Here is a 57,671-nt window from a genome sequence, read left to right on the forward strand (position 1 = left end):
GGAAATGTACACTTTTGAAGATCGTAATGGTGATAGTCTGACTCTTCGCCCTGAAGGAACGGCTGGCTGTGTGCGTGCATGTATCGAAAATAGTCTAATTGATCGTTCAGAACAACGTGTATGGTATATGGGGCCGATGTATCGTCATGAAAGACCACAAAAAGGACGTTATCGCCAATTCCACCAGTGTGGTGCAGAAGTTTTTGGTCTTGATGGTCCTGATGTTGATGCTGAACTTATTATGATGACGGCTCGTCTATGGCGAGAGCTAGGTATTTCTGAACATGTGCGCTTAGAACTTAATTCAATTGGGTCATCTGAAGACAGGATCAATTATCGTACGGCGCTGATCGCGTTTTTGGAACAACATATCGATGTTTTAGATGACGATTGTAAGCGTCGTATGCATACTAACCCATTACGTGTGTTGGATAGCAAAAACCCAGACGTTCAAGCTATTTTAGCAGATGCTCCACGCCTTTCTGATTATCTTGGAGAAGAGTCAAAGCAACATTTTGCAGGTTTATGTGAACTTCTTAATGCTGCGGGTATCGAATACACGGTAAACGAGCGTTTAGTGCGTGGTCTTGATTACTATAACCGGACTGTATTTGAGTGGATAACTGATAGTCTTGGTGCGCAAGGTACGATATGTGGCGGTGGTCGCTATGATGGTCTAGTTGAGCAGTTAGGCGGTAAAGCGACTTCTGCAGTCGGTTTTGCTATGGGCCTAGAGCGCTTAGTGCTCATGCTTGAAACACTCGAATTGACAGATGTTCGTCGAGCAGTTGATGTTTACATGGTGACCGCTGGTGAAGGTACTATGATGGCAGGTATGAAGCTTGCCGAACAACTGCGTGAGCATATCGATGGGCTGCGTGTTATGAGCCATTTTGGTGGTGGCAACTTTAAGAAGCAGTTTAAGCGTGCTGACAAAGTTGGTGCATCTGTCGCTTTGGTTCTTGGTGAGAATGAAGTCGCAGAAAGCACCGTGGTACTAAAAGATTTAATTGGCGGTACTCAAGAGACCTACAGCCAAAATGATGTAGCTGCTAAATTGGCAGAACTGGTTTAAACACAATTTCAAATTAAAAGTGGCGGCTCAGGTCGCCATTTTTTGGATTTATGAGGACAGGAAGTGGAACTCTACGATACTGAAGAACAACAGGTAGAAGCGATCAAAGATTGGTGGAAAGAGAATGGCAAGTCAGTCATTTTAGGTGCTGTCGTTGGTTTGGGAGGCCTATTTGGTTGGCGTTATTATCAAGATTCAGTAATAGCAGATCAAGAAAGTGCTTCGGAAAGCTATACCAAGGCTGTCCAGCAACTAGCAGAAAGTGGTGCTGATGGTGAAGCAGCTTTACAGGGGTTCATCGATACAAATAACGATAGTCAGTATGCTGTATTAGCGGCACTTCAACTGGCGAAAGTACAAGTTGAAGCCGGAGAGTTTGATGAAGCTTTAGCTCAACTAGAGTGGGCTAAAACGGCTACAGAAGATCAAGCACTAGTTTCTGTTATTTCAGTTCGACTTGCACGCCTAAAATCAGAGCAGGGTGATTTTGATGATGCGCTAACAGAATTATCTGCGATTAATGATGAAAGTTGGGCAGGTAGAGTGGCTGAATTGAAAGGTGATATTCTGCTTCGTAAAGGTGATTCTGAAGGTGCCTATACAGCTTATGTGGAAGCACAGCAAGCTAAGGATGCAAGCCAGGCTTTAAAAATGAAACTGGACGATCTAGCTAAGTAAAGGTGCAATGCATGAAAATAATGCTAAAGCGAATCATTATAGCTGCGGCAATTGTTGGTATTATCTCAGGATGTGCTAGCGAAGAAGATACTGTCATTATGGCACCTGTCCCCAAAGTGAAGAGTGAATTTACTCCAAAAAGTCTTTGGAGCAGTAGTGTTGGTGATGGTGTTGGTCAATATTTTTCCAAACTTGCTCCTGAATATGCTTATGACAAACTTTTTGTGGCGAGTCGCGAAGGTGTGGTAAAGGCGTTTAACCCAGAGAGTGGCGAGATACTGTGGAAACAAGATCTTGAACAAGATATCCCTGTTCGATTGTCCGGGGGTATTACTGCTGGTTACAGCCAGGTTTTTATTGGTAGTGAAAATGGTCAAGTTATTGCTCTTGATGAAGAAACTGGTGCAGTAAACTGGCGAGTTGATGTGGAAGGGGAAGTTCTTGCTGCCCCAGCTACGGATGATAACTTGGTGATGGTTCATACAACTACAGGTATGCTTATCGCACTGGATCAAGCGACGGGTGATGTAAAATGGACGATTAGTACAGAAGTTCCGAGCCTCACTTTACGCGGTAATAGTGCACCAGTGACCATTTCTGGTGGAGTTTTCTGGGGAACGGCAGGTGGCCGCTTGGCTGCAGCCATAGTAGATCGTGGTCAACTGATTTGGCAGCAACCGATAGGTACGCCTCAGGGAGCGACAGAAATTGATCGTTTAGTCGATGTTGACGCCTCACCGTTATTGCTAGGTAGTACGCTTTATATTGTTGGATATAATGGGCAATTAACCGCTGTTGATTTACGCTCAGGTAAGCCTATTTGGAAACGTAAATACTCCTCATCGACTAATTTAGCTAGTGATAATAGTCGGATATATTTAGTGACAGATAAAGATCACCTCGTCGGAGTAGATGCGAGGAGTGGTACTGAACTCTGGAGTAACGAACAACTTGAAAATCGTTTACTGACTGCACCAGCGATTATTGATGATTATCTAGTAGTTGGTGATGTCGAAGGATATTTGCACTGGCTGGATCGAGATTCTGGAGAGTTTGTTGCGCAGCAGAAAATCAATAGTAGTGGGTTTGCTGTGGCACCAATCTGGATTGATGATGGCTATGTTGTAGTGACGAGAAATGGGCAAGTAAAGAAACTGACCCTGACTAAGTGATCATGTGATACAATTCACACTCGGCTCCTTTCTGGCGACAGTTGGGAGCCGTTTGTTTGTTTTAGAGATTTGTAGAGTAATGTGGTTATAGGTAAAAAGCTCATTGTGTATTTGATTGAGCTTTTACCTATAACTACATAAAAGAAAAGAATATATTGTAGAGGTTGTTATGGTTCCTGTCGTTGCTCTTGTAGGGCGTCCAAACGTTGGTAAATCTACGTTGTTTAACCGATTAACTCGTACTCGCGATGCTTTGGTTGCGGATTTCCCTGGTTTAACTCGTGACCGTAAATATGGACAAGCTAAGCTTGGTGAACACGAATTTATCGTGATTGATACCGGTGGTATTGATGGCACTGAAGAAGGGGTTGAAACCAAGATGGCTGAGCAGTCGCTTGCCGCGATTGATGAAGCCGATGTTGTGCTGTTTATGGTGGATGGCCGTGCTGGTCTAACACCTGCCGATATTGCAATTTCGAATCATTTAAGAAAGATTGAAAAGCCTTCAATGCTGGTAGTTAATAAAGTTGATGGTATTGATGCTGATGCTGCTTCTGCTGATTTTTGGCAGTTAGGTGTTGAACAAATGTATCAAATTGCTGCGTCTCATGGCCGTGGTGTTAGTGCTTTGATCGATCGTGCTCTTAACCCATTTGCTGAAAAAATGGCAGAAGAAGCCGAAGGTGAAATTGCAGACTTAACTGAATTTGTTGATGAAGACGAAGAGAAGCTGGATTATACCGAAGAGGAAGCTGAAGAAGAGTTTAAGCGCCTGCAAGATCAGCCGATCAAATTGGCAATTATTGGTCGTCCTAATGTAGGTAAATCGACCCTAACCAATCGTATTTTGGGTGAAGAACGTGTCGTTGTATATGATATGCCAGGGACGACTCGTGACTCTATCTATATTCCAATGGAACGTGATGGTCGTGAATATGTTTTAATTGATACTGCAGGTGTTCGTCGTCGCAAGCGCATTAATGAAACGGTTGAGAAGTTTTCTGTCGTAAAAACGTTAAAAGCAGTAGAAGATGCCAACGTAGTTTTACTTGTTATTGATGCACGTGAAAATATTTCAGATCAGGATCTCAGTTTGCTTGGCTTTGCGTTGAACTCAGGTCGCTCTATTGTTATTGCAGTTAATAAGTGGGACGGTTTAGATATAGATGTTAAAGAGCATGTGAAAAAAGAGCTCGATCGTCGTCTAGGTTTTGTTGATTTTGCACGTATTCACTTTATTTCGGCACTTCACGGTACTGGAGTTGGGCACTTATTTGAATCAGTTCAAGAAGCCTACAAATCAGCGACTACACGAGTTGGAACATCTGTACTGACCCGCATCATGAAAATAGCGACAGAAGATCATCAACCACCTTTGGTTCGTGGCCGTCGAGTTAAGCTTAAGTATGCTCATGCAGGTGGATATAACCCGCCAATTGTCGTCATTCATGGTAATCAGGTTAATGAGTTACCGGATTCTTACAAGCGTTATCTAATGAATTATTACCGTAAGTCACTTGAGATCATGGGGACACCAATTCGGATTCAGTTCCAAAGTAGTGATAATCCATTTGAAGGTAAATCAAATAAGATGACCTTATCTCAAGAGCGTAAACGTAAACGACTCATGAGCATGATGAAGAATCGTAAAAAATAGTTATTTGAAAGCGCCTAATACAATAGGCGCTTTTTTTTAAGGAAAAATAGATGCCAGTGACGCCGACTATTATTCGTTTTTGTCATGATATTTGGTGCTTAAGTTCACCAGTGCAGATGGTGGAAAGTGATAGCAAGTATTTCTATGTGGTAACCCAGGTTACACCATTTCATCCTGTGAGTCATATCTGGCCAGATCATCCAGCAGATAAAGGCACATTAAATCAATATCCTGTTATTGACTGTCAAGTAGGGGCTGTTGAGTTGTCTAGTGGCCAGCTATTCGTTGGTTGTGATATCCCAGTTCGACGTGATGAGAAGGGGTGGGTATTTGTTGTTGTCCATTGTTTAGAAAAGAGTTGTACTAATTTGTGTGTTGGTCAGGAAGTTACTTTGGCGGTAGATAAACCTTATCAGCAAGCATTAGGCCGAGGACATAGTGCTGGTCATATGGCGTCACTTGCGCTTAATAAAGTGCTGGTTGAGCTGGGGTATTGGCGTAAAGATGCTGAACGCAAAGATCCGCATGGTTACTGTGATTTTAACAGTTACGCTCAGCTGAGTAGCTTGGTTAGAAAAGATCAATGTGTTGATACCTATCGTTTAGGGAAGACGTTACGCAAACGGGGCTTAAACAGTGCTGATCTGTTGAATACTCTTAAAAAAGTAGAACAGGAAGTGAATATTCAACTAAGCCAATGGCTAATGCTGAAATCCGAGATTAAGATTAAGTGCTGTGGTGATACTTTAGCAGATTCACGTTACTGGCAATGTGATCTTGGAGAGAGTGGTATGGCTGAAATACCATGTGGTGGTACTCATGCTCGGAGTTTAGAGGATTACAACGAAATTCGTGTAACTTTAACTCAGTTAGATGAACAGAACATTGAAATGTACACCCATGTATTGGCAATATGACAGTGAAGAGATCTTTTTATTAAAATCTAAAATGGGTTACTTTAAACTCTTTCCTTGGTTTTTTGTGCTGTATTAAATCCAAATGCAGAATATGTAACTTATGCTTTCGGTGTGTGGTGATATAAATATTCTTTTATGGCCAGATCGCTGATCAAAATGGATTTAGCCTATGATCGGATAATGATCTCCATGTAGAGTAATATTGATCAAGTACAAACTTAATGTTTAGGTATCGGTATATAAAACCTAATATCCATATGGAAAAGCTGAAAGTATGAGTATAGAGCTGTGCCCCGATTGTGAACTGGAGCTTATTTGGCAGAGGGGTTACCATTGCAAACGGTGTGAAAATGACTTTGACAAGATCGGCTATTGCCCGGATTGTGAAGTTCAGCTTGAAAAACTTCAAGCGTGCGGCGCGAGTAGTCACTTTTGTAATCCGTGCAATGAATTGAAGTCTAAAACCCGAGTGAAATTTTTATTGGTTAAACAGATATAAATTTATGCAAACGTCAGTAAGATGCTTTTGAGTCGATTGATATTTATAATGGCACTGTGCGAGGTAAGTAATGCTGAGTTAAGTACTTTTCTTTCTAAGACACAGTAGAGTGTATTTCACCATCATCCAAACGAGTGATGATGGTATCACCAGATTTAATATTTTTTGCGCTAGTTAGGATATGACCCGATGATGTTTGGGTGATCGAATATCCCCGTTTCAATGTGGCTAATGGACTAACGGTATCGAGCTTTTCACCAGCCAGAGAAAGTTGATGGCGAGATCTAAGTAGATTTTTTTCCATTGAATCGATGAGCTTTTGCTCGAGCCTTTTTAATGTTGACCTTTGCACACTCATATGACGAATTGGTGTATGTAATTGCAGCTTATATTTCTGACGTTCAATGTCTTGACGTTGATATATTAAGTAGACGTTCATTGCCCTTTGTAAGCGCGTAGATAACTCATCAAGTTGTTGGTTTTGCCTTTGTAATTGATAAGTAGGGTGCTGACGTTCCAACCTATGCTGCAATGCAGTGACCGTTTGCTTGTATCGGTTTACATAGCTACTAAAGGCACTTTGTAATCTGTTTTGAAAACTATTGAATGCTTGTGATTTGTGGCTGTTATCACGACTAACGAGCTCTGCTGCAGCCGATGGTGTTGCTGCGCGTAAATCGGCGACGAAATCACTAATAGTAACATCTATTTCATGTCCAACAGCACTGATTATCGGGATTTGACTGGCTGCAATAGTGCGGGCAACTATTTCATGGTTAAAGCACCATAAATCCTCAAGAGACCCTCCTCCACGACCAACAATTATTACATCACATTCGTTACGGCTGTTAGCACATCCTATCGCTTGAGCAATCTGAATAGCCGCATCTTCTCCTTGCACTACGGTCGGGTAAATAATGACACTAAGTGAAGGATCGCGACGTTTAAGTACATTGAGGATATCAAACAGTGCCGCTCCAGTTTTTGACGTAATAATACCCACACACCTGGGGTGTTCAGGGAGTGATTTCTTGCTGCTATGAGCAAATAATCCCTCGCTTGCCAACTTGATTTTGAGTTCTTCAAACTGTTGTTGTAGGCGTCCATCACCCTCTGGCTGCATAGTCTCTATGATTAATTGATAATCACCGCGAGGCTCATATAGTGATAGTCGTGCTTTAACAAGTACTTGTTGACCATTTTGAGGTTCAAAAGTGACACGGCGATTATTGCCACGAAACATAGCACACTTGACTTGCGCACGAGAGTCTTTAAGAGTGAGGTACCAGTGACCGGATACAGGGGCTGAGAAATTGGATATTTCACCTAAAAGCCAAACTATGCCCATTTCGTTTTCTAGTAAAAGCCGAACTTCAGCATTTAGACGGGAAACAGTAAAGATATTTTGGTTGCTAACAGATGACACCATGAGTCTCATAGGCGTGAGTATGGAAGTTAGCGGCAATATAATACATAGCAAGGGGGGTAATGCAAGAAAAAAATGAAAAAAAATATAGAAAAACGATTGCGTTAGCCGTATAATCCGTCCGCAATATCTAATCCAAATGCATTAAAGCTCTATTGCTAACTGCTCTCATCATGCGAAATGATGATGATAGGATTACTCTTTTTTACTCCTTTAATTGTGAGATATTGCAAATGCTAAGAATTGCCAAAGAAGCGCTGACATTCGATGATGTATTGCTAGTGCCAGCACACTCCACTGTTCTCCCAAATACAGCTGATCTTCGCACTCAGTTGACGAAAAATATCACTCTTAATATACCAATGATCTCGGCATCTATGGATACTGTGACAGAGGCTCGCTTAGCCATAGCACTTGCACAAGAAGGTGGTATCGGCTTCATCCATAAAAACATGTCGATTGAGCAGCAAGCTCATATGGTTCACCAAGTAAAGATTTTTGAAGCAGGTGTAGTCTCTCACCCTGTGACAGTAAATCCAGATGCCACGATTGCAGATGTTATAGCCTTGACTGAAAAGCATGGGTTTGCCGGTTTTCCAGTTGTGACTGATACCAAGGAATTGGTCGGTATTATTACAGGCCGAGATGTGAGATTCGTTACCGATTTAACGAAGAAAGTTCAAGTGGTAATGACGCCTAAAGAGCGTTTGGCCTCAGTAAAGGAAGGTGCTACTCGTGAAGAAGTTCAAGAGAAGATGCATGAAGCTCGCGTAGAAAAAGTATTGGTTGTTAACGGTGAATTCCAATTGACTGGGATGATCACAGCAAAAGATTTCCATAAAGCAGAGCGTAAACCTAACGCATGTAAAGATGAGCAAGGGCGTTTACGCGTTGGCGCGGCAGTAGGTGCTGGTGCGGGTAACGAAGAACGCGTAGCAGCATTGGTTGAAGCTGGCGTTGATGTTCTACTTATTGATTCTTCTCATGGTCATTCGGAAGGGGTTCTTAATCGTATTCGTGAAACTCGTGCTGCTTATCCAGATTTAGATATCATTGGTGGTAATGTTGCCACTAGTGCTGGTGCACTTGCGTTGATTGAAGCTGGAGTCAGTGCGGTAAAAGTGGGGATTGGCCCAGGTTCTATTTGTACAACCCGTATCGTTACTGGTGTCGGAGTGCCGCAGGTTACCGCTATTGCTGATGCAGCAGCGGTTGCAAATGAGTTTGGTATTCCTGTTATTGCTGATGGTGGCATTCGTTTCTCTGGTGATATCTGTAAAGCTATTGTTGCTGGCGCTTCGTGTGTCATGGTAGGTTCTATGTTTGCTGGTACAGAAGAAGCCCCTGGTGAGGTCATTTTATATAATGGTCGTTCATATAAAGCATATCGTGGTATGGGTTCTTTGGGGGCTATGTCTCAAGGTTCTTCAGACCGATATTTCCAATCAGATAATGCGGCGGATAAGCTAGTTCCTGAAGGTATTGAAGGCCGAATTGCATATAAAGGTCGTTTAAAAGAGATTGTTCATCAACAGATAGGCGGTTTGCGTTCAAGTATGGGGCTGACTGGTAGTCCTACGATTGAAGATATGCGCACTAAAGCTGAGTTTGTTCGAATCTCTGGTGCTGGAATGAAAGAATCTCACGTACACGATGTTCAAATTACGAAGGAAGCGCCTAACTACCGTTTGGGATAATGATTACTGACTGCCTCCATACATGTGGGTAAGGCAGCCTCGGGAATATTTAAATCAATCTCAAGCGAAAGTGTTTACTTTTCCTTGATGCATCAATTTAGAGGCGACCTTGCTCGCCTCAGTTTTAATAACAAAGCTTATAAGACTGTTCAAAATGACTAAAAATATCCATGACCAACGTATTCTGATCTTGGACTTCGGTTCTCAGTACACTCAACTTGTTGCTCGCCGCGTCCGTGAAATCGGCGTTTACTGTGAGCTGTGGAGCTGGGATGTCGATGAAGCTGATATTCGTGAATTTAACCCAAATGGAATCATCCTCTCGGGTGGGCCAGAAAGTGTTACAGAAGGTAATTCACCACGCGCGCCCCAATACGTTTTTGATTCAGGAGTCCCTGTGCTTGGCGTATGCTACGGCATGCAAACTATGGCTGAGCAGTTAGGTGGTAAAGTGTCTACGTCTGAAGAGCGTGAATTTGGCTATGCTGCTGTTCAAGTATCTGGTGAGTCTTCTATTTTCAAAGATCTTGAAGCAACTCAAGATGTTTGGATGAGCCATGGTGATAAAGTAGTCGAGCTTCCAGTGGGGTTTGTTAAAATTGGTGACACAGAAACTTGCCCTTACGCTGCAATAGCAAATGAAGATAAGAGGTATTTCGGAGTTCAATTTCATCCTGAAGTAACACATACAAAACATGGTTTGCAAATACTAGAGAACTTTATTCTAGGCGTATGTGGCTGTGAGCGTCTTTGGACGTCTGGATCTATTATTGAAGATGCCGTTGCCCGTATTAAAGAACAGGTGGGAGATGATGAGGTTATCCTAGGCCTATCTGGTGGTGTTGATTCTTCTGTTGTTGCTATGCTAGTTCACCGTGCAATTGGTGACAGATTAACTTGTGTATTTGTCGATAATGGCTTGCTTCGTTTAAACGAAGGTCAGCAAGTTATGGATATGTTTGGTGATAAATTTGGGCTTAACATTATTAAAGTTAATGCTGAAAATAGATTCTTAACAGCACTTGAAGGCAAGTCTGATCCAGAAGATAAGCGTAAGGCTATCGGCCACGTGTTTGTGGATGTATTTGACGAGGAATCCAAGAAACTTAAAAATGCTAAATGGCTAGCTCAAGGAACTATTTACCCTGACGTGATTGAATCTGCGGCATCTAAAACGGGTAAAGCACATGTCATCAAATCCCATCATAATGTCGGTGGTTTGCCTGATGATATGGAAATGGGACTTGTTGAACCTCTTCGTGAATTATTTAAAGATGAAGTACGTAAGATAGGTTTAGAACTTGGCCTTCCATATGACATGCTTTATCGTCATCCTTTCCCAGGTCCTGGCCTTGGCGTTCGAGTACTGGGTGAAGTGAAAAAAGAATACTGCGATTTGCTTCGACGAGCGGATGCTATTTTTATTGAAGAGCTTCATGCGGCGGATTTATATCATAAAGTATCTCAGGCATTTACTGTATTTTTGCCCGTTCGTTCTGTAGGGGTCATGGGAGATGGGCGTAAATACGACTGGGTTGTTTCACTGCGAGCCGTAGAAACCATTGACTTTATGACAGCGCATTGGGCCCACTTGCCTTATGAATTCCTAGGTAAGGTTTCTAACCGCATTATCAATGAAATTGATGGTATTTCACGTGTGGTTTACGACATTTCGGGTAAACCACCAGCCACGATTGAGTGGGAGTAGTTCAAGTAACATAACTTATTGATTTTATAATATTTATGGTTGGTAAGTTTTTATGAATTACGAAAGCCAATGGTTGATTCTGTTGGCTTTTTTCTTTAGTGTTAGAAATAAAGTTACAAACTACATCAACTATTACAAAGTGTAGATTTTTAGCACAAAATGGATTGTTCTACGCAGATTTTTCAGGACACTTTTCTGAAAGACTTCTCATAATTAATAGTTGACATATCGCCGTTAGTCGTATGTAGCCGATCTAAATTGTAATATCGCATAATAAGCTGCCACATCATTTTTCATGTTCTCTCGCGTTGGTTGCGGTACTTTTAGCAACCAGTCATGCTTTAGACTACCAAAGAACCTTTCAACTACCGCATTTTCCCAACACGCTCCAACATCACACATGCTGGCTCTTATTCCATAGTTAGCAAGTAAAGTGTGATATCGCTTACTGGTATACTGTGAACCTCTGTCTGAATGAAACACCAAGCCTTTACATGGTTGGCGTAGGTTATAGGCTTTCCTCATCGCTTTACTCACCCAATCCGTGGTCATGCGTTTATCAAGGTAACACCCCAAAATGCGCCGGAAATATAAGTCCATAACGATTGCTAGATACATCCAACCTTCGCCCGTCTTTAAATACGCCACATCTCCAGCCCAGACTTGGTTTGGTGCCACTGGATTAAAGTTTTGGTTAAGCAAATTATCGGCGACCACATCACTATGCTGGCGTTTTGTGGTCACTTTGTACGCCACTCGTTGTGTGACGACAAGGCCCAGTTGGTTCATCAGCTTTTGTGTGCCATAGTTACTGACTTTAAAGCCTTCATTGCATAACCGTTTTTGCAGCTATCGATAGCCCAAGCTACTTCGATTTTCTTTGAATATCACTTTTGCTCTACGATACAGATGCAACTGCTCTTGTGTTATTCGCTTAGGTGGCCTTTTCAGCCAAGCATAATAGGCTGAGCGACTCACATTCAGGCTTCAATCTAAACGAGCAACAGGATAATCAGAAGTCAGTTGTTTAATTATCTCAAAGGCTACTTGGTTTCCTTTAGCAACAGAGAACAGGCCTTTTTTAGGATGTCCTTTTTATTATAATAACCGCATTAACCATGCTGGTTCGTCAGTAGATAACTCTGAACCGAATTTCTCAAATTCGAATTTCGCTTTCCAGTTGTAGAGAAGTTTGTCTGTATGCCCAAAGATGCAGCTGCCCTTGAAACGCTGTAGCCTTGTTCAGTGATCAACGCTACCACATTTCGCCGAAATTCATTGGTATAATTTTTATTTTTATTTTTATTTTTGTCATAGTCATCTTAATCGTAGGATTATATTCCTATATTAGAGTGTCCTGTTGGATTAAAGCAGCTCAGAATGAAAGGCATACTGAGGTGCGAAAAAAGGTGGTAGGTAACACTGAGTAAGAGTGGGATATTGGCGTGCAAGCGAAGGTTAGTGTCTTTTGCTGTTAGTAGGACGAAAAAAGTGGCTATGGATGTCATTAATTCGGTAGTCAATGATGTCTTTCCTAGTTGACTTTCTATAAAGTTGGATTTGCGCTTTGTGTTTGAACAATTGATCCCAATTTTTGTAGCCAACGAGAGTTAAAAAATGAGTTTATTGCGTATTCTTAAGTTTATTGCGTTACATCCTCTGAATAGAGGTGGAAGATTAAGTGTTGTTTTTAAGTTTATTAGGTATCAATTCGCTACAAAATTGTTGGAGTCAAAATTTCTGGTTAATTGGGTAAACGATGCCAAGTTTCTGGTTTCTAAAGGTGAAACTGGACTAACTGGAAATTTATATTGCGGATTGATGGAGTATGAAGATATGAGTTTCCTTCTTCATTACTTAAGGCAAGATGATAAATTTTATGATATCGGAGCAAATGTAGGTGCTTACACTATACTCGCAAGCGGTGTGATTGGGGCTGATTCTGTGGCTTTTGAGCCGTTGCCATTAACCTACGATAGACTTATTGATCAAATTAAAATAAACAGAATAGAGCATTTAGTTGAATCAAATAATAGTGGGGTGGGTGATAAAGCAGATACGTTAGAATTCACCAATAACTTGAATTGTATGAATAAGGTTAATACCGATCCCAACAATAGAGATGTGACAATAGTCGATGTCATCACATTGGACGATTACTACAAACCGACTAAAACTTCATTTGTAAAAATAGATGTTGAAGGGTACGAGAAGTTTGTTTTAAAGGGAGGTGTTAACTTTTTTTTTAACGAGAATGTTTCGGCTCTCGTTATTGAACTTAATGGAAGTGGGACATCATTCGGTGTTGAAGATAATGATGTCCACAAAATCATAACGTCCTTTGGGTTTCGTCCTGTTTCATATGAACCGTTTAGTAGAAAGCTGTCTCCGCTTGAGTCATACGAGTTAGGTGGCAATACCATCTATGTAAAGGATATTGTCTCCGCTCAACAAAGAGTTACTAACTCTGAGTCTGTATGTATCCGTACTGCTAATAACTTGGAACTTTAATCCTGAGGTTCCTTACCGCCTTTTAGCTAAGGCACTGATATCAATAGTTCCGTTCTAACTCACTGACGAAGAGAATAGTTAGAAACTTGTTAGGAATTGGTGTTTAATGCCAAATAAATAAATGCCTTATACTATTGCTACTATTGAGTGGGAGCCGTGGTGTTATTGTAGTAATTGCTTTTTGATTAAGAGTTCAATCGCTAATTTTTAGTCTTTTCTCATGCATCTATACAAGATGTTGCTTTAGTTTATGACTACTGAAAGTCGTAGTAACTCATATACTGAGATTTGGCACTCAAGGAGCAGTACTTTGCTGAAGGCGAAATACCAATATTTAATAAGGCCTGTATCTACACGGGGGGTGAATATTGGCAGCTTAGTCTGTGGTTGCCAAAAGAAAATAAGCGCTCATGTAAAAGCTTACGGATACAGTGAAGCCACTGCAATTGAAAAGGTAAAGCTGCATATTACAACTGCAAAACACAACAAACTAGATGAAGAAGAAACGTAGAGTGCGAAAAATCGTGCAGCACACCTTCTAATTGCAGCTAGCAGTGTCACAAGCAGATAAACAGTGATGTTATGTGGTAAATATGAGGTTGTTTTTTGATAATTAGTACGGTAGATCCAAATTAAAAAACCTCGTAATCCGATCACTTGACAGCATGTGGAGTTAACAGTTCAGTCTGTTTTTAATCGTGAATTAGATAAGACTAGCTTCAAAACGTTTCTAGCTGGTCAGCTGACGAATCATATGATGCCTAAACGTATAAAAATGGTGTCTGCCTGTGTTGGACACAGATTTAAGAGGGCTTGAAGGTGGATATAGTAGTGATTGGAACAGGCGGACTTGCACGTGAATTCTCTTCATTCTTTTCAAAAGAAGTTAACATAGTTGGTTTTTCCTCCACTAACTCAAATGAGTTTGAAGATTTCTCCTTGTGTGGGGAGTTTTTCGGAAGCAACATTACTACAGATATTGTATGTACTATACATGCTGTTCTTGCAATTGGTAGTCCAAATGCTAAACGGTCTGTATCTGAAAAGTTGAAGAATTTAGGTTTTGAATTCCCAAACATTGTTTATTCATCTGCTGTAAGTGCTACAAATCTTGTCGATTGCAACACTGAGGGAGCTATCACTTCTCCGAATTGTGTAATCGGTTCAAACGTTGATTTTTCTAATCATGCTTATTTAAATTTTATGGTTGGTGTAGGTCATGACACTCAATTTGAGAGTTACTTACAAGTCAACCCCGGTGTTCAAATTGGAGGCGTTGTTTCAGTTGGTGAAGGAGTGATCATTGGTTCTGGTTCTGTTGTCTTATCTCCAGTTAGAGAAGGCATTACCGTGATAGGTAATCCAGCTAAGCGCCTTAAAATACCAAGCTTCGATGAGTGAATTATACGATAGCCAAAAGCGACCAAGCTGTAACTTCCGTAAGTTGCGGTAAGTACGATTAGAAAAACTAGCTTAAGAAAACAGACACATCACTAAGTTAGAAATCATAGCTGTGAAATTGAAGTGTTGGGATAATGTGAAAACCATCAACTGAAGATTTGGATTGGTGAAGACAAGTTTGCACAGATCGAATCAGCAGCTGAACTACGCGAATAACTAAAAGATAAATAGAGCGCTGCGAAGATAAACAGAAACAAGCAACGTTCTACTTCAACTGTGCAGAAGGCTATAGTAGTAAAGGCAAACATGCAGCAGCTAAGAAATTCTAAAATGAGAGTGAAAGCCTTTGTGAGGATGTGTTAGAGATACAGCAAGAAACTTTGCACCATGTCAGTAGTCTTCGCATTTGGTTTGATAGATATATTATTTTTGAGATTGGTGGAGTCTCAACCGCTGATATAGTTTCACTGCCTCGTCTTGTTACATCACGTAGTAACGAAAAGAGAGGCATGACAGCAGACTTACTAGCAAGTAGAGCGTAAAGCTAACAGTTGTTGAACGTGCAATACACAGCATTGATAGGGATGCAGCACTAGCATCTAAACCCACAGTTTTTAAGCTAGATTTGCTTCTGTATACAGATGACTGACCTTCGGCTTTCAATATGTAATAAGTGATTGCGCAATCTCTTGAATTTCAATAGTTGCACAAGCGTATATAAAATGTGCAAAGTGGTGGTTGAGTTGCATATGAGTTTCACACTTACTATTGATGGTTTGTAAGCATCTGATATTAATCAAGGAATTATTAACGTTACTACTGGATGGGAATAACCTCAGACTTGATTTTTGTAAGCCAGCTTTGATGCTGGCTTTTTTGTATATGCTGACTTTTTATACACTATTTAATGGATTGTATTTTTGAAGCCAGTTTGCATTTTTGGTCACTAGCAAAGTGTTATCCCTCTCCACAACCTCAAGATCACTCGCAACTTAAGCTTAGGTTAATGCTTATGTGGTGAATATTTGTATTGCCTTTTCTAATCTTTTCTTGCCTCTTATTAACAAGGAAAAGTGTGATGAGAAAAGCAAATTACTTGGTTGCTACCTTATGTGTGTATGCGGCCTCTCCAAGTTGGGCTGCAATGAATATTCAGCCCGATCCACTTAATCCAACTGGATACGTTATCAAACGATCTGATATTGAAGCGGTAGAGCAAGTACAGACTTCGAACCCCATGTACCAAGTGTGGTCTCAAGCGCTTGGGACGGTACCTAACGATATTGTTGAAGCGATAGAACCTGGTTTAGACAGTAACCCGAGTAACGTAAAACGTGCAGAAAGAGTATTTCCAAAGCAGGAGTGGGACTTTCTTACTCATATGGCAACGTTTGAATATAGCTATATTCGGTTCTTACGTGCAATAGGCAAGTTTCCAGCATTTTGTGGTTTGTACACGGATGGAAGAGATGCGGATGCGATTTGTAAGCGCTCGATTGTAACGGCATTTGCTCATTTTGCTCAGGAAACTGGCGGACATATTGCTAAAGATAACACTTCTGATAATCCACTTGGATTAGAAGAATGGCAGCAAGCTTTAGTTCATGTGCGAGAAATGGGGTGGTCTGAAGGTGATGTCGGATACACGACAGGTTGCGGTCAGAATAATTGGCAGAATAGAAAGTGGCCATGTGGTGCTGGGCAGGGGTATTTCGGGCGAGGGGCTAAACAGTTGTCTTATCATTTCAACTATGGGGCTTTTTCAGAGGTCATGTTTGCTGGGGATGCAACAGTCTTACTCAATAACCCCGGTTTAGTTGCAGATTCATGGCTTAATCTTGCTTCGGCAATCTGGTTTTTTCTGACCCCACAAGCTCCCAAACCTGCAATGCTACATGTGATTGATGGAACTTGGCAGCCATCTCAACGAGAAATTGATGCTGGTATTGGGTTTGGGTTTGGCACCACCATAAATATCATCAACGGAGGAATAGAGTGCGGCGATCAGAACAAAGACAAAGGCCAGCCAGTTAATCGAATCAAATACTGGCGGGGTTTATCGTCTCATTATCAGATCCCTCTCAGCCTTGATGAAAAAGACACGTGTTGGCAGCAAACTCCATATGGTAGCCTCAACCTTGATGGCGCTGAAGATGTGCTTTACACCAATTGGGATGGCAACTGGAAATATTACCCTAATCGTCCCGAGGGTTATTCATTTGAATGTGAGCTAGTTGGTTTTCAAACCGCGTATTCAGCCCTTGTCGCTGGTGATTATGAAAAATGTGTCACTAACTTTTATGAGTCTCATGCTCAGTGGCCAGAGGTTCGTATTGTTGACCAGCTTGATGTCCCTGACCCTAATAAAGGTAATGAGTGGAATATTAACAAGCAATATATGGCGGGTGAAGAAGTTACTTACAAGGAAAATACATATCAAGCTAAGTGGTGGACAAAAGGAAATCGACCTGATCTAGGTGGACCTTGGGAGAAGCTGTTAGATGGGCCCACAAAGCCAAACCCAAATGAATTTATTCCCTGGCAAGAGGGGGGCACTCAAGTGAGTGATGGAGATAAAGTGATTCATAATGGAAAATGCTTTCGTGCCAAAAATGGACCAGGAGTGTGGGATACACCCCTGCAGTCTAATTGGTTTTGGGATGAAATTCAGTGCCCGTCGTTTGAACTGTAACGACTTTTCGCATGGGTAATATAAAGGGGTTAGCACATTGCTAACCCCTTTTCTTACCACTGCTTTTATCTTAATTATTGCTCTAGGTTGAGGGCTGCTCTACCGGTTTGGACTCGACTTCCGCTGTAGGCTCTTTACCTGTCTTACGACGGTATTTATCTTCCCAGTAATCAGCACCTTTTATGCCAAGTTTAACAGGGTTGAATATGTATTCAGTGACGCCTTGTTTCTGCTGTTCTTCATAGTCATGCAAGGCTTTTAACGCAGGCTTTGCCATAAAGAAAATGGTCAGAATACCGACAATGTTTAACCATGCCATCAGGCCAACACCGACATCACCCATCGCCCATGCTAAGTTGGCTGTCTTAACTGTACCGTAGAACACAACCGCGACAAGCGCCACTTTTAGCATAAACATCAATCCATTAACTTTGATATGGCGACGGATATAGGCCACATTTGTTTCTGCTATGTAGTAATAGGCAAGAATTGTTGTAAAGGCGAAGAAGAACAAAGCAACAGCAATAAATGGTTTTCCTATACCAGGAAGAGCACTTTCGATCGCCATTTGAGTGAACATAGGACCATTTGCTGCGATGTCAGAAGCCACATTTTGCACTAGGAAGCCTTCTGCTCCATGTACATTGTATGCACCTGTAATAATGATCATAAAGGCCGTTGCTGAACACACTAGTAAGGTATCAATGTAGATAGAGAATGATTGCACTAAACCTTGCTGAGCTGGATGGTCAACACTTGCCGCAGCCGCAGCATGAGGCCCTGTACCTTGGCCTGCTTCATTAGAATATACACCGCGTTTAACTCCCCAGCCGATCGCTGCACCAGCGCCAGCCATTGGAGTAAAGGCATCGCCAATGATCATAGAGAAGACCATAGGTACTTGTTCAATGTTGAGCAAGATAATCACGAATGCAGTAATGATGTAAGCGAGTGCCATGAAAGGGACAACAATTTGAGTAAAATTGGCAATTCGTTTCACACCGCCGAAAATGATGAATGCAAGAATGACTGATATGATAGTACCAGTTAAAATTTTGGCAAAACTAAAGGTGCCTACTGCAGTTTCAACCATCCCGCCAGAACCAAATGCGCCTTCAACGGCATTTCCAATACTGTTTGACTGCACTCCTGGTAGTAAGAATCCACAAGCAAAAATGGTTGCGATTGCAAATAACCATGCATACCATTTTTGGCCCATGGCTTTTTCTATGTAATAGGCTGGACCACCACGAAATTCGCCGTTATCTTCTTCTTTATAGATTTGAGCTAGTGCTGACTCTGCATAAGCTGTAGCAGCTCCGAAGAATGCCACCACCCACATCCAAAATACCGCACCGGGTCCGCCAAAGCCAATTGCAGCAGCAACACCAGCAATATTTCCTGTTCCTACACGCCCGGATAACGACACTGCAAGTGCTTGAAAGGATGAAATTCCTTTGGACGAACTCTTTCCTGAGAGGAGAAGTCGCCACATTTCGCCAAAGTGGCGAATTTGAACAAATCGAGTCATGATTGAGTAGAACAACCCTGATCCCAAACATAGATAAATCAATGCTGGGCTCCAGATGATTCCATTCAGAAAATCAACTAATGACTGCATAAGTATTTTCCCTGTTTTATTTTGATTGGTGGTTTTCGCTCTGGATATTAACCTTTTTGTAACTTTAGTGTTAAATGTTTTGTGTTCTAAAGTTGTTTTGCGTGAAGTCAGACACAAAATGCCAAGCAAACGTTAAACCAACCAGTACCTATGAATAGGAATAAAAAGATTTTTGCTTTTTATAAGAGGGAGGTTGCTTTTTTAGCGGGGATGAGTAACCTGAAGTTGATGTGCATTAAAATCTGAATAAAAACAAAATAAATTAAAACTCAAAGACTTAGTATGCCATCTTTAATGGGCTTGGTCATGCTATGCTTGTTTCAAGAAACATTATATTAACATCCCCCATGCCGTTAAACGAAAGCATATTCATTTATATTATTTGTGTATCGATGCATGTTTAGCTGACTGTATTTGTTTGCTAATGGCTGAGTAATAATTTGCGTTAGTATATCGGCAGAACCACAGGCCATTGTCCAGCCTAAAGTTCCGTGCCCAGTATTAGTAAATAGGTTTTTAATAGTGGTGCTACCGATAATCGGTGTTCCATCAGGAGTCATTGGACGAAATCCGGTCCAATACTCTGCTTTTGATAGGTCGGTACCATTAGGGAATAAATTTGTTACCACATGATTTAATGTTGCTATTCGTTTGCTAGGTAAAGATGAATCAAACCCTGCAAGTTCTGCTGTGCCAGCGACTCGTATTCTTTGATCGAATCGTGTGACGGCAACCTTGTAAGTCTCATCCATAATGGTTGATTTGGGTGCATGACTATTGTTTAGGATGGGCAAAGTAAGCGAATAGCCCTTAACTGGATAGAGAGGGAGCTGTATGTCTACCTGCTTTAGAAGTTCTTTAGAGTAGCTTCCCAGCGCAACAACAAATGTATCTGCTGTGTACTCACCTTGAGAAGTGCTCACGCTATGAATTTTATTTTTATTAAAGTTTAAGTGCCAAACGTCAGTATCAAAATTAAACTTAACACCAGCTTTTTGAGCCATAACTTGCAATTGTTGGCAAAATAAATGGCAGTCACCAGTCTGGTCGTCAGGCAGGTATAAGCCACCTACAAGTGTTCCTCGCATATGAGCAAGCCCAGGTTCTTGATTTAGGCACTCCTCACTGTTGAGCAGTTGGTATCGTGTTCCACTTTCTTTTAGTAATGAGGTATCTTTTTCTAGGGCTTGGAGTTGTTTCTTGGTGCGAAATACTTGTAAGGTTCCTTGGCTTCTCCCTTGGTAGTTCATTTCATAGTTCTCATTTAATTCTGCTAAACACTGGCGACTATGTAATGAGATTTGCAGCATACGAGCTTTGTTGACACGATACCGCTTTAGATTGCACTCCTGTAGCATTTGGGTTGACCAGCTTAGCAATTCTCGATTTAGGCCGGGTTTTACTTTCAAAGGGGCATGTTTTGATATTAGCCATTTTAGAGCTTTGATCGGTATCCCCGGTGCTGCCCACGGAGAAGAATAGCCATAAGATATTTGACCAGCGTTGGCAAAGCTTGTTTCTTGTGCAGAGCGAGATTGTCTGTCTATGACTGTTACATCACAACCAGCCTGAGATAGGTACCATGCGCTCGTTAAACCGATAACACCACTTCCTAAAATAATGACTTTCACAATACTTTCTCCCTACGGCTTTACTTTACTCTGCTGTGTTTACATCTGAGTAACAATCGATGAAAATTAATATCATGTTTTAGAAAAACTAAAAGCTATGCAAATGAAGCCTTATTTACTCAATGGTATTAATTTGGTGAGCGTTCTGGCTCAACATAAAAGTTTGACCAGTGCTGCAAGTGAGCTGAATATCACTACTGGGGCGGTAAGCCAGCAACTCCAGTTGGTCGAAGAACGACTAGGCTTTTTGGTTTTTGAGCGTCATGCTCGAGGTATACGTTTAACCACTCTTGGGCAGAAGTTAGTGGAATCTGTGAGCCCACATTTAGTCGCAATTGAAGACAGCGTTTATCAATTGAGCAACGAAAGATCCAATCAGCCGATTAGATTGAAGTTAACCCCTTCGCTCGCTTTTAAATGGCTGGTACCACGCTTAGATGATTTTCAGAAAAGTCATCCAGATATTCAGATACAGATGTTTGCTGAAGGCGCTTTGGTTAATAGTACTAGTCGGGATTATGATATCGCGATTGACTATGGACCACTGCCTTACAAGCTTAAAAATGCAGAAATGTTGATGGAAGAGTCGCTTGTGCCGGTGATGAGCCCAGATTATTTTAATAGTACCTTCAGTTCTTGTTGTTCTATATCGGATTTAGCTTGGAAAAGCGTGACTTTACTTCATGATGCAATGCCTTGGGAAGGAGCGCTAAAAGAACAAGAGTGGCACTATTGGGCCGTAAAGCATAAGTTGGATTTTGACGTGACTCGAGGTCACTTTTTTAATAGGACGGATATGGCCATGGCTGCTGCTGAAGCTGGGGTCGGGGTAGCTCTTGCCCGTAAAGCTCTACTTGGATATGAAATCACTCAGAAGAGGTTAATCACTCCATATCCTGCTATTAGAGCTGGTGCAGGGTATTTTATTCTTACTCATTCTAATACGTCAGATACACATCTGTTTAAACTTTGGCTGAAACAACAAGTCTTTATTGATTAATGTGTAAATATAATTTGCGAGTACATAAGTGCCCACTACAATTAATGGTATCAGTAAATGTCAGTTTACTGACGTGCTTACAGGGCAGTTTATATGGAATCGACCCAAAGCCAATGCAGCTATCAAAATCCTGATGGCTGGTGCTGCGATCAACCGTGTGGAGACTCCGGTCTATGTTACTGGCATGACCCCAAAGTCGATAAAAGCAATGATGATGTAAAAGACAAGGTTGAACAATGGGCTGCAGAAGGTAAACCTTTAGACGGATTTCAGTTGGCAAGAACGAATTTATTAGACATAAACTTGGTAAACCGAGGCAACAAGGATGGTTACTCATGCCGTGATGTGGATTTTTATCGTGCTGATTTAACAGATGCTCACTTTTTTGGTCTTGATTTGAGGGGATCCTCTATGATGAAAACCAAGATGGTGGGCGCTAATCTCCATTGTGCTCAGTTGGATCATTGTAACTTGTTGGGAGCTGATCTCGATAGAGCCAAGTTAGAAAATGTAAAATGGGGACGCTACATAAAACAAGAAGAACAAGTCAGAGAAGCGCGAAAGGCACGGCAATATGACAGAGTTGCGCCCTTGTATCAGGAAGCAGAGGAAGTGTGCCGTAACATTCGTAAGCAATGCGAAACCCAGGGTTTGTTTGAGATAGCAGGTGACTTTTTTAAACGTGAAATGCGTTTTCGGCGTTATCAGATGCCTAGATTGTGCGTCAAAAGAATTGTATCTAAAACCGTAGATTTGTTTTGTGGTTATGGGGAAGATCCTATGCGGGTCGTTGGCTTTTCAATGTTTCTAATTTTGGTATGCGCTTTAGCCTACTTTTTTCTCGATACAACAAGCGCACACCCTATATATGAAGAGCTTAGTGGCTGGCAGTTTTATTTATTTGAGTTTTTTAATTCGCTGTACTTTAGCGTGGTGACCTTTACTACACTTGGTTATGGAGACATCTCTCCGGTTGGTTTTGCGAGATTTGTTGCAGCATTGGAAGCTTTTCTTGGCAGCTTTACTATGGCGTTATTTGTGGTGGTTTTTGTTAAGAAAATGACACGTTAAGTTGACTAATGAACATTGGCTAAAAAAGATCTAACGGTCATTTTCTTATGAAGCACAAGTGAGAGTTTAAATATTTAGAATATAAATGTTTAATTAATAAGCTGTTTTACGCAACTGAGGAAAGTTTACCGAGCGAGGTTTATACTTGGAGATGAAAGAAGATCTCATCATAGTGTGAGCAAGGCAGGAGCTTACGGTGATGTTGACGAATTATTCTAGTATTTATAGTGATAGATGAGATAGTTTACTTGTACCTCATATTCATTTGCTGGGTAAATGAATGTGGGGTAGCACAAATAAGGCAGTTACGTGGGCTTGTGATAACCCAACGTACATGTAATTGATACCGAGAATGAGTAAAACCCATTATGAGCACTTCAAGCAGTACAATTCTTACAGAAAGTGGCACCAATGAACTTGAAATTATTGAATTTCATTTGGTTAAGCAGATGCCAGATGGCTCGAAAAAAACCTGTTATTACGGTATTAACGTTGCCAAAGTGCGCGAAGTTATTCAAGTTCCTGAAACATCAGACTACCCAAATGCCCAGCCACACATGGTAGGAGTATTTTCTTCCCGAGATATTTTGACTCCTCTTGTCGATTTAGCGGGTTGGCTGGGCGTGCCTACGAGTCAGGAACTTGATAAGAAGTTTGTTATCGTGACAGACTTTAACCGTATGACCAATGGATTTTTAATAGATAGTATCAGCCGTATTCACCGGATATCTTGGAATGATGTTGAATCTCCAAGCCAGTTCCTTGAAGCTGGAGAGCAAGATTGTGTAGTAGCCGTGGTACGTAAAGAACAAAACCTAATAATGATTCTCGACTTTGAAAAAATCATCGCTGATATAAATCCAGAACTGAGTATGGAAAAATACGATGTTACTATGGATAAAAGTGTTGATCTTAACCAGAAAATGATTACTAAACGTAATGCGAAAACCATCATGGTTGTGGACGATTCTGCATTCATTCGTAATCTCATTCTAGAAACATTGAGCTCAGCAGGTTACAACACCATTGCTTGTAAAGATGGGGGGGAAGCGCACGACAAGCTAACAGAACTTGCTGAAACGGCAAAAAAAGAAGATGTCCTTGTGACTGAATTTGTTGACGCTGTTGTGAGTGATGTTGAAATGCCGCGTATGGACGGTATGCACCTAGTTAAGAGGCTGCGTGAAGCTGATGTCTATAAAGAACTGCCTATAGTCATGTTTTCCTCATTGATGAGTGATGATAATCGTGAGAAAGCTTTAGCCTTGGGTGCCAACGACACCCTTACCAAACCTGAGATCGGCCGTATGGTGGCATTAATGGATCAATTTATCTTAAACTAATTGTGTTTTATCAGAACGGCTTTTATCTTCTTCTCGCTGGGCAACTTCTTTGTCCAGCTCTGATATTTTAGCGGCCATCAGCGTATGGCAATGCAGCGCTAGTTTACGAGCATCTTCCAATTTGTAATTAGAGACATCAATTGGCTCAAGCATCTCCGCAATGACAATTCCGTTACCTCTTCGGTTGAGATCAATCTTGCCATGAGTGGTACTGACACACATTGGAGTGATAGGTACGCCAGCTTCTATTGCCATTCTAAATGCGCCTGTTTTAAACGGTAGTAAGCCTCTGCCGTTGCTTCTCGTGCCTTCTGGGTAGACCCAAACTGACAGATCTCTTTGATGTATAGCTTCTACTACTTGCTTGATAGTACTTCTTGCTTGAGATTTATTTTCTCTGTTGATCAATATATTGCCTGTGATCCAATATAATTGACCAAAGAAGGGTAACCAAAGCAAATCCTTTTTTCCTAGTGTTACAGTTCTTGGTCTAAGCATGCCTGGATCTGTCACAAAGTCATAGATGCTTTGATGATTGGAAATATAAACACTCTTTTCTGGTGTTGGCGATTTCTCAAGGCCTCTGTGTATCAGTTCTACACCGACTATTTTTTGTAACTTATTAAACCAGCGGCAGAAAAAGTATACGTGTTTTGGATTTCTTGGGCTAAACAAGCAGTACACCAAAGCAAACAGTGTGGTGAAGACAATAAAAACTGCAGTCAGAATCAGGCGAATAATAGCAAGCAAAAGACTTTCCTCATTGAGTATGGACGTGCTGCACTATGAATACTATTTAGGCAGCTATCGCTTAGGCTCTATTTAACCACATTAGAGTGTTTCTAGGCGAGATCGTTTTAAACATCCCCTCTCTTGATAGTTAAATTCAGCATCTGTTCAATTTAGTGTTGGTAAGCTTAACCCCTATTTGTGGAATAAAAGCTCAACTAGATGTTGCTATTATCTACTTTTTGTTGACTAAAGTCTCACTTTTTTACAGGCGGGTGTATTTTTTGGTGTTAACTTATTTAGTTGGTTAATTGATTGAGTGCCTATTTATGATGTTTATATTTTATAAAGTGTTGGTTGTTTTGTGAGCGTCCTTTATAGCTAAGATTCTTCTGAAAAGTCGATATGACTGACGACTCATGGGAATAAAACGAATAAAAATAGCTCAAAAGGATCAGAGCAGATGCACAACATAATAAATAAAACCAAAGGAATGTTTATCCTGTCATCGATGGTTGTGGCAGTAGTAATGGCTAGCATGACGTCTGTTTCGTTAGCGAATGTAATGGAGTTTAATGAGGTTAACCTCCCCACTAAATACATTGTTAAATTTAAAGATACCCCACCAACACCGATGAGAATGTCACGCTCACTACAGCCTGTACCTCAATCTCATAAGAGCCTACTTGAGGAAGCTAAAGCCCGAGAAATAGAGAGTTTGGGTGATCCTTCCATGTTCAGTATCGAAATGGACAAGCAGCAAGTGTCTAAGCTGCAAGAGAATCGACAAGTTGAATATGTTGAAGTCGATCCACCGCGGTACCTTCTCAGTGAAACAATTCCGTGGGGCTATACAGCCGTTAATGCCCAGTTACTCAGTGATGAGAATACGGGCAATCGCACCATATGTATTATCGACTCTGGCTATGATGTGACTCATCATGATCTCAGTGGTAACCGAGTCAGTGGTAGTGATGACAGTGGTACAGGATCATGGAAGTCTCCCGGTACTGGTAATGCCCATGGTACTCATGTCGCGGGGACCATTGCCGCCATTACAAATGGTGAGGGTGTGAAGGGAATCATGTCAAACCAAAATGTTAATTTACACATAGTTAAGGTGTTTAATGAGTCAGGTTGGGGCTATTCATCGAGTTTTGTTAAAGCCGTTCAGATCTGTGCTGACCATGGTGCCAACGTAGTCAATATGAGTTTAGGTGGTAGCATTTCAAGCCGGACAGAGCGCGATGTTTTGCAATCTTTGTATGATGATGGCGTGCTTTTGATTGCCGCATCTGGAAATGGTGGTAATGCAATGCACAGCTACCCTGCTTCTTATGATGCGGTGATGTCTATAGCGGCTGTCGATAATAAAAGTCATCATGCAGCGTTTTCACAAGCGACTGATCAAGTCGATGTTTCTGCGCCAGGAATGGCAATCTTGTCTACCGTCACTATGGGCGAGGGCGTACTTGCCGATATTCGCTCGAGTGATGGCCACTATTTTGAGCGAGGAGTGGTTCCTCACAACCGTAAAGTACTGCGAGTGCCAGAAAACCCACTCGATCCTTATAAATCAGATCCTGTATCAGGTAGTGTAACCGCGCCTCTTGCTTTGTGTGATGTATCATCTGGCAGTTACGATTGTGGAGATATGTCTGAAAAAATATGTTTAGTTGAACGTATCGAGAATCAAGCGTCAGGTTTTAGGCCGGAAATTAATCCAGTAAAAGCGTGTTATCAAGCTGGCGCTAAAGCGGCAATCGTCTTTAGTAATCAAGACCTCCCTGGCTTACAGAATCCATTTGTGCTTGATGAAGATGATATGTATCACTTAGTGTCTGTGACGGTGGACCGTCAATTAGGGCTAGAGCTTGTAGAGAAAATCACTGAGACAGTGACGGTTAAAACAACCATGGGTGAGAATTATCAATACTACAATGGAACGTCGATGGCTGCCCCTTATGTTGCAGGTGTTGCGGGACTAGTTTGGAGTTATCATCCCAAATGTACTGCTCAGCAAGTGCGTAGAGCTTTGACAATAACGGCTACTGATCTCGACTCACAAGGGCGTGATAATCGTACCGGTTATGGTTTGGTTAATGCACAAGCAGCCAAGGCTTATCTTGATATTGGTTGTAACGGCCCTGATGCGGGGAATAAAGTATTGGACAATGGCGTAGCTAAGCAAGAGTTATTTGGTGAAAGTAAATCAAGCAACGTATATACCTTCGATGTTCCTGACAGCGCAACAAAGGCGACTTTCGAGCTTAGCGGAGGGATTGGAGATGTTGATATCTATGTGCGATTTAATGGCATACCGACAAAGAGTGCTCATGATTGCAGCTCAAAGGAAGAAGGTACTAGCGAGGCTTGTGCCCTTGATGTGACAAAAGCCGGTACATACCAAGTGCTAATCTACGGATATAAAGCGTATCAGGGGGTAACTTTGCTTGCCACTCATAATGGGCAAGACTCGACCGACACGGCGCCCACATATTATAGCAATGAAGACGTCCTCGATATTCCGGATCAAAGTGAAGTGGGCGTAAGTAGTAAGATTGATGTCGAGCGTGCGGGCGATGCCGGTTTAGTGTCTATCGAGGTTGATATCAGCCATGGTTATATTGGTGATTTGCAGCTCACGTTAGAATCTCCTTCTGGTCAAGAAGTTGTGTTACACAGTAAAACTGGAGGTGCTCTTGAAGCAATTAAAGAGACGTATCAAAAAGACTTTACTGGCTCAGATTCCCAAGGGAGTTGGAAGCTAAAAGCGGTAGATAATTCTTCTTGGCATACTGGGAAGATTAATCGCTGGGCCATATCTTTTGATACTTTGCCTTCAGAATAAGGAGAGAATATGAGAAATAGGATGGTCACAATACGCACCATAGCTTGCCTTCTCATCTCGCTCTGTCTGCCAGTGGTAACGCTGGCAGCAGGCCAAGATCCAATGGCGAAAGATAGCCAATTGGCAAAGATGGAAAGCGAGCCGTCGAGGTTTTACGTCAAATATCATCAAGGAAAGCAGCAACCAGTGAGAGAGCTGTTGCAAGTCAATAGCCTAGAAGTATTAGACGCACTGGATGATTTACAGGTGCTGGTTGTCTCAGGCCCCAAAGATAAGCTGAAACAGCTCGAAGGAGATGATTTGATTGACTATATCGAACCAGAGCCGATTCGGCAGTTGTACTCTCAGTAGTTCATCAGTATTGAGGCTATCTCAACTTTGCGCACAAACAGGCTGAATTTCTTCAGTCCTGATTTTACACTTGTTTCAAAATACAACTTATATGTTGTTTGTTGTTTATATAGAATGGTACAACTAATAAGTTGTTTGAGGTGTATGGTGAAGGATATTGATGAAATTGCGGCACTGCTCATTGAGCAACGTAAAAAGCTGGGCATCGAGCAAAAAGATATGTACATGCGAATCGGCATGAAGCAGCAACAGTATCAACGCATTGAGGCGGGTAGTGACGTAAAACTTTCGACTTTGCTCAGAGTGCTGGAAGGGCTGGATTTAGAGCTTTTTATTGCACCCAAAAGAGCGGAGGTCATATCTGTTCCAATGCAGGGTAAAGCAGGTAGGCAAAGCCAATTTGGCATAAGTGAAGCTAGTCTTGAAGATGACTCAGATGATCTTGAGTTTTGGTTTGGCTCTGAGGGTAGCTCATGAGCAAGCAGATAGAGAAAGTTGAAGGCTTAAACATCCAAGAACTTCCGATGGAAGCTGAGCATAAATCAGCACTTAGGCAGCATTGGCAACAATTAAGTAGCGATTTTAAGCTTTTATAATTCGTAGTATGTCTGCGAATTACTTTGGACTACATATTGTTGGCTCTAACTGCCTTCAACCTGATCAGTTTTTGATAATTGTGATTTTGTTGGGCTTTTATAAGTATTACTTTAATAAATACAGTTATTGATGAGTCTCAACTTTTTTCTTTACGGTTTAATGGTATAAAAGATCGGCCCCTTATAAGGAGCCGTTTGTTACTTATTCATCACCTAAATAATCATTGTTATTGGGGTTATGAGCATCAGCCCAATCATCCATATCAGCATCGTTATTTGGGTTGTTAATATCTGACCAAACGTCTAGCTCATCTTGAGACATATCACTTGAGTCCGGCATATTATTTCTTCCCTTTTTGATTCGGGTTTAATTGCTTTCCACGGTTACCTTGATTTTGGTCATGCTGACGGTTAGTGCCGCTTGTTCCCTTGTTAGAATTCGGAATGTTCGCTGCATTGTTTGCTGGCGTGATTTTCTTAGTCATGTTCTGATTTCCTTATTTAGTAACTAGCCTTACGAATTTGTTTAAGTATTCGCTCAAATCCCTGCCTAGTTGTAATTGTTTTGGGTTGTAGTCCATCAGATGTGTTATGCCAAATAAATCGAAATCCTCTTCCTAGTTTAAACCTTATGAAGGTTGGACAGGAGCGAATCTTCCTGCCACCTAAACTAAGATATGAAGTTCCCGATTCAAGCTGCTTTTCAATTGTTAAAGCTCGCTTCAAATGACACAAAGGAATTTGAGACTGGAATGCATCAATTAACTGCTTGGTTGAATTCATTCTTACTCTCCCTGATGGACTAGAATTAAGAATGAGTGAGTGCACTGCACTCGCAACCACTAATTTAATAAATTATCTAAAAGATTATCGAACTCAGTAGCTTCAATGTACTGCTTTTGTATTTGAGCTTTATATTGCATCAGAATAGGTACGCTAGAGTCGAGCAATAAAGATGCTTGGTAGGCTTTTTCTAGGTCATTATTTAGGAAGTGAATCATCATTGACTCGCCCTTTGTCAGTACTGCACTTTTAGCCAGCAGTACTTGCATTAAACTTGTCATTCCATCCAGTGATAACTGAGGTAGTTCACAAAATGGGTTTGGTAGTTTTTCTTTTGCTAGGTCTATATCGAGGGATTTCAATGTGAAAATGAGTTGATGTAATGCGTTGGATTGTAAAGTTGAACCCAGAATAGACAGCCGATTACTCATTAAGATTTCAATAAACTCAGCGGCTTCTCTGCGTTTACTGTTCTTGTTGAATATACTCTTTACTCGCTTACTATCTGAAAAAAAGCCTTGTAGTAAAATCGCATTGTTTAGCTTAATTAGGCTATCTGGTGCAATCAGAAGGTGTTGTTTACTGGAACCTCCCCCCATTGGCTCTTTTCGTATATTTAAAAAACCTTTGCTTCTAACTAATGGGTACACCAAGTCTTTAAAGGCTTTGTGTTTCGATAGCTGAATTTTAAACAGTTGCCAGATCGCATCAGGTGGAGATAGGTAATTACCATCATATTTCACACGATAACTCCAATAATTTACGCTCTGATAAAGGGGAAGGTTTCGACTTCTCTCGTGCAATAAACTGAGCTCTGTCATACCAGTCTGAGCGACAGCGATATTTTGATTGCGCATATTGTTCTATGACCCCCAAACAGTATCCAGCTCGTAAACTTTCAGCGAGTGAAGTGGTTTGAGCAGCGAGTAACTTTTTCTTGTTTTTAGATTCATAAATATTGACAAGCTCAATGCAGCTTTCGATCAAAGGTAGCGATTTCGCGCTTGATGATAATGGCAAGCTAGCAAGGGTAATTGCCAGAATCAGGGACTTCTTATCGATCATTTTTTACCTCGGGATCGGTTTGAGTTGCTTGTGGCTCATCAGCTTTGTTAGCAAGGTGAGTGCTTATTTCCAGTGACTTAATTAATGTTTGGCTAGGAACCGCAATATATAAGCTGAGGCAGATAGCACTATACGATAGTAGTTGAGTGTAATTTTGTTCTTCTAGCAATATTGTTCGTAAGTGATCAGTATTTTGGGCTAGATCTGTAATAGCAACAATGCTTGCACATAACACTGTAAAGAGAACGAATTTCCCGTACCAAATTATGGGGGAGGTGATGAAAAACCACCAACGTTGAGAGGTTTGTTTTGTGTAACTCCAGTAACGGTTCAAAAGAATTAAAAAGCTGATAAAAAACACTAATTCCACCGTTGACATGTCCTCCAAGCCTTTTTGGTATTCAAAAATAGTCGTTAGTTGATAAATGAATGATGAAAGAGCGAGTATAATTAGAAAAATAAAGACCACGGAATTTAATACAAAAGAGATGATGCGGCTTATCGACCAGTCTAGTTGCTTTAAAAGCTGCTTAAGCTTATTCGCTAGGGAGGGGCAATATTGAGACGGCTGATTTTTGTTAACTGTATTGTCCATAAATTTTGATCTTTTTCGGTTTTGCTATATTCTATCGCGCTCATATTTATACTTGTAGGCTTAGTCGTTAAAAATACAATTTAAGTCATATATTCCAAACTCCCACCATGAGTGCCTCACTTCATAAAAAACATGCTTAAGTCAGTCAGATTTCAAGGAAATTTGCTGAGTTACTGGTATCATAAGGCCAATTTTTAGAACTCAAGAAGCCGGTCATGAATCAACAAGAACAACTCTTTCTCAAAGAGCTAGAAAATAAGCTCTGGACTGCGGCAGATAAACTTCGCGCATCACTTGATGCGGCACAATACAAACACGCTGTGCTAGGCCTAATCTTCGTTAAATACGTTTCCGATGCGTTTAAGCTGCGCCAAGATGAGATTAAAACAGATTTGGCTAACCCTGAGCATGAATATTACCTAGATCCTGCTGATTTCTCAGAACAAGAGCTAGCAGAAGAGATTACCATCGAGCTTGAGCAACGAGACTTCTATACCGAGAAAAACGTGTTTTGGCTACCTGTAGAATCTCGCTGGGATTTTTTACAAGACAATGCGCCTCTTGCCATCGGCCGCTGCTTTCTGAAAAGCACTCATGGAAAAATTGAGGTTGTTAAGTCACTGAGCGACGAAGAGAAAAAAAAAGCCAAAGAAATCACCTCTGTTGGCCACTTGATTGATAACGCCTTGGAAGGGATTGAGCGCGACAACCCGAAGCTAAAAGGTGTCCTCAACAAGCACTACGCCGCTCTTAAAATTGATCAGGCAAAACTCAATGAGCTGATTAACTTAATCGCGACCATTCCGTTTAATCATAAGTCACTGAGCAGTAAAGATATTCTTGGGCATGTTTACGAATACTTCTTAGGCCAATTTGCGCTGGCTGAAGGCAAAAAAGGCGGTCAGTACTATACGCCTGGCTCCATCGTGACCCTGATTGTTGAGATGATAGAACCCTTTGAAGGCCGCGTCTATGACCCAGCTATGGGCAGTGGCGGTTTCTTTGTGCAATCTGACCGGTTTATTGAGCGCCGCGCTAACCAAAAAGACATTGACCCGCTAACGCAAAAACAACGAATCTCCATTTACGGTCAAGAATACAACTACACCACATGGCAGTTGGCTGGGATGAATATGGCTATTCGAGGACTAGAATGTCAATTTGGTGAGCCAGCTAGTACCTATACCAATGACCAACATCCTGATTTGCGCGCTGATTTTGTGATGGCGAATCCGCCTTTTAATATGAAAGAGTGGAATACAGGTGTCAATGATAACGATCCGCGCTGGGTATATGGCACACCACCATCAGGTAACGCCAACTTTGCGTGGATGCAGCATATGCTTTACCACCTTGCCCCTGATGGTTCTCAAGCTTTGCTCCTTGCTAATGGCTCGATGAGTTCAAGTACCAACAATGAAGGTGAAATCCGTGCTTCACTGGTTGAGAACGATTTGGTGGAATGTATGGTTGCACTGCCGGGGCAACTGTTCACCAACACCCAAATTCCAGCTTGTATCTGGTTCTTAACCAAAAACAAACAAGCACGTACCGATAAAGCGGGTCGTAAGCTGCGTGATCGCAAGGGCAAAGTGCTGTTTATTGATGCGCGTAACCTTGGCTATATGAAAGACCGCGTGTTGCGTGATTTCAGTGTTGATGACATACGCAAAGTGGCTGACCTTTACCACGCTTGGAAAACAGGTGAAGAAGTCAATGGTGTTGCTTACGAAGACCAAGCGGGCTTTTGCAAATCAGCAACCTTAGAAGAGATTAAAAAACACGATTTTGTGCTCACTCCGGGGCGTTATGTCGGTGCTGCTGAAGAAAAAGACGATGGAGTGCCATTTGCTGAAAAAATGGCAACCCTAACCGCTAAGTTGAGTGAGCAATTTGCAGAGTCGGCAAGGCTAGAAGCGGAGATTAAGAAAAACCTAGCGGGGTTGGGTTATGAGTTGTAACTGGCGTACTGTTAAGTTGCAGGAAATCGTATTATTTAAAACGGGTAAATTAGATTCGAATGCTGCTGATGAACAAGGTATATATCCGTTTTTTACCTGCTCTCCAGTTACCTTAGCTATCGATAATTATGCGTTTGATACGGAAGCTGTATTGCTTGCAGGTAATAATGCAAATGGTGTGTTTGCTGTTAAATATTACAACGGAAAATTCAACGCTTATCAGCGAACCTATGTGATTACACCAATCAATAAATCAGTGGTTAGTGTGAGGTGGCTCTATTTTAGAATTAAGCATGTGACGTCTGAACTTCAACAAATGTCGGTAGGAACTGCGACAAAGTTTCTGACTAAGAAAATTCTGGATGCCTATGAAGTTCAACTACCACCAATAGAAGAACAGGAAAGACAAGCGAAAATTTTATGGGATTTACAAAATAAACTCGATTTAAACACTCAAACCAACCAAACCCTTGAACAAATGGCCCAAGCCATCTTCAAATCTTGGTTTGTCGATTTCGACCCTGTAAAAGCCAAGATAAATGGTGAACAACCTGAAGGAATGGATGCTGCGGCTGCCGCGCTATTCCCCGAAAAGCTCGTTGAGTCTGAATTGGGTTTGATTCCTGAAGGTTGGAAACCGAAGCAACTGAAAGATATCCTCGAATTGGCTTATGGCAAAGCGTTAAAGAAAACAGACCGTGTCGAAGGTAATGTGCCCGTATATGGCTCTGGCGGACTGACTGGTTATCACAACCAAAGTCTTGTTGAAGGCCCCGGAATTATCGTTGGCCGTAAAGGGACTGTTGGTTCTGTCTACTGGGAACCAAAAGCGTTTTACCCAATCGATACAGTCTTTTATGTTAAACCTAAAACAGGCTATTCACTGAAATATTGCCACATGGTATTGCAAAACCTTGGGTTGAAAGACATGAATACGGATGCTGCTGTTCCAGGATTAAATCGAAACAATGCATATCGTCTCGATGTGATTACACCTAATGAATCCGTACTCAAAAAGTTTGAAGAAATGACGCAGTCTTTCCAGTCAAAGGTTGATGCCAACAATGTCCAAAATGCTAGCTTGGAATCTCTACGCGACACACTACTTCCTAAATTGCTTTCCGGCGAAATCGTGTTAGGACAAACCGAAGAAATGGCCGAGGTAAGCTGATGACGACCCGAGTAGAAATGATTATCGAAACGCTCAAAGCGAACCCCGAAAAGAAGTTTACTGCACGGGATTTAGCCAAAGAATTTGTGCTTCGATATCCAGAAGAAATCGCTGAGAAACAAGAAAACCCGCGATATAACACCGAAGAAAAGCTGATTGCGCAGCTCGCAGCAGAAATTGGTGGGGAACGCACTGAAAGAGCGAAAATCGTTTGTCCTAATGTCGCCACTCGTGACAAACCAAGACCTCGGGTTTATTACTGGGAGCAGAAGCCTACACCTGCTCATCAGGAAGATGATCTTAGCGATGCAGATGAATCAGACATCGATACGCCTCTCGTGCCGAAAAGCTTGAGCGAGCACGACCTCTACCCAATGTTGATTGAGTACCTCAGCAAGGATTTGGGTCTTTACTGTCAGCGCATTGACGAGCGTAAATCTAAAAACTCTCATGGCAACGGTGGCAATCACTGGTTACATCCTGATGTGGTGGCGCTAGAGCCGCTCGACCAAGGTTGGGATGAAATTGTGAGAAGCTGTGTGCGCAGTGGGAATCACAGCTCGGTTCGACTTTGGTCTTTTGAAGTGAAGAAACATCTTACCAAAGGCAATGTACGAAAATACTTTTTCCAAGCAGTATCCAACTCTAGCTGGGCAAACTTCGGCTATTTGGTTGCGACAGGCTTAAATAGTGACGTTGAAGGTGAGCTGCAAATGTTGTCGAGCTTGCACGGGATTGGGGTGCTGATTCTGGATACTGAATCTTTGTTTGATAGCCAAATACTCATTCCAGCTCAAGAGAGAGTCAACGTGGATTGGCAATCTGCAAACCGAATCGTCTCTGAAAATAGGGATTTCCACCATTACATTGAGCAGGTTGGTATTTATAACCAAACCGGACGGTTGATTAAGAGCGCATGGAATAAATAATAAGGATAAAGGCTTAATGATTACTGAAGATCAACTAGAACAACAATGCCTCGATTGGTTTAAAGAGCTAGGCTACCAATACCAAAATGGCTATGACATCGCACCAGATGGCCCTGTTCATCCAGCCACGGGCGCTCCTGAACGTGAAAACTATCAGCAAGTGGTGCTTCAGGCGCGTTTAATGTCGGCACTCAAAACCTTAAACCCTAAGGTTCCCAGTGACACTCTAATCGAAGTGGCAAAAACCGTCACCACACCGCCAACGCCAATCCTTAACAAAAACAATCAAGGCTTTCACCAATATTTAATTGAAGGTGTGCCGGTTGAATACTCGGTAATGGAGTACGATCAATGGGTGACCAAACACACCCATGTTCGATTAATCGATTTTGACGACCGCGAGAATAACCAATTCTTAGTGGTCAATCAGTTCACCATCACGGGCACCAAAGGCAATCGCCGTCCAGATCTCGTGGTGTTTATTAATGGCTTGCCTTTGGCAGTGATAGAGCTAAAAAACCCCGCTGATGATCAGGCTGATATTTGGAATGCCTACAATCAAATCCAAACCTATAAACAAGAGATCGCCGATCTATTTGTATTTAATGCGGCCTTGGTGATTTCTGATGGCTGGACGGCGCGAGTTGGTTCCCTGACCGCAAGCAAAGAGCGCTTCTTACCGTGGAAAACAATAGCAAGAGAAGATGATAAGCCGCTGCTTGAATTCCAACTAGAAACTCTAGTGCGTGGCTTCTTTAAGCCAGAATTGCTGCTCGATTACATTCGTTACTTTGTGTTGTTCGAAAATGATGGCGACAAGATAACCAAAAAAATCGCCGGTTATCACCAGTTCCATGCTGTGCGTGCTGCGGTGAAAGCGACAGTGATCGCGGCCACAACGCCAACAAACATTACCGAACCTCGGGCCAATTACGCCGATACCGTGGTGCCCGGAAGTAAAAAAGCGGGCGTAGTTTGGCATACCCAAGGCAGTGGAAAAAGCATGTCGATGGTCTGCTACGCAAGTAAATTACTGCAACAACCTGAGATGAACAATCCAACTCTAGTGATGGTCACTGATCGTAATGACTTAGACGGTCAGCTATTTAATACCTTCACCATGGCGCAGGAAACGCTAAAACAGATCCCTCAACAGGCTGAAGATCGTGATTCATTACGCGATTTACTTCTTAATCGTCAGTCCGGTGGCATCATCTTCACCACAGTACAAAAATTTGCCTTGCTCGATAAAGAAATGGCGCATCCTATTCTTTCTGAGCGCTCGAACATTGTGGTGGTGTCTGATGAAGCGCACCGCAGTCAATATGGCAATAAATCTCGCCTTGTTGATGTTAAAGATGAAAATGGCAATGTGATTGACCAGCGCTATGTGTATGGCTATTCCAAATATATGCGTGACGCGCTGCCCAATGCCGCCTTTATTGGTTTTACCGGCACGCCCATATCTAAGGAAGATAAAGATACTCGCGGCGTGTTTGGTGATTATGTCTCTATCTATGATATTCAAGATGCGGTCGATGATGGTGCAACTGTGCCGATTTATTACGAGTCTCGCTTAGCCAAACTCGATATTAATCAAGATGAAATTCAAGCGCTTAACGATCAGGTCGAGGAGGAAATTGGTGAAGACGAAGAAACAGAAAGCCGTGAGAAAATAAAATCACAGTGGTCAGCGCTAGAAAAACTGGTTGGTGCAGAGCCGCGAATCAAACAAGTTGCCCAAGACTTGGTTGAGCATTTCACCACTCGCTGTGAAACCTTTCCCGGCAAGGCGATGATGGTTGCCATGAGCCGTGAGATTTGTGTCGATTTATACGATGCTATTGTCGCGATTAAACCTGAATGGCACAGTGATGATCCAAACAAAGGCGCGATCAAAATCGTCATGACAGGCAGCGCTGCTGATAAAGCCAAAATGCAGCCGCACATTCATGATAAGAAGACCAAGAAGCTATTTGAGAAACGTTACAAAGATCCCGATGACGAATTGCAATTGGTGATAGTGCGCGATATGTGGTTAACAGGCTTTGATGCGCCTTGCTGCCATACCATGTATATCGACAAACCCATGAAAGGCCATAATCTGATGCAAGCGATCGCGCGTGTGAATCGTGTGTTTAAGGATAAGCCCGGAGGTTTGGTGGTTGATTATATTGGTATTGCTAATGAGCTTAAAAACGCGCTTAAGACCTATACCGGCAGTCAAGGGAAAGGCAAGCCAACCGTCAACACGGCCGAGGCTTTCGCTGTCCTTATGGAAAAAATCGATATCATTCGCGGTATGTTTGCCACTCCTATCAATAACAAGGCTGATGGCTCTGTCGATGGTGATGTCTTCAACTATCGTCCAGATTTTGAAACCAAACCACTGCAACTGCTTCCGGGCGCTGTGAATCATATATCAGGGCTTTGCCATCGCAACAACAAAGGTGAGCTAGTCCGTGATGGAAAGCGCCGCTTTCTTGATGTGATGGCGGCGTTGATGAAAGCGTACTCGCTGTGTAATACCTTAGACGAGGTTGATGGCTACAAGAACGAAATCGCTTTTTATGGCGCGATTAAAACGGCATTTCTTAAACACTCTACGGTAGATACTAAACGCAGTGACGAACAGCGTAATTCTGCGCTGCGCCAGATCCTCAACAATGCCATTGTCGCAGACGGTGTTGATGATATTTTCAAAACGGTTGGCTTAGATAAACCCAATATTGGCTTGCTTTCAGAAGAATTCTTAGAAGACGTTAAGAATATGAAAGAGAAGAACTTGGCGGTTGAGTTATTGGAAAAACTGCTGCGTGATGAAGTCAAAGCTCGGATGAAAAATGATGTGGTGCAAGAGAAAAAATACTCCGAACGCATCATGGAATCTCTGCGCAAATACCATAATCGCAGTATTGAAACGGCTCAGGTAATCGAAGAGTTGATCCAGTGGGCAAAAGAAATGCAAGCCGACGCTGAGATGATGGATAAGCTCAATCTGTCTACTGATGAAATTGCGTTTTACCGTGCGCTGATTGTTAATGAAGCTTCAGTACGCACTTTAGGCGATGATAACTTACGTCAACTTGCGATTGAGCTTACCCACCAACTGCGCAAGTCTGCGACGGTAGATTGGCAAAAACGTGAGAGTGTAAGAGCAAGAATGCGCAATCTTGTTCGGCGTTTACTGCGCCGCTGGAAATACCCACCAGATGCGGCAGAAGAGGCGATTAAGCTGGTGCTAGAGCAAGCTGAAGTACTGGCTGATGAGTGGTACGCAAGCTAACTAAATTGGCACAAATTCAGAAACAACGCTTCATCAATAGCCCGTTTAGAGTAATCTTGATGAAGTGTTATCGGCTTTAAGCCCTGTATAAAACTATGCGCGTTTTCAGCTATTTCATTATCCCCTGGTGGGGATATGGTCCATATTATCCCTTAGTGAGGATATTTTGTGCCTACTTATGAGTAATTAAATACCCATTAAATTGTGAATAAGGGTTTTGTGAGTAATTTATTACTCATTATCTATTAATAGCGATTTTAACGTATTGGGAGAAGAGGGGATCAGTCCGACTTTTAAGCCAAATGGTTTGAATACCTTGTTGAGAATCTCTGTATTGTAGCTGCCCCGATCATTCTCTATATCTGAGAGTGTTTTTCTTGAGACATCGACAAGTCGTGCAAATACATCCTGTTTGAGTCCCAGTATATTAATACGTAAGCTTTTCAAAGCTTGGCCTTGTGTTAGCTCACCAAGCAAGAGGTGTTTGATGATTTTGTTCGCCTCAGTTTTACGTTCAGCAGCATTTACTGCGATAGATTTTTTTGAGGCTTTCGACCGAGTCGGAGTATTAATTTGCGATCCTTGTTTGGTCGAATGAGTTGCATTCTTTCCAGTCGCGGCCTGTTGTGGGTTTCGGTTTGCTCTTAGACGAGTCAACGTATCTTGTATGGATTCTTTATTACTGGTCTTATTCATAATAGCCCCCACTTAGTAAGTTTTTCTGATATATGATTAAGTCCAACGGCTGACATCTCCAAGATTTGTTCTGGTACTCCTCGTAACGTTAGACTCTGCTTAAGGTTAATACATTTACTTGCAGTAACCTCTAGCTCTTGTAATAACACTTCCTTTGGCACGAGATCAGATAAAGTGTCCGCTATTCCGATGAAGTCATAAGTTCCACCAACCTCCAGTGGGGCTTTCCATTTTGTTGTCCTTGGAATTCCTTCAGGATCAGCTTTCATTGGTGCGAAGTCGTAAACGGGAGCAAGTTTGATAACACCATCACCCTTTAAGAATGAAGTGTTTCTGCCATGGTTATCACTATTACCAAACAAGATATTGAGTAGATCTCTCTTCACCCATTCAATGACGAAAGCTTGGGTGTCAAACATATACTCTTGAAACTTAACCATATTGCTTTCAGTGATTTTCTCTATAAGAGTTCGGATTGTTGTTTCGTGGTCAAGAGTGACTCCTGCGCCTTTGTTCAAAATGGAATACACAGATTCCATACCAAACCTTTCAATTTGTTGATGACTAATCTGAACATCAAACCTAGGAAGCCATAAAGAAGGGTAGTTTAATCCTTCCTCCAACCGCATACCTTCGATGGGGATTGTTTCGACACCCATTTCAGTTAACTCGTGATAGAAGTAGAACTCAGCTCTTAGAATATTACAGTCGATGGTGCTTCTTGAGCCTCTAGGGTACTTTACTAAGTAATGTAAGTCGTGGTTGTTATTGTCATCTTGGTATGGATCAATCCATATTTTTTCGCTGCTAGAGCTATGATCGAGACCACAACGCAGGATCAGTTTTGGAGCTTCACCGCCTGCTCCTGTTGCCCCGCCTGCGGCCGCCCCTCTTTGTTGTGCATAGTCGAGGAAATCACCTGCTCTATTTTTTACATCATCAACAGAAAAGTAGAGGTTGTCTGCTACTTCGTAGCGTTCAGGAAGAGAGTCTTTTATCCTTAGGTTACCAATAGGCGACATAGTGCCAAACTTAAGCAAAACATAGTTTTGCTCATCTGGATTAAGATCCTCAATATCTAGGTGTTTAACCCAGTATCGTCTGCTAGCGCCGCTAGGCATAATATCGTCTAAAAACGTTAACCATCCAGATTTACCCATGTCATCAAAAAAGAATGTGATAGGGTGGTTTAGTGAAACAGCGTGAAAATCATCTTTGTCATGATGTTCCAATGCATAGTCACTGAGATAGTTGAGTTCTGTGACTCGGAAGTTATGTTGGCTACTTTTAGGGAAAGAGATGATACCAATCTTTATCCATTCCCCTTTAGTAAAAGCTTGTACGGCTAGTTCTTCCATCGACAATACCTTTCACTTATCCATGAGTAAAATATTACTCTTAAAATCCTTCCATTTCAAATTGTGAGTAACTATTTACTCATTAATTCGCAATTATGTTGTTTTTGAGTAAGGTTTTACTCATTAACTTTGGCCAAAGTGTTGATGATCAGAATGGATAATGTTAGCTATTAAAGGTGCGATAGGGAGTGGGGACGTTAAATGTTTGTTCAGTTATGCTGGTTGTTTATAATAAATGAACAGTTGTCTTAATAAACAAAGTGAATGAAGACATTAAATAATGGCGGATACATACCAAAATGCAATTTATACACTTTAATGTGCGTAAAAGTGTTTAATTGAATCTTGAAGATATGCCTAGAGCTACTTAAAGCTAGATATGACAACAGCTTATAAAAAAACGGGACATCCTGAGATGTCCCGTTCCAAACGTTTGGTGGAGCTGGCGGGATTTGAACCCGCGTCCGAAAACCATTCATCTTTGGTACTACATGCTTAGTCGATCTTTAATTTCGCCACCCATCTGCGAACCGACACGCTAATGAATGACTAGCCTGAATTAAACTTCGCCGTTCATCTCTCAGGCAGGAGAATCCGGGCTAGCGCGTTTGGGTTTTAATCCTCATTATTCCCCGTCTTACGTGCGAAAGCTAGGGTGAGAACATCCTAGTAGGTTATTAGTCTACTTTTAAGCTGCGATTGCAGCAGGATAATATTCGTCGTTATTTGCGACTATTTTTTTGCGGCTTTTTACGTGGCCAACCGCCCCACGGCATGCACCTTAGACTGCAAAATTCCCGTCGAATCCTGAATCAGCCCCAAGTGTTATAAGCATAGTACCAGAAAAGGCTACTCTGTCTAGGCCTGTGCGTCTAAGTGCTCATTATTAACGCAATGCGCTTTTCATAACTCGCGCTTTTTGACGTTGCCAATCTTTATCTTTGAGGTCGTCTCGCTTATCGTGAAGCTTTTTACCTTTGGCCACACCTATTTTGATCTTCACCCACGAGCGAGACCAATAAAGTGAGAGCGCAGCCAGGGTCATACCTTCACGGTTAATGCGTCCAAATAGGTTATCGAGCTCGCGACGGCTCATAAGCAGTTTGCGTACTCTTGTTGGGTTAGCAACAACGTGTGTCGATGCCTGATTAAGGGGAGTGATCGTCATACCACTAATAAATGCTTCACCGTCACGCATAAAGACATAGCTTTCTGCGATATTCGCTTTACCTTCACGAAGTGACTTAACTTCCCAGCCTTGTAGCTCCATGCCGGCTTCAATTTCATCATCGATGAAATATTCGTGACGAGCTTTTTTGTTGAGAGCGATGGTATTACTACCCGCTTTTTGCTTTGATTTTTTCTTTGCCATAATAGCGCCATTATACGGTGAGGAATCTAGATAAGAAATCCCTTTATTTACGATGAGCGTAAATAAACGTAAAATTGATACATGTCAGCTGTTTTGACATGTGTTACGAGGAATCTATATGAAGCAAGTCAGCCGTTCAGCTTTGGTGTCATTTAGTGCACAACAGATGTTCGATTTAGTCAATGATGTTGCTAGTTATCCTGAGTTTTTACCAGGGTGTTCGGGAGCTCGCGTGATTGAATCGAATCATTCTTCTATGGTGGCAGCTGTTGATGTTTCGAAAGCAGGGATTAGTAAAACCTTTACGACGTCAAATGAATTAGTCAATGGTGAAGCTATTTTGATGAACCTTGTTGATGGACCATTTAAAAGTTTAAAAGGTGGCTGGTTCTTTACTGAGCTGGATGAAAAAGCGTGTAAAGTTGAGCTTAAACTTGAATTTGAATTCTCCAGTAAAATGGTTGAAATGGCGTTTGGTAAAATATTCAGTGAGTTAACCGGTAATATGGTCAATGCATTTACTCAACGCGCAAAGCAGGTGTACACGTGTTATGAGTATTGAGTCTGAGATGATCCATGTTGAAGTAGTTTATGCCTTACCGCATGAACAGCGTGTATACACTTTGGTTGTCAATCAATCGATGACGGTTGAAGACATTATTCGCCAGTCTGGGGTATTAGAGCAATATCCTGAAGTGGACCTATCGGTAAATAAAGTTGGTGTGTTCAGTCGTAATACCAAACTTAATGCAACGGTGAGGGATAAAGATCGCATCGAAATTTATCGCCCTCTGCTTGCTGATCCGAAAGAAATTCGCCGTAAAAGAGCTGAACAAGCGAAGCAGGCAAGTAACTCTGATCCCTTGTGATTAGCGAAAATAGCAAAAGGGTTGGAGCATGTGCTTCAACCCTTTTCATTTTAAAGCTATTGCTTTAGTGGATTTGCTCAAAGAAATTGGAACTAGCTGGGAAGTCACCTTCTATACTGACGAGTTCTCCTTTGTCACTAAAGTGTGCAATAAGGTTCTTTTGTACAGAATCCTGATGCCCTTTAGTTTGATGATCAATATAATACCAAGTATTAGGATAACCATTTTCGATTAGCATGGGTGAACCTAAAACAAAACGCACTTGCTCTTTGTTCATGCCAAATTTCAACTTATCGACAGCTTTTTGTTCAACATAGTTACCTTGATTGATATCAATCCGGTATACAAGCTTTTCCAGTAGGGAGCAGCCAGTTAAAAGTGTCAGAGAGAGTGGAAGCGCGATAACAAGCCACTTTTTTATTTGCATATGAATAGATTCTTGTAACGGAAATTTCGTAAATTGGGCTGATGATAAACAAGCTGGGCGCTAAAGTAAAAAACTCATCTTGTTTTGAACAGTTTCAGACCGCTATTTTTGAGTTAAGTTGCAAAAGATAGCCAAATTTTGGAAAAGTGTAGCGCTAAAGGCCAATACACCCAGCTGAGCGAGTGTATTTTTGTTCAAGCCATTTTTAAGCTGCAATAAGTAATTCTTTCGCATTAGCAATGGTTGACTCGGTAATTTCACTGCCACCTAGTAGCCGAGCCAGCTCTGAGATTCGTTGCTCATTATTTAGAGCGTGCATTTGTGTTTCTGTTTTACCAGCCTTGGTTTGTTTAGCAACAAACAATTGTTGATGCCCACAGCCAGCGACTTGAGGTAAATGAGTCACGCACAGCACTTGTGTTGACTGCCCAAGTTTACGCAGCATTTTTCCGACAACCGCGGCTGTCGGGCCGCTAATACCGACGTCGACTTCATCAAAAATGAGGCTAGGGGTATCCACTTTTTGAGCCGTGATAACTTGAATAGCGAGCGATATCCGTGATAGTTCTCCCCCTGATGCAACTCTTGCAATAGGCTCTAAAGGTTGACCTGGGTTAGTTGAGACCAAAAAGCACACGTGATTTATTCCAAGAGGAGAAGGGTGAGAGGTTTGCTTATCAACTTGGATGCAAAATTGCGCTTTTTCCATACTCAGTTCTTGCATGCTAGTGGTGATTAATTTGTTGAGTTCTTTGGCGTAGCGACAGCGAGATTTGCTTAGCTTTTCAGCGCTGGCGAGAAAGCTTTGGTAAGTTTCTGCCACCCCTTGTTGTAGTTCATCTAGCTTTTCATCTGAGCAATCCAGTGCCCTAATCTGCTGTTGCAGATCTTGGTGGTGTGGATAAAGCTCGTTAGGCAGTACATGGTGCTTGCGAGCGATTGACATGACTTTTGAGAAACGCTCTTCTACATAGGACATTCGTGCGGGATCAACGTCAATATTATCGAGGTAGCTACGCAGTTCACAGTTTGCTTCTTCGATTTGAATCATGGCTTCTGAAAGCATGGCCGGAAGTTGAGTGAGTGAATTATCTAGCTCAGCTAACTGGATCAAGGAATTGTTGGCTGATTGGAGAATACCAAGTGCATTAATCTCTTCACCTTCATATATAAGTTCAATGGCTTGTTGGCAGGTGGTAGCCAGTTCTCCGCTGTTGGATAATCTTTTATGTTCTTGTTCGAGTCGTTCATATTCACCCTCGTCAAGAGAGAGCTCATTTAGCTCTTTTATTTGGTATTCAAGTAGTTGTTTTTTCGCTAAGTTAGCTGCGCTATTTTCTTTAAGCTGTTTTAAATGATTATCAGATTGACGCCAGATTTGATAAGCATTTCGGGTATTTTTTAATAAATTATCATGCCCAGCGTACTGGTCTAACATGGTCATTTGATAGTCATTTTTCATTAATTGATGATGAGCATGTTGGCCATGTATATTGATCAATAATTGCCCTAGGCTTTTGAGTTGTGAAAGTGGTACTGGGCTGCCGTTAATAAAGGCTCTTGAACGGCCTTCCTTGTTGATAATTCGACGTAAAATACAATCGTTACCATCGAGCAGATCATTATCTTCTAGCCAGCGAGTGGCGTTCACATTATCGTCTAAAGTGAAAGCAGCACTGACTTCAGCCTTCTCTTCTTTTTGCCTTACCATACAGGCTTCTGCTCTTCCTCCCAAACATAACCCAAGTGCATCGATGGCAATAGATTTTCCCGCCCCGGTTTCACCAGTAATAGTGGTCATGCCCCTTGAAAGTTCAAGTTGTAAAGACTTAACAATTGCAAAGTTATTAACACTTAAATGAGCCAGCATTGTTACACCTGCTTAAATTAAAGTACTGTATAAGAAAACAGTATATACTGTTTTTTTGTACAGTAAACACTGTGGGGTTAAATTATTTTAACTTTATCATTACCAGAGAGATTGTTGTTGCCTATGGTATTAATAGGTGGTTTTGATTTCACGAGCCAGTGGTAAAGGCGTTATAGTCGGTGAGGCTTGTGTCAATAGCTGATAAGAAAGTTTGCCTTACAGATAAGAATTAATGGAGAATACCTCATGTACAAAACACAACTTGCTTCCATGATGATGCTTTTTTCGGCTACAGCATTGGCTGATACCGCCAGCGTGGAAATGGTCGATCTAAATTCAGGAAAAACTCTTGGTACCGTCTCAATAGAGCAAACCTCTTATGGCTCTGTCTTTTCGCCTAATTTGAGTGGTCTACCTGCTGGCCTTCATGGTTTTCATATCCATACTAATGCATCTTGTGGCAGCGTAGTGAAGGACAATAAGACGGTTTTAGGCGGCGCAGCTGGTGGGCATTATGATCCTAAAGGAACAGGTAAGCATGGGACTCCTTGGAGTGATGATAACCACCTTGGTGATTTGCCTGCGCTTTACGCTGATGCTAAAGGTATGGCAACTCAGCCAGTATTAGCACCAAGAGTACAGCTAAGTGATGTTAAAAATAGAGCCCTTATGATCCATGCGGGTGGAGACAACCATTCGGATCACCCAGCCCCATTAGGTGGCGGTGGAGCGAGAATTGTATGTGGTGTGATTAAATAAATTACAAGCCATAGATATAACAAAAAAAGCCAAATGATATCTTTGGCTTTTTTTGTTATTAAAAACTCTAAAAGTTTTCAGAATTAAAACAATCGGCTTGACCAGCCTAGTTTATTTCTTAGGACGTGGTAGTAGCTGTAATCTTTTGGATGAATAAGATTTAATGTGTTGGGGCTTTGATAAATATGAACCTCGTCTCCTGGCGAGACAGGCAAAGAAACTTGTCCATCACAACTTACCTCTTGTGTCCCTCTATTTTCTGGTGACACAACGAGTCGAATACGGCGTTTACTATCAACAACCAGAGGACGGCTCGAAAGCGTGTGTGGAAACATAGGTACGAGAGAAATAGCATTAAGACTAGGAGACAGAATCGGACCTCCCCCCGATAGAGAATAAGCTGTCGAGCCTGTAGGTGTAGAAACTATCAACCCATCAGCACGGAGAGAGAAGGCGAAGCTCTCATCGATATACACTTCAAATTCAATCATGTGAGCAACTTGGCCAGGGTGCAACACAGCTTCATTCAATGCCGCATTATGACTTTTAACTTGGCCATGGCGGTGAACTTCTGCTTCAAGTAAGAAGCGCTCTTCAGCAATAAATTTGCCGTCCAACACATTCTTCAATGCCGTTTGAAAATCTTCAGGGTTAAGATCCGTTAAGAACCCCAAACTTCCCCTGTTAACACCGATGACAGAAATATTAAATCGTGATAAGACTCTGGCGGCTCCGAGCATATTACCATCACCACCTACGACAATGGCTAGGTCAGCAGCTTTACCAAGTTGAATGAGACTGGAAAAGTCTTTGGCAGGCACATCAGTCAAAATATCGGCTAATCGGTCATCAATAAAAACCTGATACCCTTCAGATTTTAGCCAGTTATATAGCTCTCTGTGAGTCTGAATAGCTTGCTGATCTCTGGGTTTACCAATGATGGCGATCACTTCAAAAGGCTTTTTCATAGATTTTCCGCACTAAATAGGCTTGATTCGACAATCTTCATCCCCATAATAATGGCAAGTTAGCTAATTATGCGAATTTTTATGTATCTAAAAGCAATAAACGTGACGCTTTAGATGCAGATGGAATTAAATTCTGGAGATATCATGAGCAACGAAGAAAACAAGATTAAAGAAGAAGAACTACAGCAGCAAGAGACGGTACAAGGTGCTGAAGCCGAAGTTGTAGGTACTGAGGCTGATATCGAATGGAATGAAGAGACAGAAAATGTTGAGCAAGATTCAAAGATTGCCCAACTTGAGGCGGCTCTACTTTCTAGTGAATCAAAAGTAAAAGATCAGCAAGATGCGGTGTTACGTGCGAAAGCAGACATTGAAAACATGCGTCGCCGTACCGAAACAGAAATTGACAAGGCACGTAAATACGCTTTGAACAAATTTGCTGAGGAATTACTTCCTGTTATCGATAACTTAGAGCGTGCGATTCAATCTGCGGATATTGAAAATGAAGCGGTTAAACCGGTCATTGAGGGTGTGGAGTTAACACATAAAACTTTTGTTGGTGTGGTGGGCAAATTTGGTCTTAAAGAAATTAACCCTGAGGGTGAAACCTTTAACCCAGAAATGCATCAAGCGATGTCCATTCAGGAAAGTTCTGACCATGAATCCAATACCGTCATGTTTGTGATGCAAAAAGGTTACGAGCTGAACGGTCGAGTCATTCGCCCGGCCATGGTTATGGTGTCTAAATAATAACCACTGCTGATGTTTTTTTATAAAGAGAGGTGTTCACCTCTCTTTTTTTGATCTTGTCAGAGCACTTGAAGGTCGAGATTCGAATCTATTGATTTATTAAATTATTTACTAAAGAGAGCGATAAGAAAAATAACCCCCTAATTGATGAATGTAACAATAAAGTAAACGCCAGCTTTATTTTGTTACCTTTGTGTGTATTATGTGCGACTTCCGTCACGTAGGTGGTCGGTATAAATTATAAAACCATAAAATACACACAACATCCTGGAGATGAATGATGGACAAATCTCTATCGAGCAAAATTTTTGTCGGCTTGTTTGCAGGCCTATTAATAGGCACTGCAATTCAATATCTGTTTAGCGGAGTCGCTATATTTGATACCTATTTACTTGGCGCAGCGGAAGGTGCAGGGGGAATGTTTGTATCATTGATAAAACTCCTAGTAGTACCTCTCGTTTATGTGTCTATTGTCTGTGGTATTGTTGATCTGAAAGACATCACTGCATTCGGCCGTTTAGGCGGTAAAACCTTCGCTCTTTACATAATCAATACCATTATTGCTATTACAGCGGCTTTGACTGTTGGTCTTATTTTCCAACCTGGCGCTGATGCAAATTTGGCTGGTACAATTTCAGAATCAGTGAAACTGACTACGACTGAAACCCCTGATATTTTTTCCTTGGTGGTCAATATTGTACCGAGTAATCCAGTTCAGGCGTTTGCAAATGGCGATATGTTGCAAATCATCTTCATGGCTATTTTGACAGGTCTTGCTATCCAAGCTTTGGATTCTCGAGGTGGCCCAGCCATCCGTACCTTTAAACTAGCAAATGAAATTATGATGAAGCTCGTTGGCTTAGTCATGAGCCTTGCTCCCTACGGTGTATTTGCGCTAATGATTCAATTAGGTGCAACGCTAGATGCCCATACTTTAGGGTCTGTTGTTAGCTATGTGGCTTTGGTCGTTGCGATGCTAGTGTTCTGGATATTCGTTTTCTATCCAATGGCAGTTGGCATTACCACAGGGACTTCTCCTAAGACATTCCTGCGTGCAACGCGTGAGCAAATTCTGTTCTCACTATCGACGGCAAGTTCGAATGCAACGATTCCAGTTACGATGAGAACGCTGACAGAAAAGCTAAAAGTATCAGATTCAGTTGCAGGGTTTGGTGTACCACTTGGCGCAACTATGAATATGTCAGGTGTGTCTATCTACATCGCACTTGCCACTATTTTTGTTGCTAACGCTTTTGGCCAGCCAATTAATTCGGCAGATATTTTCACTCTTGGTTTGACTATCTTGCTCCTCTCTATTGGTGCAGGTGGTGTACCTGGTGGTGGTGTGGTTATGGTTGGTGTATTACTTCACCAATTGGGCTTACCGCCAGAAGGTCTAGCGATTATTGCAGCTGTGGACCGTATCAATGATATGTTCTGTACTTCTTCAAACGTGGTTGGTGATACAGCGGTTAACACCATTGTTGCTAAAACAGAAGGTGAAATTGGTAAAGAAGATCACAAGGTACAGCCAGCTGAAGCGAATGCATAAACCTACATAACAAAATTGTTAAGCGAGGCTAATAGTCTCGCTTTTTTTATATTAATTTGTCATTTTTTTTCACTATCCCCTTGAAAAGGCATTTACTGCCCTTATTTATTTGGCATGAATGAAACAAACAAAATTGTTTTAGTTTGTAAGTAAGGGTTGAATCCCTGTTCTCCATCCCCACATAGGGGATATAGCGAAACGAAAATAGAATTTATTCGGAGATAGCCTGATGGGTAAAATCATTGGTATTGACTTAGGTACTACTAACTCTTGTGTTGCTGTTCTTGACGGTGACAAGCCTCGTGTAATCGAAAACGCGGAAGGTGAGCGTACAACAGCATCAGTTATTGCATATACAGATGGCGAGACGCTAGTAGGCCAACCAGCTAAACGTCAAGCGGTAACCAACCCTGAAAATACGCTATTTGCAATTAAGCGTTTGATCGGTCGTCGTTTTGAAGACGAAGAAGTACAGCGTGATATCGAAATCATGCCTTACAAAATTGTTAAAGCAGATAATGGCGATGCTTGGGTTCAAGCTCAAGACCAGAAAATGGCCGCACCTCAGGTGTCTGCTGAAGTATTGAAGAAAATGAAGAAAACGGCTGAAGATTTCCTCGGTGAGGAAGTCACTGGCGCAGTCATCACCGTTCCTGCTTACTTTAACGATGCTCAGCGTCAGGCAACGAAAGATGCTGGTCGTATTGCTGGCCTAGAAGTAAAACGTATCATCAACGAACCTACTGCTGCTGCTCTAGCTTACGGCTTAGATAAGAAAGGTGGTGACCGCACTATCGCGGTTTATGACCTTGGTGGTGGTACATTCGATATCTCTATCATCGAGATTGACGAAGTTGAAGGCGAGAAAACATTCGAAGTACTAGCGACAAATGGTGATACTCACCTAGGTGGTGAAGATTTCGATAACCGCATGATCAACTACTTGGTTGATGAGTTTAAGAAAGAGCAAGGTATTGATCTTAAAAACGATCCTTTAGCGATGCAGCGTGTTAAAGAAGCAGCAGAAAAAGCGAAAATTGAGCTTTCTTCTACTTCACAGACTGACGTAAACCTACCTTACGTTACTGCTGATGCTACAGGTCCTAAGCACATGAACGTAAAAGTGACTCGTGCGAAACTAGAATCTCTAGTTGAAGACTTAGTTCAACGTTCACTTGAACCGCTAAAAGTAGCTCTAGCCGATGCTGACCTTTCTGTTGGCGAAATTACTGACGTTATTCTAGTGGGCGGTCAGACTCGTATGCCTATGGTTCAGGCAAAAGTGGCTGAATTCTTCGGTAAAGACGCTCGTAAAGACGTTAACCCTGATGAAGCAGTCGCAATGGGTGCTGCCGTTCAAGGTGGTGTACTTGCTGGTGATGTAACAGACGTTCTTCTACTTGACGTTACTCCTTTGTCTCTTGGTATTGAGACTATGGGTGGTGTGATGACTAAACTGGTTGAGAAGAATACCACTATCCCAACTAAGGCAAACCAAGTTTTCTCAACGGCAGAAGATAATCAGAACGCAGTGACTATTCATGTTCTGCAAGGTGAGCGTAAGCAGGCGATGTACAACAAATCTCTAGGTCAATTTAACCTAGAAGGTATTCAGCCAGCACCTCGTGGTATGCCTCAAGTGGAAGTGACTTTTGACCTTGATGCGGACGGTATCTTACACGTATCTGCGAAAGATAAGCAGACGGGTAAAGAGCAGAAGATCACTATCCAAGCTTCTGGTGGCCTAAGCGATGATGAAATCGAGAAAATGGTTCAAGAAGCGGAAGCAAACAAAGAAGCGGACAAAAAGTTCGAAGAGTTAGCAGCAGCACGTAACCAAGCAGATCAAATGATTCATGGCACGCGTAAGCAAGTTGAAGAAGCGGGTGAAGCATTACCAGCTGAAGACAAAGAAAAGATTGAAGCTGCAATCTCTGAGCTTGAAGAAGTCAAAGGCGGCGATGATAAAGACGCAATTGATACTAAAGTTCAAGCGCTAATGACTGCTTCTCAAAAGCTAATGGAAATTGCTCAACAGCAAGCTCAAGCACAACAAGCAGGCGCGGAAGCTGGTGAAGAACAGCCTAAGCAAGAAGATGATGTGGTTGATGCTGAGTTTGAAGAAGTTAAAGACGAGAAAAAATAAGCTTTAACTCGGACTTAGCTTAATGCAAAATTGCGGGCGTTTGAGGTAACTCATTCGCCCGTCTGTTTGTAGTAAGCTTGTCAGTCTAGATAATGGTTCTTGAAGCGGTAGTCTCGAGTTTTTATCTAGAAATGATATAAACACCAAGCGACAAGTGGTCGTTTGCAGTAATAAATTGGTGACGAAGAACATGTCAAAACGTGATTTTTACGAAGTATTAGGCGTCAGTCGTGATGTATCAGAGCGTGATATTAAAAAGGCTTATAAACGCCTTGCTATGAAATTTCACCCCGATCGAAATCAGGATGATGACGCTGCTGCTGAAAAGTTTAAAGAAGTAAAAGAAGCGTACGAAATCCTCCTCGACCCTCAGAAAAAAGCAGCTTATGACCAATATGGCCATGCGGCATTTGAGCAAGGTGGCATGGGAGGTGGCGGCGGTGGCGCTGGCGCAGATTTTGGTGATATCTTTGGTGATGTGTTTGGCGACATTTTTGGCGGAGGTCGCCGAGGCGGTGGTCAGCAACGTACTCAGCGCGGTGCGGACTTGCGTTATAACATGGAACTATCTCTAGAAGATGCCGTTCGTGGTGTTTCTAAAGAGGTAGATGTTCCAACATTGGTTAACTGTGACATTTGTGATGGCAGTGGAGCGAAAAAAGGCTCAGCTCCTGAAACTTGTGGTACTTGTCATGGCCATGGTCAGGTTCAGATGCGCCAAGGCTTTTTTGCCGTACAGCAAACTTGTCCTACTTGTCATGGTAAAGGCAAGATCATTAAAGACCCATGTAATTCTTGCCATGGTCAAGGCCGTAAACGCAAGACTAAAACACTCAATGTTAAGATCCCTGCAGGTGTTGATACGGGTGACCGTATCCGTTTATCTGGTGAAGGTGAAGCGGGAGAAATGGGTGCGCCAGCGGGTGACTTATATGTTCAGGTTCATGTAAAAGAGCACCATATCTTTGAACGTGATGGCAATAACTTGTATTGTGAAGTACCAGTGAGTTTTGCAATGGCTGCTTTAGGCGGTGAAGTTGAAGTGCCGACATTGGATGGCCGTGTAAACCTTAAAGTTCCGACTGAAACTCAAACGGGTCGTATGTTCCGTATGCGTGGTAAAGGTGTTAAAGGTGTTCGTGGCGGTGGGGTTGGTGACTTAATCGTTAAATTAGTGGTTGAAACGCCAGTTAAGCTAAGTAGCCGCCAAAAAGAATTGCTCAAAGAATTTGAAGAATCGTGTGGTGGCGAAGCAGCAACTCGTCATAAGCCTAAAGCAGAAGGCTTTTTCAATGGCGTCAAAAAGTTTTTTGATGACCTAACCAGCTAACGTATACATTATTAACAAAGCCTGCAATCTATGCAGGCTTTTTTATTGCCAGCAATCTTTTGGAAACTCTCTGTTGCGAGCATCAAGGCTAAGGTAATTGGTGTTGCTAATGATTAAGCAGTTGTCTAGGGTCTGCTGGCTTTTCTCTTGGGCAATAGCTTTGATTAAGTATAGCGAATCTGCATCACTGTTTATTTCAAATAGAAAACGTTCAGGCTCGGAATTGCAGAGTTTGCATCTTCCCCCAGACACTAAATCTTGCCATACATACCCTCCCTGATAGCGAGCTTCAAGTTCCAGTTGCAGTTTAGTTAGATCACCAATAGCCACTGTTCTATGCGCTTTTCTGATCTGTTGCTGGTAATTTGGGTAAGCCACTAGAGCTAATATACAGATTAAGACCATAACCACTAATAGTTCGATTAAAGTCATTGCATTTAAACTTTTCTTACTTTGATTGCAGTGATTTACAAGCATCATCTCGAATCCTTTCTCATGCTGAGCATGCAGTATTGTTGAGTAGTGTTAGCATCAAACCAAGTATGAATTTGGGCATATGGATTGTTGCAGGAGATGTTGAGAAGTGACTCGTGGATTTACATTACTTGAACTGGCGGTAGTAATTGGCCTAATAAGCCTGAGTTTACTATGGGCTGTACCTAGCTTTCGCTCAGTGTCGGATAGCACTAAGATGTCTCAATTGGCAAATGAATTACGTGGGTTTGTGTTACTGGGTAAATCACAGGCCATATTGCGTAGGCAGCCTTTATGGATTCACTTTAGCCTCACTGATTCCAGTTGGGAACTGAGTCTTACGGATAATCAGGATCCTGTGCAAGGTTCTGTGTTGGTGAATCTATCTGGTGAGTCTTTTAAAGATCTGACAATTAGATCTAATTACAGCGCAAACCGAATCAGTTTTGACGCGACTCATGGGCGCCCTAAGAGTGGAAGATTGATATTTCACCCTAGAGGCAATCCCCATCTTTTACTTGAACTTAGAACTCACTTTCGTTCTGCGATTGTTCGTGTATGTGCACCTACAATGGCTCGTTTGGGTTTTGAAGTGTGTTGAAGCCAAAACATTATCACAACGGGATGAGCCTAGTCGAATGTTTGGTTTCGGTGGCCATGAGTATGATGGTCATTACGAGTGTAATTAGTTTACTGCTGCATAATGCCCGAGTCGCTAATACAAGCATGCAACGAAGGTTACTGTCACACAACACTCATAGCGTTGCGCAGATGATAAAACACGATTTATATCGAGCTGGCTATGGCGGCGTTCATGGTCGAAGTATCAAGGTATCAGGTTCTGAATATGTGTTTTTTATTTACCAAGATGTGAATACTATCTTGATTGCTTACGCGTACCTTTCTGGGGAATTAGGCACAGAGAGCGCATATACCAATGTGGTTTACCAGCAAGATAGTCAATATAAAGATATGTTGAGAGTATGCGAAACTAAATTACCAAGAGTTATGTCAACTTTTGAAGCTGCAAATTTTAGTACTCATTTTGGCAATACGTGCAATACCTTGTTTGATAGTAAACAGATAATTGTTAAAGCATTTGAAATAGATAGGATTGTATTGCCTCTCGATTCCCCATCAATTGCGATACTTAATGTCAATATCATCACGGCTTTGACGGTTTGGCCAGAAAAGACCATGTCAGTCTCTTTTACCATCAATCCAAGGAACCCTTAAAGTGAAGCCGCAATGTGGGGCTACGACCATTATCATAACGAGTGTACTGGTAAGTATTATCTTAACTTTGGTAATGGCAAGCGCCAAAGGTGTATGGTATCAGCTCAAACACAGCAATAATCAGGTTGATGGCCGTCGATCGTATTGGCAAGCAGAAGGTGGGCTTGAATGTGCATTCACTAAGATGTTAGGTAGTGGGGAACTGACTCAAAATTTCAGTGATTGTATCGCAATGCTGGGCTTAGATGAGCTGAAAATTGAACAAGGAACGCCCAATATCATTCGCTCTAGCAGTGGTTATGTCACTTTGAGTAAAGCTTTCTATTTACCTGAGCTGAAAATAACCAGCCCTATAACAACAAGATCGAATTTGCTGGTCAATGGCAATCTGAGTATCGACCCCAATATTGGCCCGAGAATAAATAACACCGATTGGCAGTGCTACTCATTGCGTTATATTGGAGAGCTTTATGCGCAAAGTTTCTCAAGTAAGTATTCTTACCAAGCTGATCTTGAAACTCGTTATTTTCCTAGCGTAAATAGTTTTCCAACAGTAGATAGTATTCCACGCCGACAATGCGCCGACTCTTATTTTACCAGCCTAGCGTGGCGGTTAGAAGATACCCTAAATGACTTTAGCTTTGAGCCGGACATTGACCCTTTTAAAGAGGTGTTTAATCTTGAACGCCACGAATGGTTTAGTGTGATGTCAGATACGTCTCGGCTAGCGCATGTGCCCATTTGGCTAACCGAGTCGATGCCCACTGATGCTACCCAGTTGCCAAAGGCTGTGTTTATTAATAATTGTGGTCAGGAGGTTGTGAGCTTAGTGAAAGCGGCTCATCAGCTGATTTGGGTGTATGGTGGATGTGAGCTTAGTGACGAGGATATCTACGCGATTAATCTTGCTATTGAGACTCACTTAGAATCCGGCTTAGTGCTAGTTTTTCACAACGGTATTGTTTCCATTTCAGCTCAGCAGCCACTTAAAGGGTTGGTCTATCATTTGGTGACATCCGATTTACCGCTAGGTGACAACGACTGGTCAAAGACAGCAAATGATAAGCCACCGTCAGCTTTGGGCCAAACGATAGAGGAACTGTCATTTGTCACTCGGTTACGCAAACAGCAAGTGAGTTATTTTCAAAATGGCCGCTTTTATCCACTTGGAGGCTTAGTGCTCGATGCACCTGAGCGCTACGCTTTAATTAATGGGTCACTAAGCACAGAGTACAGCAAGTATGTGACCGAATCTGTTGCACGTGATTATCACTCTTTAACATGGGTTTTAGGCAGCTGGTATGACTTCTAATCAAGCAGGTACGAGTTTGATAGAAGTATTGATCGCGCTTGCGATAGTGGCGGTGAGTGCGATGGGACTCGTGAAACTCCATATTGATATTGAAGCTAAATCTGGAATGGCGGAAAAAAGATTGGCTGCTCTTAGTCTGGCTGAGTCGAGCTTGGAAGCCTTCTCAGCCCATGGATACTGGCCAGAGGGTTGCCAATCTACAGCTGGGTGCGCTTCTATTGACGGCGAGCATTTACAGCGACATTGTACAGTAGAGTCTGTGTTACTTGGTGGTACACAAGCTAAAAAAGTCAAGATTGACGTTTGCTGGAAAGGGCGGCACGGTCGTGTTTATGCGATCAGCTTTAATACGTTGTTTGTCATGCAGGGTATGGTCGGCTCTTAAATTGGGCTAAAATTATTATGCTAAAGCATCAATATGGGCGCTTTTACTTATCTTGAGTTAATTGTAAAATTATCCAATACCCAGATATATAGCTAGGAGCTCCTTTGCCACAACCTCAATTTAGCGAACAAGATCACTTATTTATGCAAAGAGCCATAGAGCTAGCAGCACAGGCTGAACTAGAGGGAGAAGTGCCTGTCGGCGCGGTACTTGTAAGAGAAGGGAAGATAATTGCTGAGGGGTGGAATCAGTCTATTGCTCTGCATGATGCGACCGCCCATGCGGAAATGCAGGTGTTGCGCAAGGCAGGGCAAAAATTAAAAAACTATCGACTGCTTGATACCACCTTATATGTCACACTCGAGCCTTGCCCAATGTGCGCCGGTGCACTGCTACATAGCAGAGTGCAGCGCATAATATTTGGAGCACAGGATTTAAAGTCGGGCGCTGCGGGAACCGTTTTAAACTTGTTCGAGCACCAAGCTGCTTACCACCATGCAAATATAGAGCAAGGGTTATTAGAAGAAGAGTGTAGGATACAGCTGCAAGCTTTTTTTAAACGTCGCCGTAAAGAAAAAAAAGCCCTTAAGCAGCACATCAAAGATCAACAGCCTCCAGAACATTAGAGTCTGCATGCCTTTCGCTATTCATTGAGCATAGAAAGATGTCAGACTCTATCCAATACATGTTTATCCGTAGTAATTAAGTACAAATGAGCTGCATAAAGGCTCGGTGGCGTGCAATCACTTTTTTCTTGTTATTACTGAGCATTCTTTTGCGACGGTTGGCCGCAATGGTTTTACTAAAGCGCCTTGACTGAATTTTGTTTCTACGCATATGAACACCCTCCTAAGTAGGCGTATATTTTTGATACCAGTTACTATGTTTGGGCGCAGGGCAATAATTCAAGTGCTTAAATGCACTTGAATTATTAAACTTTAATTACTCTTGCGTTTGCTCAGGTAATACAGCTTCTGCTGTAGAGAGTGCCGCTTCTGGAAGTTCAATTACAGCTAGGTCGTCAATGTTAACATCGCTATTTTCGATGGGTTTTTGATCAATGTGGCCGATGATGCTTTGGTAATAACGGCGAATATTTTCGACATAATTTTTAGCTTCATCTCCTCTAGCGTAACCATAGCGTGTTTGACTGAAGTATTTTTTCTGCCGAAGTAGCGGTAAACGATCTTTGACGTCGACCCATGAGTTGGGGTTCGCCCCTTGCGTTTTGGTCAGTCTTCTTGCATCCATCATATGCCCGTATCCGACATTGTAGGCGGCAAGCGCAAACCAGATTTTTTCATGCATGGCGACAGAGTCAGGAATACGAGAGACCATACGTCGTAAGTATTCAACGCCTCCGCGTACTGATTGCTGTGGATCGAGGCGGTTAGTGACTCCAACACTTTTCGCGGTGGGTAAGGTCAACATCATCATACCACGTACACCAGTGGGGGATTTTGCACGTGGATTCCAGTGAGACTCTTGATAAGCCAAAGCGGCGACCAAACGCCAATCAAATTCGTCAGAATATTGTTTAAACAGCGGTGACCATTGAGGAAGCTTGCTATTCAACGCTCTGATAAAAGCGCGTGTGTCGACATAATCAAAGCTACCAATATGGCCAATATACTTTTCTTCTAATGAAGCAAGGAGCCCAGATTGTTTGGTATAACCAAAGAATTCAATCATCAAGGCATATAGGCTTTCATCTTCGGAGCGTCGCACAAACCATGAAATGGGTTGGTCTT

General features: G+C 42.0%; 54 protein-coding genes, 1 other RNA gene and 1 pseudogene (1 of these 56 running past the window's edge). 35 read left to right on the forward strand and 21 right to left on the reverse strand.

Annotated elements, in window-relative coordinates:
* The 6 genes from hisS to KO511_RS16855 all read left to right on the forward strand — a co-directional run.
* On the forward strand, positions 1–1,075 hold a 1,075-nt coding region (gene hisS, locus KO511_RS16830), incomplete at its 5' end, for a histidine--tRNA ligase (RefSeq protein ID WP_215988572.1).
* Positions 1,076–1,138: 63 nt separating this feature from the next.
* Positions 1,139–1,753: a YfgM family protein gene (locus tag KO511_RS16835; protein WP_215988573.1), complete on the forward strand. Its 615-nt coding sequence runs from the start codon at positions 1,139–1,141 to the stop codon at positions 1,751–1,753.
* 11 nt (positions 1,754–1,764) lie between these two features.
* A complete protein-coding gene (bamB, locus tag KO511_RS16840; protein WP_215988574.1) occupies positions 1,765–2,925 on the forward strand; it encodes an outer membrane protein assembly factor BamB in 1,161 nt (386 codons plus the stop codon).
* A gap of 169 nt (positions 2,926–3,094) precedes the next feature.
* Complete coding sequence (gene der, locus KO511_RS16845) at positions 3,095–4,582, forward strand: ribosome biogenesis GTPase Der (protein WP_215988575.1); 1,488 nt, start codon at positions 3,095–3,097, stop codon at positions 4,580–4,582.
* A gap of 50 nt (positions 4,583–4,632) precedes the next feature.
* The gene (locus tag KO511_RS16850) at positions 4,633–5,499 is read left to right on the forward strand and encodes an alanyl-tRNA editing protein (protein WP_215988576.1); all 867 of its coding nucleotides are present in this window, start codon (positions 4,633–4,635) and stop codon (positions 5,497–5,499) included.
* Positions 5,500–5,773: 274 nt separating this feature from the next.
* Positions 5,774–5,998, forward strand: a complete 225-nt coding sequence (locus KO511_RS16855) for a zinc ribbon domain-containing protein (protein ID WP_215988577.1) — start codon at positions 5,774–5,776, stop codon at positions 5,996–5,998.
* 94 nt (positions 5,999–6,092) lie between these two features.
* On the opposite strand, the gene xseA is transcribed toward KO511_RS16855, so the two are convergent.
* Positions 6,093–7,424, reverse strand: a complete 1,332-nt coding sequence (xseA, locus tag KO511_RS16860; RefSeq protein ID WP_215988706.1) for an exodeoxyribonuclease VII large subunit — start codon at positions 7,422–7,424, stop codon at positions 6,093–6,095.
* Positions 7,425–7,657: 233 nt separating this feature from the next.
* Here xseA and guaB point away from each other — a divergent pair, with 233 nt between their 5' ends.
* Together guaB and guaA are read left to right on the forward strand one after the other, a co-directional pair.
* Positions 7,658–9,121, forward strand: coding sequence for an IMP dehydrogenase (gene guaB / locus KO511_RS16865; protein WP_215988578.1), 1,464 nt, complete (start codon positions 7,658–7,660; stop codon positions 9,119–9,121).
* Positions 9,122–9,275: 154 nt separating this feature from the next.
* A complete protein-coding gene (gene guaA, locus KO511_RS16870; RefSeq protein ID WP_215988579.1) occupies positions 9,276–10,829 on the forward strand; it encodes a glutamine-hydrolyzing GMP synthase in 1,554 nt (517 codons plus the stop codon).
* Positions 10,830–11,011: 182 nt separating this feature from the next.
* On the opposite strand, the pseudogene KO511_RS16875 reads toward guaA, so the two are convergent.
* Positions 11,012–12,133: pseudogene (locus KO511_RS16875) on the reverse strand (IS3 family transposase); the annotation flags it as partial.
* A gap of 313 nt (positions 12,134–12,446) precedes the next feature.
* Here KO511_RS16875 and KO511_RS16880 point away from each other — a divergent pair.
* From KO511_RS16880 to KO511_RS16895, 4 genes are all read left to right on the forward strand, one after another.
* On the forward strand, positions 12,447–13,340 hold the full coding sequence (locus tag KO511_RS16880) for an FkbM family methyltransferase (RefSeq protein ID WP_215988580.1): 894 nt from the start codon (positions 12,447–12,449) through the stop codon (positions 13,338–13,340).
* 310 nt (positions 13,341–13,650) lie between these two features.
* On the forward strand, positions 13,651–13,851 hold the full coding sequence (locus KO511_RS16885) for a hypothetical protein (protein WP_215988581.1): 201 nt from the start codon (positions 13,651–13,653) through the stop codon (positions 13,849–13,851).
* 308 nt (positions 13,852–14,159) lie between these two features.
* Positions 14,160–14,741 carry a hypothetical protein gene (locus KO511_RS22580; protein WP_215988582.1) on the forward strand — a complete coding sequence of 194 codons (582 nt, stop codon included), beginning with the start codon at positions 14,160–14,162 and terminating at the stop codon, positions 14,739–14,741.
* A gap of 1,078 nt (positions 14,742–15,819) precedes the next feature.
* On the forward strand, positions 15,820–17,433 hold the full coding sequence (locus KO511_RS16895; protein ID WP_215988583.1) for a chitinase: 1,614 nt from the start codon (positions 15,820–15,822) through the stop codon (positions 17,431–17,433).
* An 82-nt stretch (positions 17,434–17,515) separates the two neighbouring features.
* Here the strand turns inward: KO511_RS16895 and KO511_RS16900 are convergent, their stop codons facing one another.
* The gene (locus KO511_RS16900) at positions 17,516–19,054 is read right to left on the reverse strand and encodes an alanine/glycine:cation symporter family protein (protein WP_215988584.1); all 1,539 of its coding nucleotides are present in this window, start codon (positions 19,052–19,054) and stop codon (positions 17,516–17,518) included.
* 353 nt (positions 19,055–19,407) lie between these two features.
* Complete coding sequence (locus KO511_RS16905) at positions 19,408–20,685, reverse strand: D-amino acid dehydrogenase (protein ID WP_215988585.1); 1,278 nt, start codon at positions 20,683–20,685, stop codon at positions 19,408–19,410.
* Between the two features lie 103 nt (positions 20,686–20,788).
* Between KO511_RS16905 and KO511_RS16910 the strand changes: the two genes are divergently transcribed.
* The 3 genes from KO511_RS16910 (at position 20,789) to KO511_RS16920 (ending at position 24,099) form a co-directional block, all read left to right on the forward strand.
* Positions 20,789–21,685, forward strand: coding sequence for a LysR substrate-binding domain-containing protein (locus KO511_RS16910; protein ID WP_215988586.1), 897 nt, complete (start codon positions 20,789–20,791; stop codon positions 21,683–21,685).
* Between the two features lie 93 nt (positions 21,686–21,778).
* A complete protein-coding gene (locus tag KO511_RS16915) occupies positions 21,779–22,756 on the forward strand; it encodes an ion channel (protein WP_215988587.1) in 978 nt (325 codons plus the stop codon).
* Between the two features lie 368 nt (positions 22,757–23,124).
* The gene (locus KO511_RS16920) at positions 23,125–24,099 is read left to right on the forward strand and encodes a chemotaxis protein CheV (RefSeq protein ID WP_125322756.1); all 975 of its coding nucleotides are present in this window, start codon (positions 23,125–23,127) and stop codon (positions 24,097–24,099) included.
* On the opposite strand, the gene KO511_RS16925 is transcribed toward KO511_RS16920, so the two are convergent.
* Positions 24,091–24,849, reverse strand: coding sequence for a 1-acylglycerol-3-phosphate O-acyltransferase (locus tag KO511_RS16925; RefSeq protein ID WP_215988588.1), 759 nt, complete (start codon positions 24,847–24,849; stop codon positions 24,091–24,093). The genes KO511_RS16920 and KO511_RS16925 overlap by 9 nt on opposite strands.
* Before the next feature lie 442 nt (positions 24,850–25,291).
* Between KO511_RS16925 and KO511_RS16930 the strand changes: the two genes are divergently transcribed.
* The 4 genes from KO511_RS16930 to KO511_RS22470 all read left to right on the forward strand — a co-directional run bounded on the left by KO511_RS16930 (position 25,292) and on the right by KO511_RS22470 (position 28,626).
* Positions 25,292–27,679 carry a S8 family serine peptidase gene (locus KO511_RS16930; RefSeq protein WP_215988589.1) on the forward strand — a complete coding sequence of 796 codons (2,388 nt, stop codon included), beginning with the start codon at positions 25,292–25,294 and terminating at the stop codon, positions 27,677–27,679.
* A gap of 9 nt (positions 27,680–27,688) precedes the next feature.
* Positions 27,689–28,030, forward strand: coding sequence for an ATPase (locus tag KO511_RS16935; RefSeq protein WP_215988590.1), 342 nt, complete (start codon positions 27,689–27,691; stop codon positions 28,028–28,030).
* A 147-nt stretch (positions 28,031–28,177) separates the two neighbouring features.
* Positions 28,178–28,507: a helix-turn-helix domain-containing protein gene (locus tag KO511_RS16940; RefSeq protein WP_215988707.1), complete on the forward strand. Its 330-nt coding sequence runs from the start codon at positions 28,178–28,180 to the stop codon at positions 28,505–28,507.
* Complete coding sequence (locus tag KO511_RS22470; protein ID WP_289847799.1) at positions 28,504–28,626, forward strand: hypothetical protein; 123 nt, start codon at positions 28,504–28,506, stop codon at positions 28,624–28,626. The genes KO511_RS16940 and KO511_RS22470 overlap by 4 nt, the downstream gene beginning before the upstream one ends.
* Positions 28,627–28,828: 202 nt before the next feature.
* Here KO511_RS22470 and KO511_RS16945 read toward each other — a convergent pair whose 3' ends face one another.
* From KO511_RS16945 to KO511_RS16970, 6 genes are read right to left on the reverse strand one after another with little or no spacing between them, the layout of a single operon-like run.
* Positions 28,829–28,966, reverse strand: coding sequence for a hypothetical protein (locus KO511_RS16945; protein ID WP_215988591.1), 138 nt, complete (start codon positions 28,964–28,966; stop codon positions 28,829–28,831).
* Position 28,967: 1 nt separating this feature from the next.
* Positions 28,968–29,111, reverse strand: a complete 144-nt coding sequence (locus KO511_RS16950; RefSeq protein ID WP_215988592.1) for a hypothetical protein — start codon at positions 29,109–29,111, stop codon at positions 28,968–28,970.
* 16 nt (positions 29,112–29,127) lie between these two features.
* Positions 29,128–29,409 (reverse strand): ParE family toxin-like protein, encoded by a 282-nt coding sequence (locus KO511_RS16955; RefSeq protein ID WP_215988593.1) that lies wholly within the window; start codon positions 29,407–29,409, stop codon positions 29,128–29,130.
* 59 nt (positions 29,410–29,468) lie between these two features.
* Positions 29,469–30,152, reverse strand: a complete 684-nt coding sequence (locus KO511_RS16960; RefSeq protein WP_215988594.1) for a hypothetical protein — start codon at positions 30,150–30,152, stop codon at positions 29,469–29,471.
* The gene (locus KO511_RS16965; protein WP_215988595.1) at positions 30,142–30,474 is read right to left on the reverse strand and encodes a hypothetical protein; all 333 of its coding nucleotides are present in this window, start codon (positions 30,472–30,474) and stop codon (positions 30,142–30,144) included. The genes KO511_RS16960 and KO511_RS16965 overlap by 11 nt, the downstream gene beginning before the upstream one ends.
* A complete protein-coding gene (locus KO511_RS16970) occupies positions 30,464–31,069 on the reverse strand; it encodes a hypothetical protein (protein ID WP_215988596.1) in 606 nt (201 codons plus the stop codon). Before KO511_RS16970 ends, KO511_RS16965 begins: the two co-directional genes overlap by 11 nt.
* A 215-nt stretch (positions 31,070–31,284) precedes the next feature.
* Here KO511_RS16970 and KO511_RS16975 point away from each other — a divergent pair, with 215 nt between their 5' ends.
* Genes KO511_RS16975 through KO511_RS16990 form a run of 4 tightly spaced genes read left to right on the forward strand, consistent with a single transcriptional unit; the run spans position 31,285 to position 38,416 of the window.
* Positions 31,285–33,030, forward strand: a complete 1,746-nt coding sequence (locus tag KO511_RS16975) for a type I restriction-modification system subunit M (protein WP_215988597.1) — start codon at positions 31,285–31,287, stop codon at positions 33,028–33,030.
* Positions 33,020–34,201 (forward strand): restriction endonuclease subunit S, encoded by a 1,182-nt coding sequence (locus KO511_RS16980; RefSeq protein WP_215988598.1) that lies wholly within the window; start codon positions 33,020–33,022, stop codon positions 34,199–34,201. Before KO511_RS16975 ends, KO511_RS16980 begins: the two co-directional genes overlap by 11 nt.
* Positions 34,201–35,130, forward strand: a complete 930-nt coding sequence (locus KO511_RS16985; RefSeq protein ID WP_215988599.1) for a COG2958 family protein — start codon at positions 34,201–34,203, stop codon at positions 35,128–35,130. Before KO511_RS16980 ends, KO511_RS16985 begins: the two co-directional genes overlap by 1 nt.
* Positions 35,131–35,146: 16 nt before the next feature.
* Positions 35,147–38,416, forward strand: a complete 3,270-nt coding sequence (locus tag KO511_RS16990; protein ID WP_215988600.1) for a type I restriction endonuclease subunit R — start codon at positions 35,147–35,149, stop codon at positions 38,414–38,416.
* A gap of 231 nt (positions 38,417–38,647) precedes the next feature.
* On the opposite strand, the gene KO511_RS16995 is transcribed toward KO511_RS16990, so the two are convergent.
* The 4 genes from KO511_RS16995 to smpB form a co-directional block, all read right to left on the reverse strand.
* Positions 38,648–39,112: a helix-turn-helix transcriptional regulator gene (locus tag KO511_RS16995; RefSeq protein WP_215988601.1), complete on the reverse strand. Its 465-nt coding sequence runs from the start codon at positions 39,110–39,112 to the stop codon at positions 38,648–38,650.
* Positions 39,109–40,470, reverse strand: a complete 1,362-nt coding sequence (locus KO511_RS17000) for a type II toxin-antitoxin system HipA family toxin (protein ID WP_215988602.1) — start codon at positions 40,468–40,470, stop codon at positions 39,109–39,111. Before KO511_RS17000 ends, KO511_RS16995 begins: the two co-directional genes overlap by 4 nt.
* 434 nt (positions 40,471–40,904) lie before the next feature.
* Positions 40,905–41,290, reverse strand: a transfer-messenger RNA (tmRNA) gene (gene ssrA, locus KO511_RS17005).
* A gap of 66 nt (positions 41,291–41,356) precedes the next feature.
* Positions 41,357–41,842 (reverse strand): SsrA-binding protein SmpB, encoded by a 486-nt coding sequence (gene smpB, locus KO511_RS17010; protein WP_125322751.1) that lies wholly within the window; start codon positions 41,840–41,842, stop codon positions 41,357–41,359.
* Between the two features lie 118 nt (positions 41,843–41,960).
* Here smpB and KO511_RS17015 point away from each other — a divergent pair, with 118 nt between their 5' ends.
* Entirely contained in the window at positions 41,961–42,404 is a 444-nt protein-coding gene (locus tag KO511_RS17015; RefSeq protein WP_215988603.1) for an SRPBCC family protein, read from the forward strand.
* A complete protein-coding gene (locus KO511_RS17020) occupies positions 42,394–42,711 on the forward strand; it encodes an RnfH family protein (RefSeq protein WP_215988604.1) in 318 nt (105 codons plus the stop codon). The genes KO511_RS17015 and KO511_RS17020 overlap by 11 nt, the downstream gene beginning before the upstream one ends.
* A 64-nt stretch (positions 42,712–42,775) precedes the next feature.
* Here KO511_RS17020 and bamE read toward each other — a convergent pair whose 3' ends face one another.
* Positions 42,776–43,138, reverse strand: coding sequence for an outer membrane protein assembly factor BamE (bamE, locus tag KO511_RS17025; protein ID WP_215988605.1), 363 nt, complete (start codon positions 43,136–43,138; stop codon positions 42,776–42,778).
* Positions 43,139–43,343: 205 nt separating this feature from the next.
* Positions 43,344–45,008 carry a DNA repair protein RecN gene (gene recN / locus KO511_RS17030; protein ID WP_215988606.1) on the reverse strand — a complete coding sequence of 555 codons (1,665 nt, stop codon included), beginning with the start codon at positions 45,006–45,008 and terminating at the stop codon, positions 43,344–43,346.
* A gap of 246 nt (positions 45,009–45,254) precedes the next feature.
* On the opposite strand from recN, the gene sodC reads away from it, so the two are divergent.
* The gene (gene sodC, locus KO511_RS17035) at positions 45,255–45,767 is read left to right on the forward strand and encodes a superoxide dismutase family protein (RefSeq protein ID WP_215988607.1); all 513 of its coding nucleotides are present in this window, start codon (positions 45,255–45,257) and stop codon (positions 45,765–45,767) included.
* Between the two features lie 83 nt (positions 45,768–45,850).
* On the opposite strand, the gene nadK is transcribed toward sodC, so the two are convergent.
* Entirely contained in the window at positions 45,851–46,735 is an 885-nt protein-coding gene (gene nadK / locus KO511_RS17040) for an NAD(+) kinase (RefSeq protein WP_125322745.1), read from the reverse strand.
* Between the two features lie 144 nt (positions 46,736–46,879).
* On the opposite strand from nadK, the gene grpE reads away from it, so the two are divergent.
* From grpE to dnaJ, 4 genes are all read left to right on the forward strand, one after another.
* On the forward strand, positions 46,880–47,485 hold the full coding sequence (gene grpE, locus KO511_RS17045; protein ID WP_215988608.1) for a nucleotide exchange factor GrpE: 606 nt from the start codon (positions 46,880–46,882) through the stop codon (positions 47,483–47,485).
* A 280-nt stretch (positions 47,486–47,765) separates the two neighbouring features.
* Positions 47,766–49,037, forward strand: coding sequence for a dicarboxylate/amino acid:cation symporter (locus KO511_RS17050; RefSeq protein ID WP_215988708.1), 1,272 nt, complete (start codon positions 47,766–47,768; stop codon positions 49,035–49,037).
* A gap of 229 nt (positions 49,038–49,266) precedes the next feature.
* Positions 49,267–51,183, forward strand: a complete 1,917-nt coding sequence (dnaK, locus tag KO511_RS17055; protein WP_215988609.1) for a molecular chaperone DnaK — start codon at positions 49,267–49,269, stop codon at positions 51,181–51,183.
* A gap of 190 nt (positions 51,184–51,373) precedes the next feature.
* Positions 51,374–52,513, forward strand: coding sequence for a molecular chaperone DnaJ (dnaJ, locus tag KO511_RS17060; RefSeq protein ID WP_215988610.1), 1,140 nt, complete (start codon positions 51,374–51,376; stop codon positions 52,511–52,513).
* 42 nt (positions 52,514–52,555) lie between these two features.
* Here dnaJ and KO511_RS17065 read toward each other — a convergent pair whose 3' ends face one another.
* The gene (locus tag KO511_RS17065) at positions 52,556–52,993 is read right to left on the reverse strand and encodes a type IV pilin protein (RefSeq protein ID WP_215988611.1); all 438 of its coding nucleotides are present in this window, start codon (positions 52,991–52,993) and stop codon (positions 52,556–52,558) included.
* 103 nt (positions 52,994–53,096) lie between these two features.
* On the opposite strand from KO511_RS17065, the gene KO511_RS17070 reads away from it, so the two are divergent.
* The 5 genes from KO511_RS17070 to tadA all read left to right on the forward strand — a co-directional run bounded on the left by KO511_RS17070 (position 53,097) and on the right by tadA (position 56,546).
* Positions 53,097–53,588: a GspH/FimT family pseudopilin gene (locus tag KO511_RS17070; RefSeq protein WP_215988612.1), complete on the forward strand. Its 492-nt coding sequence runs from the start codon at positions 53,097–53,099 to the stop codon at positions 53,586–53,588.
* The gene (locus tag KO511_RS17075; RefSeq protein WP_215988613.1) at positions 53,582–54,223 is read left to right on the forward strand and encodes a PilW family protein; all 642 of its coding nucleotides are present in this window, start codon (positions 53,582–53,584) and stop codon (positions 54,221–54,223) included. The genes KO511_RS17070 and KO511_RS17075 overlap by 7 nt, the downstream gene beginning before the upstream one ends.
* Before the next feature lies 1 nt (position 54,224).
* Positions 54,225–55,535: a hypothetical protein gene (locus tag KO511_RS17080; protein WP_215988614.1), complete on the forward strand. Its 1,311-nt coding sequence runs from the start codon at positions 54,225–54,227 to the stop codon at positions 55,533–55,535.
* Positions 55,525–55,920 carry a type IV pilus modification PilV family protein gene (locus tag KO511_RS17085; RefSeq protein WP_215988615.1) on the forward strand — a complete coding sequence of 132 codons (396 nt, stop codon included), beginning with the start codon at positions 55,525–55,527 and terminating at the stop codon, positions 55,918–55,920. The genes KO511_RS17080 and KO511_RS17085 overlap by 11 nt, the downstream gene beginning before the upstream one ends.
* A 104-nt stretch (positions 55,921–56,024) precedes the next feature.
* Entirely contained in the window at positions 56,025–56,546 is a 522-nt protein-coding gene (tadA, locus tag KO511_RS17090; RefSeq protein WP_215988616.1) for a tRNA adenosine(34) deaminase TadA, read from the forward strand.
* A 76-nt stretch (positions 56,547–56,622) separates the two neighbouring features.
* Here the strand turns inward: tadA and KO511_RS22480 are convergent, their stop codons facing one another.
* Both KO511_RS22480 and mltF read right to left on the reverse strand, forming a co-directional pair.
* Complete coding sequence (locus KO511_RS22480; RefSeq protein ID WP_289847800.1) at positions 56,623–56,757, reverse strand: hypothetical protein; 135 nt, start codon at positions 56,755–56,757, stop codon at positions 56,623–56,625.
* A gap of 105 nt (positions 56,758–56,862) precedes the next feature.
* Positions 56,863–57,671, reverse strand: the 3' portion of a protein-coding gene (gene mltF / locus KO511_RS17095) for a membrane-bound lytic murein transglycosylase MltF (protein ID WP_215988709.1). Its footprint extends 697 nt past the window's final position; 809 of the gene's 1,506 nt are visible here — the last part of the coding sequence; its start codon lies off the right edge, out of view; it ends in the stop codon at positions 56,863–56,865.

The sequence above is a fragment of the Vibrio hepatarius genome (genome assembly GCF_018860525.1).
Lineage (GTDB): Bacteria > Pseudomonadota > Gammaproteobacteria > Enterobacterales > Vibrionaceae > Vibrio > Vibrio hepatarius_B.

Bases quoted from the DNA above. Each gene is read 5' to 3' on its own strand.
- KO511_RS16965 (WP_215988595.1), bottom strand. From the start codon at position 30,474: ATGATCGATAAGAAGTCCCTGATTCTGGCAATTACCCTTGCTAGCTTG.
- KO511_RS16990 (WP_215988600.1), top strand. From the start codon at position 35,147: ATGATTACTGAAGATCAACTAGAACAACAATGCCTCGATTGGTTTAAA.
- bamB (WP_215988574.1), top strand. From the start codon at position 1,765: ATGAAAATAATGCTAAAGCGAATCATTATAGCTGCGGCAATTGTTGGT.
- smpB (WP_125322751.1), bottom strand. From the start codon at position 41,842: ATGGCAAAGAAAAAATCAAAGCAAAAAGCGGGTAGTAATACCATCGCT.
- KO511_RS16955 (WP_215988593.1), bottom strand. From the start codon at position 29,409: ATGAATTCAACCAAGCAGTTAATTGATGCATTCCAGTCTCAAATTCCT.
- KO511_RS16910 (WP_215988586.1), top strand. From the start codon at position 20,789: ATGAAGCCTTATTTACTCAATGGTATTAATTTGGTGAGCGTTCTGGCT.
- grpE (WP_215988608.1), top strand. From the start codon at position 46,880: ATGAGCAACGAAGAAAACAAGATTAAAGAAGAAGAACTACAGCAGCAA.
- KO511_RS16895 (WP_215988583.1), top strand. From the start codon at position 15,820: ATGAGAAAAGCAAATTACTTGGTTGCTACCTTATGTGTGTATGCGGCC.
- KO511_RS16935 (WP_215988590.1), top strand. From the start codon at position 27,689: ATGAGAAATAGGATGGTCACAATACGCACCATAGCTTGCCTTCTCATC.
- KO511_RS16980 (WP_215988598.1), top strand. From the start codon at position 33,020: ATGAGTTGTAACTGGCGTACTGTTAAGTTGCAGGAAATCGTATTATTT.
- KO511_RS17020 (WP_215988604.1), top strand. From the start codon at position 42,394: ATGAGTATTGAGTCTGAGATGATCCATGTTGAAGTAGTTTATGCCTTA.
- KO511_RS16920 (WP_125322756.1), top strand. From the start codon at position 23,125: ATGAGCACTTCAAGCAGTACAATTCTTACAGAAAGTGGCACCAATGAA.
- KO511_RS17050 (WP_215988708.1), top strand. From the start codon at position 47,766: ATGGACAAATCTCTATCGAGCAAAATTTTTGTCGGCTTGTTTGCAGGC.
- KO511_RS16985 (WP_215988599.1), top strand. From the start codon at position 34,201: ATGACGACCCGAGTAGAAATGATTATCGAAACGCTCAAAGCGAACCCC.
- bamE (WP_215988605.1), bottom strand. From the start codon at position 43,138: ATGCAAATAAAAAAGTGGCTTGTTATCGCGCTTCCACTCTCTCTGACA.
- KO511_RS16995 (WP_215988601.1), bottom strand. From the start codon at position 39,112: ATGAATAAGACCAGTAATAAAGAATCCATACAAGATACGTTGACTCGT.
- KO511_RS16950 (WP_215988592.1), bottom strand. From the start codon at position 29,111: ATGACTAAGAAAATCACGCCAGCAAACAATGCAGCGAACATTCCGAAT.
- guaB (WP_215988578.1), top strand. From the start codon at position 7,658: ATGCTAAGAATTGCCAAAGAAGCGCTGACATTCGATGATGTATTGCTA.
- der (WP_215988575.1), top strand. From the start codon at position 3,095: ATGGTTCCTGTCGTTGCTCTTGTAGGGCGTCCAAACGTTGGTAAATCT.
- sodC (WP_215988607.1), top strand. From the start codon at position 45,255: ATGTACAAAACACAACTTGCTTCCATGATGATGCTTTTTTCGGCTACA.
- KO511_RS17065 (WP_215988611.1), bottom strand. From the start codon at position 52,993: ATGATGCTTGTAAATCACTGCAATCAAAGTAAGAAAAGTTTAAATGCA.
- KO511_RS16930 (WP_215988589.1), top strand. From the start codon at position 25,292: ATGCACAACATAATAAATAAAACCAAAGGAATGTTTATCCTGTCATCG.
- KO511_RS16850 (WP_215988576.1), top strand. From the start codon at position 4,633: ATGCCAGTGACGCCGACTATTATTCGTTTTTGTCATGATATTTGGTGC.
- KO511_RS16975 (WP_215988597.1), top strand. From the start codon at position 31,285: ATGAATCAACAAGAACAACTCTTTCTCAAAGAGCTAGAAAATAAGCTC.
- KO511_RS16900 (WP_215988584.1), bottom strand. From the start codon at position 19,054: ATGCAGTCATTAGTTGATTTTCTGAATGGAATCATCTGGAGCCCAGCA.
- guaA (WP_215988579.1), top strand. From the start codon at position 9,276: ATGACTAAAAATATCCATGACCAACGTATTCTGATCTTGGACTTCGGT.
- KO511_RS17000 (WP_215988602.1), bottom strand. From the start codon at position 40,470: ATGGAAGAACTAGCCGTACAAGCTTTTACTAAAGGGGAATGGATAAAG.
- recN (WP_215988606.1), bottom strand. From the start codon at position 45,008: ATGCTGGCTCATTTAAGTGTTAATAACTTTGCAATTGTTAAGTCTTTA.
- KO511_RS16970 (WP_215988596.1), bottom strand. From the start codon at position 31,069: ATGGACAATACAGTTAACAAAAATCAGCCGTCTCAATATTGCCCCTCC.
- dnaJ (WP_215988610.1), top strand. From the start codon at position 51,374: ATGTCAAAACGTGATTTTTACGAAGTATTAGGCGTCAGTCGTGATGTA.
- KO511_RS22470 (WP_289847799.1), top strand. From the start codon at position 28,504: ATGAGCAAGCAGATAGAGAAAGTTGAAGGCTTAAACATCCAAGAACTT.
- KO511_RS22480 (WP_289847800.1), bottom strand. From the start codon at position 56,757: ATGCGTAGAAACAAAATTCAGTCAAGGCGCTTTAGTAAAACCATTGCG.
- KO511_RS16855 (WP_215988577.1), top strand. From the start codon at position 5,774: ATGAGTATAGAGCTGTGCCCCGATTGTGAACTGGAGCTTATTTGGCAG.
- KO511_RS17085 (WP_215988615.1), top strand. From the start codon at position 55,525: ATGACTTCTAATCAAGCAGGTACGAGTTTGATAGAAGTATTGATCGCG.
- KO511_RS16945 (WP_215988591.1), bottom strand. From the start codon at position 28,966: ATGCCGGACTCAAGTGATATGTCTCAAGATGAGCTAGACGTTTGGTCA.
- KO511_RS16880 (WP_215988580.1), top strand. From the start codon at position 12,447: ATGAGTTTATTGCGTATTCTTAAGTTTATTGCGTTACATCCTCTGAAT.
- nadK (WP_125322745.1), bottom strand. From the start codon at position 46,735: ATGAAAAAGCCTTTTGAAGTGATCGCCATCATTGGTAAACCCAGAGAT.
- KO511_RS16915 (WP_215988587.1), top strand. From the start codon at position 21,779: ATGGAATCGACCCAAAGCCAATGCAGCTATCAAAATCCTGATGGCTGG.
- KO511_RS17015 (WP_215988603.1), top strand. From the start codon at position 41,961: ATGAAGCAAGTCAGCCGTTCAGCTTTGGTGTCATTTAGTGCACAACAG.
- dnaK (WP_215988609.1), top strand. From the start codon at position 49,267: ATGGGTAAAATCATTGGTATTGACTTAGGTACTACTAACTCTTGTGTT.